The organism is Nocardia sp. JCM 38205 (assembly GCF_058222935.1).
In genome coordinates this window covers 227,957-285,627 of sequence record NZ_JBYHFL010000001.1, presented here as the reverse complement: position 1 = coordinate 285,627, position 57,671 = coordinate 227,957, and the positions used below count along the sequence as shown (strand labels likewise).

At 69.5% G+C, this 57,671-nt stretch carries 38 protein-coding genes (2 of these 38 running past the window's edge); 18 read left to right on the top strand and 20 right to left on the bottom strand.

Going from position 1 to position 57,671, the window contains the following annotated elements:
• Nucleotides 1-1,157, bottom strand: partial view of a DNA/RNA non-specific endonuclease gene (locus AC4HOU_RS01300; protein WP_228815084.1) — the 5' portion only. 679 nt of this gene lie to the left of the window's left edge; 1,157 of the gene's 1,836 nt are visible here — the first part of the coding sequence; its start codon is at nucleotides 1,155-1,157; the stop codon falls past the left edge of the window.
• Nucleotides 1,158-1,447: 290 nt separating this feature from the next.
• Between AC4HOU_RS01300 and AC4HOU_RS01295 the strand changes: the two genes are divergently transcribed.
• Both AC4HOU_RS01295 and AC4HOU_RS01290 read left to right on the top strand, forming a co-directional pair.
• On the top strand, nucleotides 1,448-2,344 hold the full coding sequence (locus tag AC4HOU_RS01295) for a hypothetical protein (protein ID WP_194992449.1): 897 nt from the start codon (nucleotides 1,448-1,450) through the stop codon (nucleotides 2,342-2,344).
• A gap of 495 nt (nucleotides 2,345-2,839) precedes the next feature.
• A complete protein-coding gene (locus AC4HOU_RS01290; protein ID WP_194992450.1) occupies nucleotides 2,840-3,301 on the top strand; it encodes a CinA family protein in 462 nt (153 codons plus the stop codon).
• A gap of 331 nt (nucleotides 3,302-3,632) precedes the next feature.
• Here the strand turns inward: AC4HOU_RS01290 and AC4HOU_RS01285 are convergent, their stop codons facing one another.
• On the bottom strand, nucleotides 3,633-4,826 hold the full coding sequence (locus AC4HOU_RS01285) for a ferredoxin reductase family protein (RefSeq protein WP_490724009.1): 1,194 nt from the start codon (nucleotides 4,824-4,826) through the stop codon (nucleotides 3,633-3,635).
• A gap of 224 nt (nucleotides 4,827-5,050) precedes the next feature.
• Complete coding sequence (locus AC4HOU_RS01280; protein WP_195007115.1) at nucleotides 5,051-5,734, bottom strand: TetR/AcrR family transcriptional regulator; 684 nt, start codon at nucleotides 5,732-5,734, stop codon at nucleotides 5,051-5,053.
• Between the two features lie 215 nt (nucleotides 5,735-5,949).
• Between AC4HOU_RS01280 and AC4HOU_RS01275 the strand changes: the two genes are divergently transcribed.
• Complete coding sequence (locus tag AC4HOU_RS01275) at nucleotides 5,950-7,800, top strand: ABC transporter ATP-binding protein (protein WP_228815083.1); 1,851 nt, start codon at nucleotides 5,950-5,952, stop codon at nucleotides 7,798-7,800.
• Nucleotides 7,797-9,542: an ABC transporter ATP-binding protein gene (locus tag AC4HOU_RS01270; RefSeq protein WP_195019403.1), complete on the top strand. Its 1,746-nt coding sequence runs from the start codon at nucleotides 7,797-7,799 to the stop codon at nucleotides 9,540-9,542. The genes AC4HOU_RS01275 and AC4HOU_RS01270 overlap by 4 nt, the downstream gene beginning before the upstream one ends.
• A 220-nt stretch (nucleotides 9,543-9,762) precedes the next feature.
• Here the strand turns inward: AC4HOU_RS01270 and AC4HOU_RS01265 are convergent, their stop codons facing one another.
• From AC4HOU_RS01265 to AC4HOU_RS01250, 4 genes are all read right to left on the bottom strand, one after another.
• Complete coding sequence (locus AC4HOU_RS01265; protein WP_195019402.1) at nucleotides 9,763-11,103, bottom strand: salicylate synthase; 1,341 nt, start codon at nucleotides 11,101-11,103, stop codon at nucleotides 9,763-9,765.
• Nucleotides 11,104-11,170: 67 nt separating this feature from the next.
• Entirely contained in the window at nucleotides 11,171-12,760 is a 1,590-nt protein-coding gene (locus AC4HOU_RS01260; RefSeq protein WP_490724008.1) for an NAD(P)/FAD-dependent oxidoreductase, read from the bottom strand.
• A gap of 35 nt (nucleotides 12,761-12,795) precedes the next feature.
• Nucleotides 12,796-14,034 carry a cytochrome P450 family protein gene (locus AC4HOU_RS01255; RefSeq protein WP_195019400.1) on the bottom strand — a complete coding sequence of 413 codons (1,239 nt, stop codon included), beginning with the start codon at nucleotides 14,032-14,034 and terminating at the stop codon, nucleotides 12,796-12,798.
• A 15-nt stretch (nucleotides 14,035-14,049) separates the two neighbouring features.
• Nucleotides 14,050-15,063: a methyltransferase gene (locus AC4HOU_RS01250; RefSeq protein WP_163813166.1), complete on the bottom strand. Its 1,014-nt coding sequence runs from the start codon at nucleotides 15,061-15,063 to the stop codon at nucleotides 14,050-14,052.
• A gap of 143 nt (nucleotides 15,064-15,206) precedes the next feature.
• Between AC4HOU_RS01250 and AC4HOU_RS01245 the strand changes: the two genes are divergently transcribed.
• The 5 genes from AC4HOU_RS01245 to AC4HOU_RS01225 are packed head-to-tail and all read left to right on the top strand — an operon-like array spanning nucleotide 15,207 to nucleotide 34,237.
• Nucleotides 15,207-25,166, top strand: a complete 9,960-nt coding sequence (locus AC4HOU_RS01245; RefSeq protein ID WP_490724241.1) for an amino acid adenylation domain-containing protein — start codon at nucleotides 15,207-15,209, stop codon at nucleotides 25,164-25,166.
• Nucleotides 25,163-30,637 carry a non-ribosomal peptide synthetase gene (locus tag AC4HOU_RS01240; RefSeq protein ID WP_280499298.1) on the top strand — a complete coding sequence of 1,825 codons (5,475 nt, stop codon included), beginning with the start codon at nucleotides 25,163-25,165 and terminating at the stop codon, nucleotides 30,635-30,637. The genes AC4HOU_RS01245 and AC4HOU_RS01240 overlap by 4 nt, the downstream gene beginning before the upstream one ends.
• Nucleotides 30,634-31,851: a saccharopine dehydrogenase NADP-binding domain-containing protein gene (locus AC4HOU_RS01235; RefSeq protein WP_324191388.1), complete on the top strand. Its 1,218-nt coding sequence runs from the start codon at nucleotides 30,634-30,636 to the stop codon at nucleotides 31,849-31,851. The genes AC4HOU_RS01240 and AC4HOU_RS01235 overlap by 4 nt, the downstream gene beginning before the upstream one ends.
• Entirely contained in the window at nucleotides 31,848-32,972 is a 1,125-nt protein-coding gene (locus AC4HOU_RS01230; RefSeq protein ID WP_194989569.1) for a Gfo/Idh/MocA family oxidoreductase, read from the top strand. The genes AC4HOU_RS01235 and AC4HOU_RS01230 overlap by 4 nt, the downstream gene beginning before the upstream one ends.
• A complete protein-coding gene (locus AC4HOU_RS01225) occupies nucleotides 32,969-34,237 on the top strand; it encodes a cytochrome P450 (RefSeq protein ID WP_194989570.1) in 1,269 nt (422 codons plus the stop codon). Before AC4HOU_RS01230 ends, AC4HOU_RS01225 begins: the two co-directional genes overlap by 4 nt.
• Nucleotides 34,238-34,269: 32 nt before the next feature.
• On the opposite strand, the gene AC4HOU_RS01220 is transcribed toward AC4HOU_RS01225, so the two are convergent.
• Nucleotides 34,270-34,980, bottom strand: a complete 711-nt coding sequence (locus AC4HOU_RS01220; protein WP_163813160.1) for a class I SAM-dependent methyltransferase — start codon at nucleotides 34,978-34,980, stop codon at nucleotides 34,270-34,272.
• A 202-nt stretch (nucleotides 34,981-35,182) separates the two neighbouring features.
• Here AC4HOU_RS01220 and AC4HOU_RS01215 point away from each other — a divergent pair, with 202 nt between their 5' ends.
• Nucleotides 35,183-36,604: an MFS transporter gene (locus tag AC4HOU_RS01215; protein WP_490724007.1), complete on the top strand. Its 1,422-nt coding sequence runs from the start codon at nucleotides 35,183-35,185 to the stop codon at nucleotides 36,602-36,604.
• Between the two features lie 526 nt (nucleotides 36,605-37,130).
• Nucleotides 37,131-38,411, top strand: coding sequence for a cation:proton antiporter domain-containing protein (locus tag AC4HOU_RS01210; RefSeq protein ID WP_490724006.1), 1,281 nt, complete (start codon nucleotides 37,131-37,133; stop codon nucleotides 38,409-38,411).
• Between the two features lie 38 nt (nucleotides 38,412-38,449).
• On the opposite strand, the gene AC4HOU_RS01205 is transcribed toward AC4HOU_RS01210, so the two are convergent.
• From AC4HOU_RS01205 to AC4HOU_RS01195, 3 genes are read right to left on the bottom strand one after another with little or no spacing between them, the layout of a single operon-like run.
• Nucleotides 38,450-39,193, bottom strand: coding sequence for an SDR family NAD(P)-dependent oxidoreductase (locus tag AC4HOU_RS01205; protein WP_490724005.1), 744 nt, complete (start codon nucleotides 39,191-39,193; stop codon nucleotides 38,450-38,452).
• Nucleotides 39,190-40,212, bottom strand: a complete 1,023-nt coding sequence (locus AC4HOU_RS01200) for a phosphotransferase family protein (protein WP_490724004.1) — start codon at nucleotides 40,210-40,212, stop codon at nucleotides 39,190-39,192. The genes AC4HOU_RS01205 and AC4HOU_RS01200 overlap by 4 nt, the downstream gene beginning before the upstream one ends.
• The gene (locus AC4HOU_RS01195; RefSeq protein WP_194989574.1) at nucleotides 40,209-41,417 is read right to left on the bottom strand and encodes an acyl-CoA dehydrogenase family protein; all 1,209 of its coding nucleotides are present in this window, start codon (nucleotides 41,415-41,417) and stop codon (nucleotides 40,209-40,211) included. Before AC4HOU_RS01195 ends, AC4HOU_RS01200 begins: the two co-directional genes overlap by 4 nt.
• On the opposite strand from AC4HOU_RS01195, the gene AC4HOU_RS01190 reads away from it, so the two are divergent.
• The 3 genes from AC4HOU_RS01190 to AC4HOU_RS01180 all read left to right on the top strand — a co-directional run bounded on the left by AC4HOU_RS01190 (nucleotide 41,353) and on the right by AC4HOU_RS01180 (nucleotide 44,108).
• The gene (locus tag AC4HOU_RS01190; RefSeq protein ID WP_490724003.1) at nucleotides 41,353-42,450 is read left to right on the top strand and encodes a TetR-type transcription factor C-terminal domain-containing protein; all 1,098 of its coding nucleotides are present in this window, start codon (nucleotides 41,353-41,355) and stop codon (nucleotides 42,448-42,450) included. The two genes, AC4HOU_RS01195 and AC4HOU_RS01190, sit on opposite strands and share 65 nt — an antisense overlap.
• A gap of 148 nt (nucleotides 42,451-42,598) precedes the next feature.
• A complete protein-coding gene (locus AC4HOU_RS01185) occupies nucleotides 42,599-43,114 on the top strand; it encodes a hypothetical protein (protein WP_490724002.1) in 516 nt (171 codons plus the stop codon).
• Nucleotides 43,115-43,289: 175 nt separating this feature from the next.
• Nucleotides 43,290-44,108 carry a maleylpyruvate isomerase family mycothiol-dependent enzyme gene (locus AC4HOU_RS01180; RefSeq protein WP_490724001.1) on the top strand — a complete coding sequence of 273 codons (819 nt, stop codon included), beginning with the start codon at nucleotides 43,290-43,292 and terminating at the stop codon, nucleotides 44,106-44,108.
• A 75-nt stretch (nucleotides 44,109-44,183) separates the two neighbouring features.
• Here AC4HOU_RS01180 and AC4HOU_RS01175 read toward each other — a convergent pair whose 3' ends face one another.
• Entirely contained in the window at nucleotides 44,184-45,179 is a 996-nt protein-coding gene (locus tag AC4HOU_RS01175) for a GlxA family transcriptional regulator (protein ID WP_490724000.1), read from the bottom strand.
• A gap of 124 nt (nucleotides 45,180-45,303) precedes the next feature.
• Here AC4HOU_RS01175 and AC4HOU_RS01170 point away from each other — a divergent pair, with 124 nt between their 5' ends.
• Both AC4HOU_RS01170 and AC4HOU_RS01165 read left to right on the top strand, forming a co-directional pair.
• Nucleotides 45,304-45,993: a DJ-1/PfpI family protein gene (locus AC4HOU_RS01170; protein ID WP_490723999.1), complete on the top strand. Its 690-nt coding sequence runs from the start codon at nucleotides 45,304-45,306 to the stop codon at nucleotides 45,991-45,993.
• A gap of 41 nt (nucleotides 45,994-46,034) precedes the next feature.
• Nucleotides 46,035-46,352: a hypothetical protein gene (locus AC4HOU_RS01165; RefSeq protein ID WP_163813141.1), complete on the top strand. Its 318-nt coding sequence runs from the start codon at nucleotides 46,035-46,037 to the stop codon at nucleotides 46,350-46,352.
• Between the two features lie 212 nt (nucleotides 46,353-46,564).
• Here AC4HOU_RS01165 and AC4HOU_RS01160 read toward each other — a convergent pair whose 3' ends face one another.
• A complete protein-coding gene (locus AC4HOU_RS01160) occupies nucleotides 46,565-47,452 on the bottom strand; it encodes a LysR family transcriptional regulator (protein WP_194989579.1) in 888 nt (295 codons plus the stop codon).
• 132 nt (nucleotides 47,453-47,584) lie between these two features.
• Between AC4HOU_RS01160 and AC4HOU_RS01155 the strand changes: the two genes are divergently transcribed.
• Nucleotides 47,585-47,932 (top strand): DoxX family protein, encoded by a 348-nt coding sequence (locus AC4HOU_RS01155; RefSeq protein WP_163813137.1) that lies wholly within the window; start codon nucleotides 47,585-47,587, stop codon nucleotides 47,930-47,932.
• A 339-nt stretch (nucleotides 47,933-48,271) separates the two neighbouring features.
• Here the strand turns inward: AC4HOU_RS01155 and AC4HOU_RS01150 are convergent, their stop codons facing one another.
• Nucleotides 48,272-48,616 (bottom strand): MFS transporter, encoded by a 345-nt coding sequence (locus tag AC4HOU_RS01150; protein ID WP_324197399.1) that lies wholly within the window; start codon nucleotides 48,614-48,616, stop codon nucleotides 48,272-48,274.
• A gap of 689 nt (nucleotides 48,617-49,305) precedes the next feature.
• On the opposite strand from AC4HOU_RS01150, the gene AC4HOU_RS01145 reads away from it, so the two are divergent.
• Nucleotides 49,306-50,670 carry an NAD(P)/FAD-dependent oxidoreductase gene (locus tag AC4HOU_RS01145; protein WP_195019388.1) on the top strand — a complete coding sequence of 455 codons (1,365 nt, stop codon included), beginning with the start codon at nucleotides 49,306-49,308 and terminating at the stop codon, nucleotides 50,668-50,670.
• Nucleotides 50,671-50,739: 69 nt separating this feature from the next.
• Here AC4HOU_RS01145 and AC4HOU_RS01140 read toward each other — a convergent pair whose 3' ends face one another.
• From AC4HOU_RS01140 to AC4HOU_RS01115, 6 genes are all read right to left on the bottom strand, one after another.
• Nucleotides 50,740-51,978, bottom strand: coding sequence for a PucR family transcriptional regulator (locus AC4HOU_RS01140; RefSeq protein ID WP_228815081.1), 1,239 nt, complete (start codon nucleotides 51,976-51,978; stop codon nucleotides 50,740-50,742).
• An 82-nt stretch (nucleotides 51,979-52,060) separates the two neighbouring features.
• A complete protein-coding gene (locus AC4HOU_RS01135; RefSeq protein ID WP_194989583.1) occupies nucleotides 52,061-52,924 on the bottom strand; it encodes a phytanoyl-CoA dioxygenase family protein in 864 nt (287 codons plus the stop codon).
• A gap of 36 nt (nucleotides 52,925-52,960) precedes the next feature.
• The gene (locus tag AC4HOU_RS01130) at nucleotides 52,961-54,397 is read right to left on the bottom strand and encodes a gamma-aminobutyraldehyde dehydrogenase (RefSeq protein WP_195019387.1); all 1,437 of its coding nucleotides are present in this window, start codon (nucleotides 54,395-54,397) and stop codon (nucleotides 52,961-52,963) included.
• 48 nt (nucleotides 54,398-54,445) lie between these two features.
• Nucleotides 54,446-55,993: an AMP-binding protein gene (locus AC4HOU_RS01125; RefSeq protein ID WP_195019386.1), complete on the bottom strand. Its 1,548-nt coding sequence runs from the start codon at nucleotides 55,991-55,993 to the stop codon at nucleotides 54,446-54,448.
• Entirely contained in the window at nucleotides 55,990-57,027 is a 1,038-nt protein-coding gene (locus tag AC4HOU_RS01120; protein ID WP_195019385.1) for a dihydrodipicolinate reductase, read from the bottom strand. The genes AC4HOU_RS01125 and AC4HOU_RS01120 overlap by 4 nt, the downstream gene beginning before the upstream one ends.
• A 45-nt stretch (nucleotides 57,028-57,072) precedes the next feature.
• Nucleotides 57,073-57,671, bottom strand: the 3' end of a protein-coding gene (locus tag AC4HOU_RS01115) for an APC family permease (RefSeq protein WP_195019384.1). Its footprint extends 826 nt past the window's final position; 599 of the gene's 1,425 nt are visible here — the last part of the coding sequence; the start codon falls outside the window, past its right edge; its stop codon occupies nucleotides 57,073-57,075.

The window sequence follows — 57,671 nt, the reverse complement described above, 5'->3', positions numbered from 1 at the left end:
AAATGGGTGTAGGTGAGAACCGGTGAGCCGTCGAGGGTGACGGTGTCGTCGACGAGGGCGGGATCGAGTTCGGGTAGGTCGACGCGGGTGCCGAGGAAGTCCACATCGAAGCCGGTGGCAGCGACGGTTTGCGTCGCCGACGGTGGTGTGAGGGTGATTCCGAGCTTCTCGAACACCGAGCGTGGCAGGCAGGCCAGAGCGTGCTCGTCCGGGCTGGAGTCGGTTTCGCCGCCGAAGTGCAGACCGACCATCACGGTGGTGGGCGCGGTGCCGGTGGTGGCCATCCACACCGCGCCGGAGTCGCCGCCGCGACTGATCTCCCCATCGGCGGCCGGATGCGCCGGGTCGGGCCCGATCTCGAAGCAGCCGATCCGGTGCTCGCCGGCATCGCCGTAGCCGATCTTGACGATGACGTCGACGCGCCGCACCACACCATGGGTGATGGCGGTGGTGCGCCCGCTCTTGACCACCGTGTCTCCGAGTTCGGGATCGCCGATGTCGGTCGGCGTGAGATCGAGTCCGAGGATCGCGGTCTCGAACCGGCGATCCTCGATGGTGGCGACCGCGCAATCGCCGGCGATCCCGAGGTGCGAGCGCCGCAGCACACCGAGCCGGTTGCGGTCGGTGCGGTTGTCGTCGTGCGGGCCGGGCCGGACGACGATGTCACCGATCGCTGCGCCGGGTCCGTGCAGGACGTGCCAATTACTCAACACCAGCGGTGTGCCGTCGGCGGCGTCGTAGCCGATGCACCCGAGGGTGCCCGCGGTCCCGTTGATATTGGCGACACTGATACCGGGCACGACTGGATCCCTGCGCACCTTGGTCTGCGGCGGCTCGGCCTCGGCCACGATGCGGAACGACGGCTCGTACCGGCGTTCGAGCACATCGGTGGGCACCGCGACACCATCGACGTCGATCGTTTCCGGAATCATGCTCGTGCCCAACGCTTCCAACTGCTCGGGGCCCACCTTCTTGCCGACGGTGAACTGCACCGACAACACATCCGTCGCCGCGCCATCGGTGATCTTGTAGCCGATGCCGATGGACGTGATATTGGGATCGTCGAGGTAGCCCGCACCTCGGGCACGGATGAAACAACGCAACGCCGCCGGCAGGTCGTCGCCGGAGCTGGGGGAGGCGGCGAGCTTCGCGGACATCGGGACGGCTCCTTCTTCGCGCTACGCGGGTCGATCCGGCACTGGACGCACCCACTACCGGATACACCGACGCGCTGACGCCGAATCGTGGTCGCGGTAACGGTTCCGGGAACTATCGCCGAACCTGCAACGCCGCCTCGCCGGTCCTCGCCGCGCATCTCGACAGGACTGCCACGTCCGGCCTGGCCCGAACCGGTAGGCGTGGCGTGCGGCAGGAGCGGGCGATCCACCCACCGGCCCGACGACGGAGACAGGGCTGCCCGAAGGACGTGGATCACTACGCTGGCCGAGTGGAATTCACAACGGACGTCGAGCGTGGCGCGTGGCTGCTGGCGCGCGCCGGCGAGCACGGGGTCGGCAGTGTCGCCGGGATCGGCTTCGAGGCATACGCGCGGATCCTGCACCCGGTGGAGGCGGTCCGCCGCGACGCCGAGGTCACCGACGAGTGGGGCGGATCCGCGGTCGTCGAGGAGGCGATGTGGCCGTGGGCCGAGGTCGCGGCGCGCAATGGCAGAGTGATGCATCCGCTGGTGCAGTGGCGTCACCTCACCGACGGTGAGAATCAGGCCGCGATGACGTTCGACGACGGCTGGGAGGTCGGCCAGTCCGACGAGGGCTGGTTCGATCCGCGCTTGCTGGCCGCGCTCACCGATCACCTTCGCGCGACCACCGAGACGCCGGACCAGGTGACGGCCGCAGTGTGGCATGGATTCGGCGAGCTGAACACATCAACGGGTGTGGTGTGCATCGCGTCCACCGATGGCGATCCGAACACTCTTGCCCGGGAGCGAGCGCGCATCGAGGCCGAACTGGCAGCCTCGGTCTCGCCGCAGGTCAGACGAGCGTTCGACGCCGGACCGTTCCTGCCGTGGCCCGGGCGCGACTACATGCTGTTCGACACCGGTCTCACCGAACTCGCCGACCCCGACTGGGTGGATGCCGCCGGCCTCGGATGGACGACCGACTTCCCCGGCGTGACGCCCCAGCTGCTCTGGCCCGCCGATCAGGCATGGGTCGTGGCCAGCGAAATCGACTTCGACTCCACGATCGTCGCCGGCTCACGCACCCTGGTCGACGCGGTGCTGGCCGACGATCGTTTCGAGACCTTCGAGGTCACCGAGGAATCCGACCTGAGCTGGGACGGCGACACGATCAACCCCGCGCCGAAAGGCTCGGGTTCGGCTTGACGACAGCAAAGGCGTGGACCGACAGGCACGTAGATCTACTTGCCGACGTCCTCGCTCGCGCGCCGTGCGCCCGTCGGCTGTTGCGTGCGGGCCGGCAACGAGGAAGGCGCGCAATCGTTTTCCGACTTCGGGATCATCGATGCCGATCACGGCCGCATCGTGTGATTCGTGATGGCTCGACTGGAGGTTCTCTACTTCGCTACCCGAGGCGCCCATCAGCGCTTCGAGTGTGGCGTGCAGAGCTTCGGTGACGACATCGATCGCACCGGTGGCCAGACGGGGTAGCGCGTTGAATGCGGCCTGCCCTCCGGATGCGCCCCTGAACACCCACACGCCGGGCGTCCTGACACCGTCCCGGCGATGGCTGCTAGTAGCCTGTCGGGAGTTGAAGGGTTCCTGCACCTCAGCGCAGAACGATGAGCCATGCGCACGCGCGAGGGCTCCGGGCTGCGATGGGGAGCGAGGCCGGGCGAAGCGCGAAGGGCGAGGGAGACAATGGTCGAAGCCGCGAAGGAGCTTGCTGATCTCGTCGATCGCCGTGGCTTGACGGTCGCTGTCGCCGAGTCGTTGACGGCGGGCAATCTCGCCGCGGCCCTCGGTGCCGCGCCGGATTCGGCGGCGTGGTTCCGCGGCGGGGTCGTGGCCTACTCCAGCGAGGTCAAGCGGCGAGTGCTGGATGTTCCGGAGGTGCCGGTGGTATCCGAGACCGCGGCGCGGGCGATGGCCGAGGGCGTGCGATCACTGATGGATGCCGATATCGCGGTCGCGACCACGGGGGTCGGTGGCCCCGGTCCAGAAGACGGGGAGCCCGCCGGGTCGGTGTGGTTCTGCGTGGTCTCGCGCACCGAGTCCCGAGCGAGTCATCGGCAATACGACGGAGACCCGGCAGCGGTTCTCGACCAGTCGGTGCAGTACGCGATCGAGTTACTGCTGTCGCTCGCGAAGGCGGATGTGTGACCACTCAACCGTTCCGCCCGCTGGGGCTTTGCGGGCTGCTTCGTTCCTAGCCGATGCGCATACCGCGACGGCTCGGGTGCGACCACCCGGCAGCCGCGCTCTGCCGGGACACGGATACCGCTGCGGGCGATTGCGACGATGCCATCGGCGTCAGGGCTTGAACCAGCGCACCCTGGATCACCGACCTGTCCGGGCAGATCGCTGACCTATGGAAGTGGTGCGCCGATTCAGGCCGAACCGAGGGCGAAGAGGGCGCAGGCGGCGAGCAGGATGAGTGTGATGATCCAGACCGCGCGGGTGGTGTAGGTGTGACGCATGCGTGTCTCCGGGATCAGACGAAGGTGAAGCGTTCGGTGTGAACGCGGTCGGCGGGGACATCGGCGGCGGCGAGTGCGTCCTCGATCGCGGTGACCATGGGCGCCGGGCCGCAGATGAAGTATTGGTGGTGCCGGTACCGGGCGGGTAGGTGTCGCTGCAGCAGCGCCCGGTCGATGAAGCCGCTCTCGCCGTCCCAGTCCGGCGGCGGGTTCTGGGGCACGAGAACGGTGGTGAGGTCGAGGAGCGAGGTCAAGCCGGCGATCTCCTCGTCGAAGGTTTGTTCGTCGAGGTTTCGGACCGCGTACAACAGCAGGAACGGGCGCCGATCTCCGCGGTCGGCCATGGTGCGCAGGATCGACATCGCGGGAGTGATGCCGACGCCGCCCGCGATGAGGACGAAGCCGGGGCCTTCGTGGCGATCGGGGGTGAACACGCCGTGCGGTCCGTCGAGGAAGGCCCTGGTGCCGGGGGTGATGTCGCCGACGGTGGCGGTGAAATCGCCGAGTGCTTTGATGGTGATCGCGATCTGGCCGGTGTCCTCCGCACTGGAGGAGAACGAGAACGGGTGGGCGGTCACCTTCGCCACACGCCACGGCCTGCGCAGCCGTCGCAGCGGCGCGAGGACGCGCACCCATACGAGCAGCCCCACCAGCGCCACCGTCATCACGATCCACAGCCACACCTTCCACGTCGCGTCGAGGTAGTAGCCGACGAGCAGCATGTGCGCCAGTGCCAGCGCCACCACCGCGACCGAGAGACCACCGTGGATCAGCTGCCACACCTCGTAGCGAATGCGCAGCCGCTGCCGCCACACCGAGGTCGCGATCACGATCAGCAGCAGCACCGTCGATGCGATCGCGCAGCGCGCCCGCCACGGCGCCTCGGCGAGGTTCAACAGAGCCACGATGTCGACGCCGCCCGCCTGTAGCAGGACTGGATGAGCGAGAATGAAAGCCAGTGCCACATAAGAGATCTGGCGATGGAACTGCACGAGCGCGTCCTCGCCGAAGGGCGCTGCCACAGCACGAAAGCGTGCGACGAGTGCGAACTGTGCCCCCAGCATGGACATGCCGACGAACCCCAGCGCGACCGAGAACTCCACCCAGAACCCCCGGCCGCCTCCCACTGGACCGACAACGGCGAACGCCAGTGGCACCACCGCGACCGCGACGTACAGGACGATCCATCCGATACCTCGAAGCACCACCGACACACGTACCTCCCGGACGCAAGGGGGTGTCCGGCCGCACTCGGCCGGCGCCGACGTTCACGCTATCGGCGAGCGCGGCGATCACGGCTACCATGCGCGGTGTCGCTGGTCGAGAGTGGCGATGACGGTGTCCGGATGTGTTCTCGAGCGGCGCCGCCCGCTCTGGGCCTCGGCTGATCTGTCGAGTGAGCGGTTGGGCGACGGCCGAATGAACGGCGCGGTCAGTCGTCGGCCGATGCGAGATTCGCGACGAGACCGTCGACGACGTCGCTGACGGCCTTGCGGACGTCGTAGCGCGCCACCGCGGCCGTCCATTGCGGCAGGACACCGACCGCGGCGGGGAAATCGTCGAGTAGGTCGGTGGCGGCGGACTCGGTCCAGTGCGGAGGCGCTTGGCCGCGGCGGGTCGCGGCGGCGCGGTCGTCGGCTGCCCGGCGGGCGGCGAGTTCACCGAGGGTGAAGCGCCAGAGCACCGAATACAGGTAGACCGCTTGCTCATCGGTGGCGCCGAGCGTCCTTGCGCAGCCGACGAACTCGTCGAGGATCCACATCGCCGCCCGGCCGTAGGTCTCGCCGGTGACGAGAATGTCGACCACCCAGGGCAATTCGTGCAGGGTCTCGATGAGGTAGAGGACGATCGCCACCAGCCGGCCCCGGGGGTCCGTGGGGAGGTCCGGGCGCTGCAGGTCGTCGGCGCGGGCATCGAGAACGGCGAAGAACAGGGCGCTCTTGGTGGGAAAGTGATGGTAGATCGCCGCCGTGCTGACGCCGAGTCGCGCGGCGAGGCGCCGCATGCTGAACGCGTCGGCACCGTCGGTGGCGAGCATGTCGCCGGTGGCGGCGACGACCGCCTCGCGTTCCAGGCGGACCGGTCGGCCGCGGCGGCGGGGCGTGGAGATCGGCATGGCGCTCTATTCTTCCGATGGCGCTCTCGACAGGAGAGCCGGGGTGTGGTCCCATGATAAAAACACGCGTCGGGAAAATCGCCGTAGGCTCTGATCGCCGCCTTCTCGGGCGGCCTCCGACTGTGTTAAGGTCGAGCTCTTGTTAATGATAATCGTTTTCATTGACCGGCGGTCGAGCCGGGAGCTGTACGCGGGGAATCGACGGGAGCCGTGACATGACTGGGACCGGAGCGACGCTCCAGGCGGACGAGGTGGAGCAGGAGCCGCAGCTGGCCGGGGACGCACCCGAGGTGACTCCCGGCAGCGCGCTCTTCCAGGTGACCGAACCGGTCCGCGGACGGCTCGGGGCCGCGCTCGCGGTCGCCGCGCTCGGGGGCGCGGCGGGAGTCGCCGGGTTCGTCTGCCTGGCACTCGCGTTGCGAGAACTCCTTGCCGCCGATCCCGCGAGCGGCACGGTCGTGCTGTGCCTCGTGCTCGCCGCCGCCGGGTTCGTCGCCCGATTCGCGTTGCGTGCCTGGTCTTTCCTGCTCTCGCACCTGGCCTCGTTCGATCTCGAGCAGCGCCTGCGCCGCGATCTCGCCACACATCTGGCCCGGATTCCGCTGGGGGAGGCGCAGCGGCTGGGCTCGGGCGCGGCGAAAAAGGTTGTCCAGGACGATGTGCGCGGGCTGCACATGGCGGTGGCCGACGCGGTGCCGCTCGCCGGGTTCACCATCGCGCAGCCGGTCGCGGCGCTGATCGCCCTGGGGTTCGTGGACTGGCGGCTGCTGCTGGCGGTCGCGTTGTTCCTGCCGGTGGTGTTCGTCGGGATGCAGTTGAGCTTGCGCGATTACGTCGAGACCCGGCGTCGCTACGACGAGGCCAACGAGGCGATCAACGCGGCGACGGTGGAATTCGTGCAGGGGATGCCCGTGGTGCGGACCTTCGACGACGGCACCGTCTCCTTCCGCCGGTTCGTGGACCGGGTTCGGCAGTTCAATGTCGCTACCACCAACTGGCAGAACAACAATCGCGGCGCGATGATCTTCGCCAACCTGACCGTCGCGCCGCTGCCGACCATCGTCATCGTGACCGCGGTGGGCATCTGGTTGTCCTCTGCCGGGTCCATGTCGCCCGCCACGCTGATCGCGGCCATCCTCATCGGCACCCTGCCGGTGGAGTCGGTGGTGCCGTTGATGAATCTGTCGAATTTGATCAACGACTCCAAGGCCGGCGCGGCGCGGATCGTCGACGTGCTCGAGATTTCGCCGTTGCCGGAGCCCGAGCGCCCGCAGCGCCCGGTCGACGGGTCGATCGAATTCCGGTCCGTCCGGTTCGGCTACGCGGGCGCGGACCGGGCCGCCCTGGACGGTGTCGATCTGACAGTGCCGAGCGGGACCGTGTGCGCGCTGGTGGGGCCGTCGGGGTCCGGGAAATCGACGGTCGCGCGGCTGATTCCGCGGTTCTGGGACGTGGACTCCGGGCAGGTGCTGGTCGGCGGTGTCGACGTGCGGCAGATCCCGTCCGAGGCCCTGCTCGGGCACCTGGCGATGGTCTTTCAGGACCCGTTCCTGCTGTCGGACACCGTGGCCGCGAACATCCGGCTGGGCCGGCCGTCGGCCACCGACGCCGAGGTCGAGGCGGCGGCGCGGGCCGCGCGGGCACACGATTTCATCGTCACGGAACTGCCGCAGGGCTATGAGACCCCGGTCGGCGAGCGCGGCGCCCGGCTTTCCGGCGGCCAACGGCAGCGGATCACCATCGCGCGGGCGCTTCTGATGGACGCACCGATCGTGATCCTCGACGAGGCGACGTCGTTCGCCGATCCGGAGAACGAGGCGGCCATCCAGGACGCCATCGCCGAACTCACCCGCGGCCGCACCGTGCTCGTGGTCGCGCACCGGCTGTCCACGATCGTCGACGCCGACCAGATCGTGGTGCTCGAATCCGGCCGGGTCGCCGAAACCGGCACGCACAGCGAACTCGTCGCGGCCGGTGGCACCTACGCCCGGCTCTGGGAGCACCACCAGCGCGCCCGTGGCTGGGGCCTCGGCGCGGGCACCACCGAGGAGATCACGCACCGATGAGAAGAATCCTGCGGCTCATGCTGCTCGCCGCCGGTGACTACCGAGACGAGTTCCGCCGCACCCTGTGGTTCGCGCTGCTCGCGTCGATCCTGCAGGCTGCCGCCTACGCCACCCTCGTTCCGATCCTCTACGAACTGAGCCGACCCGAGGTCGACACCACCGCCGCATGGCGCTGGTTCGCGGTGCTCGTGGTGTGCTGGGTGCTCCAGGCGGCCTGCCACTACGGGCAGCTCCGGTTCGAGTTCGGCCGCTGGGCCGACGTGCTCGCGGGCACCCGGCTGCGGCTGGGTGAGCGACTGCGGACCATGGCGCAGGCCGACCTCGAACGCCGCGCCGCAGGCGATCTCACCACGGTGATGGGCAGCAATGTCGCCAACGCGACGATGGGATCGTCCGGGATGGCGCTGCTGTTCATCCAGATGGTGACAGTGCCCGTCATCATCGGCGTGATCATCTTCGCCGTCGACTGGCGCCTCGGTCTGGTGCTCGCGGTGTCGTTGCCGTTCGCGGTGTTCTTCGTCCGCCGCATCCAGCAGATCACCGGCGTGGGTGCCCGCCGGACCGACGCGGCCGATGCCGCGGCGGCGAACCGGGTGGTCGAGTACGTGCAGGGACTGCCGGTGCTGCGGGCGACCGGGCAGGTGGGCAGCTCGTCGCAGCGGCTGGTCGAGACTCTGCGCGAGCAGAACGAAGCCATGTCGGCGATGCAGAAGCGGTTGACCTGGCCCGGCCTGTTGGCTTCCAGCGTCGTTCAACTCTGCCTGGTGGCGATGGTGGCCGTCGGCGCGGCCCTGGTGCTGGACCTGCGGCTGTCGGCGGCGCTGCTGATCGCCGTGGTCGCCGCCGCCGTGCGCTTCGCCGAACCGCTGTCGACCATGGCGAACCTGTCGGCGATCTTCGAGGTCATCGATTCGGCGCTGGAGCGCGTCGGCGACGTGCTCGATACGCCCGTGCTGCCGGTCGGTGCCCCGGAGGCGCGGATCACCGCGCACGACCTGGAATTCGCCGACGTGCACTTCGGGTACGGCGACGGCGGCGCGGTATTGCGCGGGGTGTCCTTCACCGCGCCGGCGCGCTCGCTCACCGCGTTGGTCGGCCCGTCCGGCTCAGGGAAGACGACGGTGACCCGGTTGCTGACCCGCTACGCCGACCCCGACGCGGGTAGCGTCCGGATCGGCGGCACCGACCTGCGCGACCTCGACCCGGCAGAGATCTACCGCAATATCGCGGTGGTGTTCCAGGACGTGTATCTGTTCGACGACACGATCCGGGCCAACATCGCGATGGCCGCACCGGACGCCACGCAGGAGCAGATCGAGGCCGCCGCCAGGGCCGCCAATGTGCACACCTTCGTCGAACGGCTCCCGCACGGCTACGAGACCCGCGTCGGCGAGATCGGCGGCGCGCTCTCCGGCGGTGAGCGCCAGCGCATTTCGATCGCGCGCGCGATCCTCAAAGACGCGCCCATCGTGGTGCTGGACGAGCCGACCGCAGCGCTGGACACCGAGAGCGAGGTGTACGTCCAGGAAGCCATCGACGCATTGGTCGCGGCGAAGACCGTCGTCGTGATCGCGCACCGGCTGTCCACCGTGGTGGCGGCGGATCAGATCCTGGTGCTGGAGGACGGTGTGGTCTCCGAGCGCGGCACCCACGCCGAACTGCTGGCACAGCAGGGGCGCTACAGCGCGATGTGGGCGGCGCAGACCAGGGCTCGGCACTGGAAGGTCACCGCCGCGGTGTGACGAGAGGGCGGCTTGCGCCCGACGTGGGTGGCCCAGACCAGGGCGCACGGGAGGCCCACCGCCACGGTGCCCACGAAAGCGATTGCGGCACTGCGTGTCGACCCGAATGCCGAACTGGTCTGCACAGGAAATCGCCCTCGGGCCGGATCACCGGGCTCCGAGGGCGTGCCGGACGGCAGCGCGACCTCCCCTCGCGGGCGAAGCGTTCACTCGAATTGGTTCACGCGGGGATCGGCCGCGGGGGAGAGGTGCTCGGCTGCCCGGCGCGGTCCGCGACGAGATAGGGAGCGATGCAGGAGAGCTTTTCGCAGGTCTCCTCGTGTTCGCGCTCCGGTGTCGAGCCGGTGACGATGCCGGCTCCGGCGCGCAACCAAGCGCGACCGTCCCGTTGATACACAGCACGCAAAACCAGTGCGGCGTCCAGGACTCCGGTGTGGTCGGCACGCAGGACGGTGCCACTGTAGAGGCCGCGAGTGCCGGGCTCGAGTTGGTCGATCGCGGCGCACGCCGGGGCCTTGGGGATGCCGGAGGCGGTGATCGCCGGGAACACGGCGGCCAGGGCGTCCCATCCGTCGCGATCGGGCGGCAACAGCGTCTCGACCCGGGACGCGAGATGCTGAACGCTGCCGCGTTCCTTGACGGCCAGGAACTCACCGACCCGGGTGGCGGTGCCGACACCGGCCAGTTCGTCGAACGCCAGCCGGACCGAGATCGCGTGCTCGTACACCTCTTTCGGGTCGGCGAGCAGTTCTTCCCGGAGCGCGCGGTCGCGTACGGGGTCGCCGGTCCTGGCTCGGGTGCCCGCGAGGGGCTGGGTCGTGGCGAGCCCGGCGCCGTCGGCCTCGAGTACGGTTTCCGGGCTGACGCCCGCCGCCTGCCAGCCGCCGAGATCGAGCAGGAACGAGCGCGCGGGAGTATTCGCGCGCCGGACCGCCGCATAGGTGGCGGGCATATCCACCGCGAACGGCAGGTCCACGCGGCGGGACATGATCACCTTGTGGAACTCGCCGCCGTCGATGCGCTCCTGTGCCGCGCCCACCCTGGCCAGGTACGCGACGTCGACTCGGCCCACCGGCATCGGCGTGAGTCCGGCCGCGACACCGGAGGGATCGGGTAGGTCGAGGTCGAACGTGGTGCCGTAGCTCCTGATCTGGACCTCGGTGGCGGTGATCTCCAGTTCCACCCCGGGCACCATGATGTGCGCGAGGACGTCGCCCGGCGTCGCGGTGCGGGGATCCCAGAGTTCGAAGCAGGCCCAGCCGTAGGCCTTCCATCCGGGGATCGACGCCCGGTCGAGTGCGGCGCGGATATGCGGCCACGGCGTGCCCGACCAGGATGCGGTGTGGTCGCCGCCGAGGGTGCTGTGCAGCCGATCCGGCCCGACGCTGATCGCGCCGACCGGGTTGCCCGCCAGGTACCAGCGGCCGGGCTGTTCGTAGACGACGTAGTCGGTGAGCTGCCCGGAGGCCGCGATCGCGGTCGTCAGGGCGAGCGGGTCGGCGGTGTGCGGGCGCACGCTGTGTACATAGCCGTCGGCGTCGAGCGTGGTGTGCCGGTTCATCGTGCTCACTGTTCGATTCGGGGATGGGGATGCGCGGCCGGTGCCGCAGCGGCACCGGCCGGCGCGATCACGCGAAGGATTCGCTGATCCACTTCGGCGCGTCGGCGCGGGTCCAGCGCATGAACTCCATCGCCGTGTCCTGGCCGATGTCGATGTACCTGTGTTCCGGATTGCCGTGCGGCAGGTACTCGGGGAAGAAACGTTCCTGGTTGATCCGCTCGATGATCGCGGTCGCGGCCGCCTCGGAGGTCAGCTCGCCGCGTTCGACGGCTGCACAGGTCGCCCGCGTCGACGCCAGCAGTTCGCGGATGTTGCGCGCCAGCGGGGAATCGGCGCGCTCGAGGGTGCGGAACACGGCGTCGTCGCGACTCGAGTAGTACCGGGACAGCGCGTGTTCCAGGGCGGCGTCGGCGTAGAAGCTGTAGGTGTGCCAGACCCGGAACACGGCGTCCCACAGCGCGTAATCGCGGAAGCCGACGTAGGAGCAGTACGCGAAATCGTCGTGCACGTCGAACATCCGCTGCTGCACCGCGTCCAGACCGAGGAACCGCCCGCGGGACCAGTCACCCGTGCGTGCCGCTTCGATGAGCCGCCAGGCCAGCGCGTTCACCGTCTGGAAGGAGTTGGCGAGGCCGCGGGAGAACAGCGCGTCGATCGCCCCCGCGGATTGTGCGGTGAGGCAGAAGCGGTCGCCGACAGTCTCGGTCGCGGAATATTGCAGCCGGCCGGTGCTCACCCACGGCCGCACCGCGCGCGCGTTGGCGAACTGTTTCGCCACCGCGGGGAAGCGGTCGAGGAAGGCCTGGAACTCTTCCTCAGGGGCCGGGCGGTCGTCGTCGACGGCGTCTCCGGTGAGGGTGAGCCCGACGCTGCACAGCGGGTTGGTCGAGGCGTCGTTGTTGTCGAACGGGATCACCCAGAGCCAGCCGCCGTCGAAGATGTGGTGCAGGGTGCCGTTGTGCCAGCGGGTCGGCGGATCGTAGGGCACGGGCGCGACGTCGTCGAACGGCTCGACGCCGATCATGTGGGTGAACAGCGAGCGGGAGCGGGTGCGTGCCCGGGTGGGCAGTTCCCGGAGCCCGAAACGCTCGGCCAGCACGGAACGGAATCCGGTGGCGTCGACCAGATAGTTCGCTGTGAACGTCTCACCGGAGGCCGAGCGCAGCGTCGCACCGCCGTCGGGATCGACGTCGATGTCGTCGATCCGGGTGTTCATCCGCGCGGTGACGCCGTAGCGGACGGCGAGGTGGTAGACGTGCGCGTCGATGTCCTGGCGGAACCAGTGCGACTCGGCACGGCGGTACCCGGAGGCCAGCACGACCTGGTTGGCCTTGCGCGGATCGGACGGGCGGTCCTGCTCGTGGTACACGAAGCCGAAATTCTGCTTCTGCCCGCAGGTCTTGACGACCTTCTCCGCGGTGTCCTGGAAAGTGGACAGCGCGGCGAGCTCGGGGACGTCGTAGCGCTCGGCCAGCACGCGCACGGTTGTGCTCGCATGCGGAATGGTCGATTCGCCCACTACGAAGCGCGGATGCACGCCCGCGTCGATGAGCAGGACGGCCAGGCCGTGCCTGGCCAGGATCGTGGCGAGCGTGCTGCCCGCGATCCCGGCACCGAGAACGGCGACGTCGTATCGGGGTGCGGTGGGCGATATCATGGTCGAACTCCTTGTGCTGATGGTGCTTTCGGTGCTCAGTCGGGTGGGCGGACCGGGAGCGCGCGCAGGCCGCGCAGGCCCATGCCCGGGCGCCAGCGGGGCTCGGCCGGGTCGGTCGCCGGACGCAGGCCGGGCCAGCGCCCGGCCAGGGTGGTGAGCGCGACCGCGACCTCGGTGCGGGCCAGCGCCGCACCCAAGCAGTTGTGGATGCCGCCGCTGAAACCCAGGTGCGGGCGCGGCGCGCGGTGGATGTCGAAGCGATGCGGATCGGGAACGTGGGCGGGGTCGCGGTTGGCGGCGGCGGTGCACACCAGCACCCGGTCACCGCGTTCGACGCGTTGCCCGCCGAGCCGCAACGGCGCCAGCGCGAGGCGCATGGTCGCCGATTCCACCGGACCCCAGTAGCGCATCGTCTCCTCCACGGCCGGCGCGGCCAGCGACGGATCCGCACACAGGGCGGCCCATTGGTCCGGGTGGGCGAGCAGCGACAGCACGGCGCTGGCGATCAGGCTCGCCGACGTCTCGAATCCCGCGGCGACCAGCAGACCGACCATGGCCTGCAGTTCGGGGTCGGAGAGCGCGTCCCGGCCGGACGCGGGGTGGGCGAGCCTGCTGACCAGATCGTCGCCGGGTGTGCGGCGTTTGCGGACGACGAGTTCGCGGGTATACGCGTCGAGCTGCTCGCGCAGCGCGGGGTCCGGTCCGGACAGCGGGGTGGCGGCGGTGGCGGCGCGGACCGCGAGATCGTGCAGACCGGGGTGCCATTCCGCGGGAAAACCGAGGATGTCGCCGAGTACGGTCAGCGACAGCGGATAGGCGTAGGTGTGCAGCAGGTCCACGGTGCCGTCGCCGTCACGGGCGGCCCGGTCCGCCTCGTCCAGCAGGCGCTCGGCGTGACGGATCACAGAAGGGCGCAACGCGGTGACCGACCGCGACGTGAATGCCTGCTGTGCGGCTCGGCGCAATCGGGTGTGCTGCGGCGGGTCGGACAGCAGCATCGAGTCGGGCGGATCGGTGATGCCCGCCCGGGCCCGGGCGGTGCGCTGCGCCGGGGTGAGCAGCGCACGGGGATTGTTGGCCAGCCCGGGCGCACGCAGCGCGGCCTCGGCGACGGCGTATCCGGTGATCATCCAGAATCCGCGACCGGGTTGTTCGGGCAGTTCGGCGAAGACGATCGGTGCGTGCGCACGCAACTCGTCGTAGACGGTATGGGCGCGGGCGTGGAAATCGTCGGCGAGCAGGTCGACCACGATCGGCCGGGGTGTCTCGGGCATCGGTGAGGTATCCGTTCAGACCGGCATGGCCTCGATCAGCGAGTACGAGGTGGGAATGACCGTGGGGTGCACCGCGACGACCGCGAAACCCGCTCGGCTGCACAGGGTCTCGTACTCGGTGCGGGTGCGCTCCTGGCCGCCCATGTTGACGAGCATGCTGATGTCGGTGAGATAGGGGGCCGGGTCGGCGGTGTCGACCAGGTCGGGTAGCACCGATTCCACGATCAGCAACCTGCCGTCGGCGGGGGTGACCTCGCGGCAGCGGCCGAGAATCGTGGCGCAGCGCTCGTCGTCCCAGTCGTGCAGGATGTTCTTCAGCACGTACAGGTCGCCGCCTTCGGGTACCGCGGCGAAGAAATCGCCCGCCTCGATTCGGCAGCGGTCGGCGACACCGGCCGCGGCCAGCGTAGCGCCGGCCTCGGCGACGCCGCTCGGCGAGTCGAAGACGACGCCGCCCACCGCGGGCGCGCCCCGAAGGATCTGCGAGATCAAGGTGCCGTCGCCGCCGCCGACATCGATCACCGTGCCGTGCCGGGTGAAGTCGTAGCTCACCGGAACCAGTTGTGCGATGGGCAGGCTCACCTGCCGCATGGTCGCGTTGAACCGTTCCGACAGATCCGGGCGGGTGGCGAGGAAGCCGAAGAAGTCGGTGCCGTAGAGCCCCTCGAACGTCGGACGGCCGGTGCGCACCGCCTCCTCGGTCAGCTTCCAGGAGTCCAGCAGAGCCGGGTCGGTGAACAGCAGCACCGCCGCGGCCTGGGAGTCGGGGCGGTCGGTGCGCAGCGGCATTCCCGCCTCGCCCAGTCGGAACCGGCCCGGGCCCGTCTCGACGACGATCTCCAATGCCGCCAATGCCCGGAGCAGCCGGGCCAGCGCGCCGGGGTCGGCCCCGGTGCGGGCGGCCAGTTCCCGATGATCGAGTTCGTCGTCGCCGAGGTGATCGGCCAGCCCGAGACGGGCGGCGGTGCCGACCACCTGGGAGCAGATCGTTCCGAACATCATGTTCATGAGTCGCTGGTGAGCTGCCATGCCTGCTTCCTGTACCGCGCCGAAGATGTTGTCCACCTGCGGGTTTCGTGTCCCCGAACGGTCCATCTCGCTTGACCGAATTGTTCGGGCGTCGTAGATTCTAACGTAACTGAAAATGATTGTCGTTTCGAATTAGGATCGTGATGCAGCATAAGCTCGGTGTGTTCCCCGCCCCCACTCGCTCGACGGCCGGGAGCGAGGAAGCCGGCGGCCTGCGCCGCGTTGTCGCCGAGCTGACCGGGCTGGCCACCGACGAACTCGCCGACGACGCGAATCTGCTGGAGCTGGGCCTGGACTCGGTGACCGTCATGCGGATCTCCGGGCAGCTGCGCCGTGCGGGCACGCGGGTGGAGTTCCGCGATCTCGTGCGCGAACCCACGCTGCGGGCCTGGTCGGAGCTGGTACGTGCGCGGCAACCCGGCGCCGCCCCGCCCGTCGCGGAACCTGCCGCGGTCGATCTCACCGAGCCCTTTCCACTGGCAGTGATGCAGCACGCCTTCTGGATCGGCCGCGAGGGAACGCACGAGCTCGGCGGGGTCGCCGCGCACTTCTACTGCGAGTTCGACCATGCGGGAGGGCTCGACGCGCAGCGGCTCGAGGACGCTGTGCGCGCCCTGCTGGTCCGGCACCCGATGCTGCGGGTGGCTGTCGACCCCACCGGTATGCAACGGGTGGTCGACCCTCACCCGGCGGGATTGGTGGTCGAGGACCTGCGGACGTTGCCGGAGCGGGAGCGCGCTGCGCGTCTTGCCGATATCCGGGACAGCCTTTCGCACCGGGCCATGGACGTGGCGGCAGGCGAAGTCATCGACGTGCGGGTCTCACTGCTGCCCGGCGGCGTGAGCCGTGTGCATCTCGACCTGGACATGATCGCGGGTGACGCACTGAGTTTGCGGAACCTGCTCGCGGACCTGGCCACCGCCTACGAGCACGGCCCGCAAGCGCTGCCCCCGTTGAGATACCACTACGGCCGGTACCTCGCCGACCGTGCGATCGCCCGGGCTACCGCGCGGGAGCAGGCACGGCGGTGGTGGCAGACGCAGCTGCCGGAATTGCCTGCCGCGCCGCAGCTTCCGCTGCTCACCGCGGAGGCGGGCGGCGGGCCGCGGGTCGACCGGCGGCACCACTGGCTCGCCCCGGAGCGCGCGGATCTGTTGCGGGAGCGGGCGCAGCGGGCCGGGCTCACCACCGCTGGTGTGCTCGCGACCGTCTTCGCGGAGACCATCGGCGCCTGGAGTAGCGCCGACCGGTTCCTGCTGAACCTGCCGGTCTTCGATCGGGAGCCGATGCACGACGACGTGGACCGACTGGTCGGCGATTTCTCCAGTTCGGTACTGCTCGATGTGGATCTGACCGATCCGATGACGGTCACCGAGCGGGCCGGCGCGATCACCCGCCGACTGCGCGAGGTGCTGGGGTACACCGCCTACACCGGTGTCGAGGTGCTGCGCGACCTCGGCCGCAGCGGCGACCGCGTCTACGCACCGGTGGTCTACACCAGTGCGCTGAGCCTCGGCGAGTTGTACGCGCCCGAGGTACGGGCCTGTGTGGGTGAGCCGGTCTGGACGATCTCGCAGGGCCCGCAGGTGTGGCTGGACGCGCAGGTGACCGAGTTCGACGGCGGCATCCTGCTCAACTGGGACGCCCGGGTATCGCTGTTCCCGCCCGGTCTGCTGGACGCCATGTTCGATGCCTACACCCGATTCGTCGAGCTGCTCCTGGACGACGAGAACGCGTGGCACCGGCCCGCTCCGTGGCCGGCGACCCCGCGCGAATCCCTCCCGGTCACACGGGAACCCGGCGTACCGCTGCATCAGCGGTTCTTCGCCTTGGCCGCCGCTGAGCCGCAGCGGCCCGGGCTGCTCGCCGACGACGCGACGGTCTCCTACGGCGCGCTCTCCGAACGGGCCCGGCGGGTGGCGGCACTACTGCGGTCCAAGGGGATCGGACGCGGTGACAGCGTCGGTATCACCCTGCCCAAGGGGATCGAGCAGATCGTCGCCGTCCTCGGTGTGCTGGCAGCGGGCGCGACCTATGTGCCGTCCGGTATCGACCTGCCGCCTGCCCGGCGCGAACGGGTCTACCGCACCGCGGGCACGCGGCTGGTTCTCACCGATCGCGCGACCGTGGCCGCGGGATGGCCGGAGGACATCGAGGCGGTCCTCCTGGAGCAGGCCCGCATGGTGGCCCCGGCGGAGCGGATCGCGGAGGTGGACGCCGAGGACACGATGTATGTCATCTTCACCTCGGGCTCGACGGGGACCCCGAAGGGCGTCGAGGTGCCGCATCGGGCGGTCGCGGCCACCGTCGACGCGGTCAACGCCCGGTTCGGGATCGGCGCGGACGACCGCACGATCGCGTTGTCGGCATTGGATTTCGACCTCTCCGCGTACGACATGTTCGCCTTCCTGGCGTTCGGCGGCTCGGTGGTCGTGGTGGACGAGGCGAGTCGGCGGGACGCCGTCGCCTGGGCCGAGCTGATCCGGCGCTGGGACGTCACCGTGATCAGCGCGGTTCCGGCGCTCCTGGACATGCTGCTGACCGCGGCCGCGGGATCCGGGCTCGGTACCGCGCTGCGGGTGGTCATGCTCGGCGGCGACCGGGTGACGGTGGACCTGCCCGATCGGCTGCGCGCGCTGGTGCCCGGTTGCCGGTTCGCCGGGCTCGGCGGAATGACCGAGGCCGCCATCCACGCCACCGTGTGCGACGTCGATGCGGTCGATCCCGACTGGTCGTGCGTGCCGTACGGGCAGCCGCTGCCGCACGTCGGCTGCCGCGTGGTCGATGGTCGCGGCCGGGACTGTCCGGATTGGGCGCCCGGCGAACTGTGGGTCACCGGTTCGGGGCTGGCACAGGGTTATCGCGGTGATCCCGAGCGCACCGCGGAGAAGTTCGTCGAGCGCGCCGGGGTGCGCTGGTACCGGACCGGTGACCTGGTGCGGTACCGGCCGGATGGCCTGCTGGAATTCCTCGGCCGCACCGACCACCAGGTGAAGATCCGTGGCCACCGCATCGAGCTGGGGGAGATCGAAGCGATCCTGGCCGACCACCCGGCAGTCACCGCGGCGGTCGCCACGGTGCTCGAGCACCCCGCGCGCTCGCTCGGGGCACTGGTCGTCGCCGATGACGAACTCACCGACGACGCGCTGCGGGACTGGCTCGGCGCTCGGGTGCCCGGCTACATGGTGCCGCGGCGGTTCGCCCGCGACGGGGAACTCCCGGTCACCCGCAACGGAAAGATCGACCGTGCGGCGGTCCACGCCGCCCTTGCCGCCGCGGCGAGCCGGGACTCGGTCGAGGGCGGCGCGCCACGCGAGGGCATGGAACAGACCGTCGCCGCCGCATGGGCGGCGGTGCTCGACGTCGCCGGCATCCGGCGCGATGACGACTTCTTCGCGCTCGGCGGTGACAGCCTGCTCGCGACCCGGCTGGTCCGCCGGCTGCACGCCGAGGGCGTGGCGGGTGCCACCCTGGCGCACCTGTTCGCCACCCCGACCCTCGCCGGATTCGCCGCCACCCTTACTCGGGCACCGGCGCACCGGCCCGTGGAGATCGTGGCCGACCCCGAACGCAGGCACCACCCCTTCCCACTCACCGATATCCAGGTCGCCTACTGGCTCGGCCGTTCCGGCGAGTTCGACCTCGGCGGTATCGGCGCCCATCTCTACCTCGAATACGACTGGCCCGACGTCGATCCGGCTCGCCTGGCCGCGGCCTGGAACCGCGTGGTCGACAGGCATCCGATGCTGCGTGCGGTGATCGAGGCGGACGGCACCCAGCGGGTACTCGAATCGGTGCCCGCCTACCGCATTCCGGTGATCGACGGGGACGTCACCGCCGTCAGGGAGGCGGTCTCGCGCACTCTGCTCGACGCCGCGAGCTGGCCTCTCTTCGACATCCGTGTGGTGCGCGACGGCACCAGTGTCACCGTCTGCGCCGCGTTCGACACGCTGGTCGCCGACGGGTTGAGCGTGCTGGTGCTGCTGTCGGAGTGGACGCGGCTCTATGCGGAACCCGACCTCGAACTGCCGGTACCCGAGCTCGAGTTCCGCGACTATGTGCTCGGCTGTGCGCCATCGGAAGCAGAAATCAGCGCAGCGCTGCGGTATTGGCGGGAGCGTTTGCCGGAATTGCCACCGGGCCCGCAACTGCCGATGCGGGTGCTGCCCGCCATGATCGGGCGTCCCCGGTTCACCCGTCGGGAGGTCCGGCTCGACCGGGAGGTCTGGACGCGGCTCGCGGCGCACGCGCGAAGCCTGGGTGTGACACCGAGCGTGGTGTTGCTGGCGGGCTACACCTGGATTCTCGGGCAGTGGAGTGCCGAACGTGAACTGTCGGTGACGCTCACGCGTTTCGACCGCAAGGACGTGCACCCCGACATCATGCGAGTCGTCGGTGATTTCAGCTCACTACTGCTGGTCGCGGACCGCCCCGGCCCAGCGGAGAGCTGGGCGGCACGTCTCCGGCGCCTGCAACAACAACTGTGGAGCGATCTCGACCACCAGCAGGTGTCGGCGGTGCGGGTACTGCGCGAACTGGGACGGGAGAGCGAACTCGCCGCCGAGCCGGTACCGGTGGTGTTCACCTCGATGCTCGGTGTGGACGACGACCTGGCGCGGTCGGTGCGCTGGCCCGATGTCATGCGCACGCAGACACCGCAGGTGTGGCTGGACCATCAGGTGATCGAGCTGCCGGACGGGCTCGTGCTGAGCTGGGATTCGGTGGACGAGTTGTTCCCCGAGGGCCTGGTCGACGACATGTTCGACGCCTACCACCGGCTGCTACTCGAATTGGCGGACCTGGAGTGGGAGAGCCCGCTCGAACTGGTGCTGCCGCCCGGCCAGCGCGCCGTGCGCGATCGGGTCAACGACACGGCCGCAGCTGTTCCGGCCGGTCGGCTGCTGCACACGGCGATGTTCGAAGTAGCCGCCGCCGACCCCGACCGGATCGCGCTCGTGGACGGCCGGGCCACCGTCTCCTTCGGCGAACTCGCCGACGAGAGCCGCCGCATCGCGGCGTTGCTCGCGCATCGCGGTGTGCGGCCGGGTGACGCTGTCGCGGTGTGTGCGGCCAGGGGCTTCGCGCTGGTGGCTGCCCTGTACGGGGTGCTCGCCGCTGGTGCTGCGTATGTGCCGATCGCGGTGGATCAGCCGGTGCAGCGCCGGGCCGCGATCCTGGCCCAGGCCGGGGTGGCGGCGGTGCTGACCGACGACGCCGGGCGCTTCACCGATTCGGTTGGTGCGCAGGACGTGGCGGCCGCTGTGGTTGCGGACACCGCGCGTTTCGGTGTGCGCAGCGCGGGTGTGGCCGGCTCGCAAGCCGTGAACGCGGGGGTGATCAGCACCGACCAGGCGGTCTCGGTCCCGGTGGTGGACATTGCGGATGCTGGCGCGTGTGAGCCTGTGCCGTTGTATGGGGGTGGTGGGAGTGATGTGGCTTATGTGATTTTCACGTCGGGTTCGACTGGTGTTCCGAAGGGTGTGGAGGTCGAGCATCGGCAGGTGGTGAATACGCTTGCCGATCTGGAGGATCGGTACGGTCTCGGCGCGCATGATTGTGTTCTTGCGGTTGCGGCTGTGGATTTCGATTTGTCGGTGTTCGACGTGTTCGGTGTCCTCGGGGCCGGTGGGCGTGCGGTGATCGTGGCCGATGAGGATCGCCGTGATCCGGATCGCTGGTTGGGGTTGGTGCGTGAGCACGAGGTGACCGTGTGGAACACGGTGCCGGCGATGTTGGACATGCTGCTCACCGTCGCCGAATCCGGGTCGGGGCCGGCGTCGTCGTTGCGGCTGGCGCTGGTGTCCGGCGACTGGGTGGGGCTCGATTTGCTCGATCGGCTCTCGTCGCTGTCCCAGCGATGTCGGCTGGTGGCGCTCGGCGGGGCGACGGAGGCGGCGATCTGGTCGAACGTCTTCGAGGTCGATTCGGTCGATCCGGCGTGGACGTCGATTCCGTACGGAACTCCGTTGCGCAATCAGTGTTTCCGGGTGGTCGATGGGAACGGTGATGATCGCCCGGATTGGGTGCCGGGGGAGTTGCTGATCGGTGGTGCGGGTGTGGCGCGGGGTTATCGTGGCCGGCCCGATCTGACGGCTGCGGCGTTCTTCGAGGACGCCGAGGGTACCCGGTGGTATCGGACGGGGGATCTGGGGCGGTATCGCTCGGATGGGTTGCTGGAGTTCCTGGGCCGTGCTGATCGTCAGGTCAAGATTCGTGGGCATCGGATCGAGCTCGGTGAGATTGAGCAGGCGATTGCTGCCCATCCGGAGGTGCGGCGATCCTTCGTCCTCGCGATCGGCGAACGTACGCACGCACGTTTGGTGGCGTTCGTCGAACCAACTGTGCCGCAGTCTCTTTCGGGATTTCTCGCGGAGCGGATTCCCACGGGCTGGCTGCCGGAGCTGATCGCGTTGCCAGATCCGCCGCTGACCGGCAACGGCAAGATCGACCACGCCGCACTGAGCCGGATGGCGGCCGACGTCTCCACCACGTCCGACGCCGGGCACGACGAGGCCCTCCGACCAGGCCTGGAGGCCCGGATCGGCCAGATCTGGTGCGACGTGCTCGGCGGCGACATCCCGCACCGCACCACCAACTTCTTCGCCGCCGGTGGAGATTCGCTGTCGGCCACCCGGCTCGTCGGCCGCCTCGCCCGCGAACTCGGCATCACTGTGCGGTTGCGCGAGTTCTTCCTCGCCCCGACCGTCTCCGCACTCGCCCGCTCCGGCACCGGCGAAGCTCAGTCGAGGAACACCCGCACGCCATCCGCCGACCCGGCGCACCGCTTCGACTCGTTCCCGCTCACCGACATTCAGGTCGCGTACTGGTTGGGCCGCTCGGCCGACTTCGACCTCGGTGGGATCGGCGCGCAACTGTACTTCGAGTACGACTGGCCCGGCCTCGACCCCGAACGCTTGGAACAGGCGTGGAACCGGGTCATCCTGCGCCACCCCATGTTGCGGGCGGTCATCGACGCCGACGGCCGGCAGCGGATCCTGCCCGACGCGTCCGTCCACCGGATCCCGGTCGTCACGCCCGGCGACGTCGAAGCGGCCGGAGGTGACTTCGACACGGCCGCGGCCGCGCTGCGCGAGGACATGACCGGCGGTGCTCTCGACGCCGCGGCGGGACCGCTCTTCGACATCCGAGTGCTGCGCGAGGGCGATCGGGCGCGCGTGTGTGTCGTCTTCGACAGCCTGGTCGTCGACGGACTCAGTGCGCTGGTGGTGATCGCCGACTGGACCCAGTGGTACCGCGATCCAGCATTCGAACCCGAGCCCCTGGCGCTCGGATTCCGGGACTATGTCCTCGGGTCCGCGCCGACGGAGGCGGAAGTCGCTGCGGGGCTGGCGTATTGGCGGGAGCGGTTACCGGACTTGCCGCCGGGTCCGCAGCTGCCCGTGCGGTTGTCGCCTGCGATGATCGAGCGTCCACGGTTCACTCGCCGGGAAGTGCAGCTCGCACCGGAGGTCTGGGCGCGGATCGTGGGGCGGGCGCGGGATCTCGGCGTGACACCGAGCGTGGTGTTGCTGGCGTGCTACACGTGGATTCTCGGGCAGTGGAGTGCCGAACGTGAACTGTCGGTGACGCTGACGCGTTTCGACCGCAAGGACGCGCACCCCGACATCATGCGCATCGTCGGTGATTTCAGCTCCCTGCTGCTCGTCGCCGACCGCCCGGCCGCAGGCGAGAGTTGGGCGCAGCGAGCGCGGCGATTGCAGGAACAACTGTGGAGCGACCTCGACCACCAACAGGTGTCGGCGATCCGTGTCCTGCGCGAACTCGCCCGCGACAGCGCGACACCGGCCGAACCGGTACCGGTGGTGTTCACCTCCATGCTCGGCGTGGACGACGAGCTGGCGCGCTCGGTGCGCTGGCCCGACTTCACGCGCACCCAGACACCGCAGGTGTGGCTGGATCACCAGGTGATCGAGCTGCCGGACGGGCTCGTGCTGAGCTGGGATTCGGTGGACGAGTTGTTCCCCGAGGGCTTGGTCGACGACATGTTCGACGCCTACCACCGCCTGCTGCTGCGATTGGGCGAACTCGACTGGGAGCGACCGCTGAAACCGGTGCTGCCCGAACGGCAGCGCGCGATCCGTGACCGCGTCAACGACACCCGGCCACCGGCCGCCGTTCCGGCGGATCGGCTGCTGCACACGGCCATGTTCGAGGTCGCCGCCACCGATCCCGCCAGAACGGCGCTCATCGACGGCGAGGTGGCCGTGTCGTTCGGTGCGCTCGCCGAGCACAGCCGCCGCATCGCCGCCCTGCTCGCCGAGCATGGAGTCCGGCCGGGCGACGCCGTGGCAGTGTGCGCGGCAAAGGGTTCCGCGCTGGTGGCCGCTCTGTACGGGGTGCTCGCCGCTGGGGCTGCGTATGTGCCGATCGCGGTGGATCAGCCGGTGCAGCGGCGGGCCGCGATCCTGGCCCAGGCCGGGGTGGCGGCGGTGCTGACCGACGACACCCGCCGCTTCACTGCTTCGGGGCCTCGTGGCGCGCAGGGCGTGGTGGCCCCAGACGGCGCTGAGGCGCCAGGAGTGGGCGCGGGCAGCGCGAATCCCACTGACCTGGCGCCCCTTGGTGCGCCGGACGCGGCGGCCGCAACTGCTCGGTCCGCGGAGCTTGCGGGCTCGGTGGTTGTCAGCGGGGAGGCCGCGGGTTCGGGGGTGATCAGCACTGACCGGGCTGTTCCGGTCCCGGTGCTGAATATCGCGGATGCTGGCGCGTGTGAGCCTGTGCCGTTGTATGGGGGTGGTGGGAGTGATGTGGCTTATGTGATTTTCACGTCGGGTTCGACTGGTGTTCCGAAGGGCGTGGAGGTCGAGCATCGGCAGGTGGTGAATACGCTTGCCGATCTGGAGGATCGGTACGGTCTCGGCGCGCATGATTGTGTTCTTGCGGTTGCGGCTGTGGATTTCGATTTGTCGGTGTTCGACGTGTTCGGTGTCCTCGGGGCCGGTGGGCGCGCGGTGATCGTGGCCGACGAGGACCGCCGCGATCCGGACCGCTGGTTGGGGTTGGTGCGTGAGCACGAGGTGACCGTGTGGAACACGGTGCCGGCGATGTTGGACATGCTGCTCACCGTCGCCGACACCGAGGCCACCGCACTGCCATCACTACGTCTCGCCCTGCTGTCGGGCGACTGGATCGGCCTCGACCTTCCCGCCCGCCTCGCGGCCCGGGCACCGCACTGCCGATTCGTCGCTCTGGGCGGAGCTACCGAGGCGGCGATCTGGTCGAACGTCTTCGAGGTCGATTCGGTCGATCCGGCGTGGACGTCGATTCCGTACGGAACTCCGTTGCGCAATCAGTGTTTCCGGGCGGTCGATGGGAACGGTGATGATCGCCCGGATTGGGTGCCGGGGGAGTTGCTGATCGGTGGTGCGGGTGTGGCGCGGGGTTATCGTGGCCGGCCCGATCTGACGGCTGCGGCGTTCTTCGAGGACGCCGAGGGTACCCGGTGGTATCGGACGGGGGATCTGGGGCGGTATCGCTCGGATGGGTTGCTGGAGTTCCTGGGCCGTGCTGATCGTCAGGTCAAGATTCGTGGGCATCGGATCGAGCTCGGTGAGATTGAGCAGGCGATTGCTGCCCATCCGGAGGTGCGGCGATCCTTCGTCCTCGCGATCGGCCAACGCGCGCACGCACGTTTGGTGGCGTTCGTCGAACCAGCTGTGCCGCAGTCTCTTTCGGGATTTTTCGCGGAGCGGATTCCCACGGGCTGGCTGCCGGAGTTGATCGCGTTGCCAGATCCGCCGCTGACCGGGAACGGCAAGATCGACCACGCCGCATTGGTCCTCCGTACCGACAACGGTTCGATTACGACAACTCCGGAGATGGGCGAGCCGGTCCGCGACGGGCTGGAGACCCGGATCGCCGGCATCTGGACCGACATCCTCGGCACGCCTCCGGCCGATCGGCACACGAGCTTCCTGGGCGCGGGCGGCGACTCGCTGTCGGCCACCCGGCTCGTCGGCCGCCTCGCCCGCGAACTCGGCCTACCGGTGACCCTCCGCGATTTCTTCCTCGCACCCACCATCGCCGGCCTTGCCGGCAACCACTCGCACAACGCGCTCGATATCGAAGAAGGTGCTCTGTGAACATCCCCGACCTGGTAACGGACCTGCGACAGCGCGGCGTCCACCTGTGGGCAGACGATGACCAACTGCGATTCCGCGCCCCGCAGGGGGTGCTGACCGCCGGTGACCGGGAGCACCTGGTAGCGCACAAACCCGCCGTACTCGCCTACCTCGCCGAGGATCAGGCGACGCTCACCGTCACCGCCGATCCGGCCGCCGCGCACGAACCGTTCCCGCTCACCCCGGTGCAGCAGGCCTACCTCGTCGGCCGCGACCCCACCTATCCGTTCGGCGGCGTCGCCTGCGCGAGCTATCTCGAAATCCACTACGACGCTGTGGAACCGGACCGCGTGGAGCGGGCGTGGAACGCGCTCGTGCGCCGTCACGACATGCTGCGCGCCACCGTGCACCCCGACGGCTACCAGCAGGTCGCCGCGACGGTCCCGCACTACCCGATCCCGGTGACCGACATCCGGGGCGACGCTGCCGGCGTCGACGACGTGCTCGACCGTCAGCGCGACGAACTGCTCGGCCCCGCAGCCGCCCCCGGCACCTGGCCACTGTTCGCGGCCCGGCTCACCCGCACCGACACCGGGTGTGTCCTGCACCTGCTGGTGGAACTGCTGGTGGTCGATGCCGCAAGCATGCGGCTGCTGCTGGCCGAGCTGGACGAACTCGTGCACGCCGACGGCGCCGACGCAGCGGTCCGGCCCGCCCCCGCGATCGGTTTCCGCGACTACGTCCTCGGCGTCCAGAAGCTGCGCAACGGTGCCCGCTACCAGCGCGACCGCGACTACTGGCAGGCGCGGATCGACACCCTGCCCGCCGCCCCGGACCTGCCGACCCGGACCGACGACGACGCCGAGACCGACCCCGGCTTCGACCGGTTGCACCACCACCTCCCGGCCGCCGTACTGACCGGGCTGACCCGCGCGGCGGCACCGCACGGGCTCACCCCGTCCGGCGCCGTGCTCGCCGCCTACGCCGACATCATCGGCCGCTGGAGCCGCAAGCGAAAGTTCACGCTCAACCTGCCGATTTTCAACCGGCTTCCGGCGCACCCCGACATCGGCGCGGTACTCGGCGACTTCACCTCGGTCGAACTGCTCGGCATCGATCTCGACGCCCAGGACAGCTTCGCCGGCCGGGCGCGCGCCATCACCGCACAGCTGTTCGCCGATCTGGACCACCGGTCCTTCGACGGCGTGGAGGTGCTGAGCGAACTCACTCGTCGCGCGGGCAGTCCGGTGCTCATGCCGGTGGTCTTCACCAGTACCCTCGGCTCCGACGACGCGGGTGCCCTGCGCGGCCGCATCCGGCGCGGCATCACCCGCACCCCCCAGGTCTGGCTGGACTGCCAGGTCACACCCTACGACGACGGCCTGATGATCGCCTGGGACGTGCGGCGCGGCGTACTGGCCGGCGACACCGCCGCCGACGCCTTCGCGGCGTTCCTCGACCTGCTCACCCGACTCGCCGAGGATCCCGGCACCTGGACCGAGCCGTACCCGGTCGCGCTGCCACCCGCGCAACGCGCCCGCCGTGACGCCTACAACGACACCGCCGCCGAGCACGCGCCGCGTCTGCTGCACGAACGGATCCTGGCGCGGGCAGACGCCGACCCGGACGCCCCAGCGGTGATCCACCGGGACACCGTCCTCGACTTCGCCGAACTGCGCCGACGTGTCGCCGCCACCGCCGCCGCGCTGCGGAAGGCCGGGGTGCGGCCCGGCGACCAGGTGGCGGTCCTGATGGACAAGGGGCCGGAACAGGTCATCGCTGTGCTCGCCACCTCGGTGCTCGGCGCGGCGTACGTGCCGATCGCGATCACCCAGCCCATGGCGCGGCGGGAACGGATCATCGACCGCGCCGGGGCCGCCGTGGTGCTCACCCAGTCCTGGCTGCGCGACGCAGGCGAGGTCCCCGCGGCCGCAGCGCCGCTCGCTGTGGACCTGCTGGCCGGTGTGGACACCGTGCCCGAGGTGGCGGGCGATCCCGACGCGCCCGCCTACGTCATCTTCACCTCCGGCTCCACGGGCGAACCGAAAGGCGTTGTCGTCAGTCATCGAGCCGCCGCGAACACCCTCGATGACATCGAGGAACGCTTCGCCGTGTCACCAGCCGACCGGGTCCTCGGCGTGGCGAGTCTCGCCTTCGACCTGTCGGTGTGGGACATCTTCGGCGTGCTCGCCGCGGGCGGCGCCGTCGTGCTGCCCGAACAGGACCGGGTGAGCGACCGGTCGCACTGGCTGGAGCTGGTGCAGCGGCACGCGGTAACGCTGTGGAACAGCGTGCCCGGCCAACTGCAGATGCTGCTCGACGTGCTGGAGAGCACCCCGGGAGCCCGCGCCGAGTCGCTGCGCTTGGTCCTGCTCTCCGGCGACTGGATCCCCGTTGACCTGCCCGGCCGGATGCACGCACATTGCCCTGAGGTCGACGTCATCGGTCTCGGCGGCGCCACGGAAGCCGCCATATGGTCGCTGCACCACCCGATCCGGGACATCGATCCCCGATGGCGCAGCATTCCCTACGGCACCCCGTTGCGGAACCAGACCATGCACGTGCTCGACGACGCACTGCAGGACTGCCCCGAGCACGTGACCGGCGAGATCTTCATCGGCGGCAGCGGATTGGCCGAGGGATACCTGGGCGACGACGAGCTGACCGCGCGACGGTTCCTCCGCCATCCGCGCACCGGCGCCCGGCTCTACCGCACCGGAGATCTCGGCCGGTTCCACCCCGACGGGCGGCTGGAGTTCCTCGGCCGCGAGGACACCCAGGTCAAGATCCGTGGTCACCGGGTCGAACTGGGCGAGATCGAATCCGCGCTACGCCGCCACCCCGCCGTCGCCGACGCCGCGGTGCTCGTGGACGGACGAGGCCCGGCAGCGCGGCTGGTCGGCTTCGCCGAGATCGCCACCGACGGCGAGCAGGGACTCGGCGACCAGGCCGCGGCCGACGTCCTCGCTGCCGCCGAGAACGCCACCGCGGCGGCCCACCGCGACATCGACGGCGCAGCGTTCGTCGCGTTGATGAACGCCGTCGACGAGATGGCCATGCTCTCCATCGCCGCCGAACTGCGCGCGAAGGGACTGTTCGCCGATCGCGAGCACTCCCACGACATCACCGAGATCGCCACGGCCACCGGCGTTTCCGACCGCCAGCACGGCCTGCTGCAACGGTGGCTCGCCGCGCTCACGGACGGCGGCGCGGTGGAACACGATCCGCACACCGGCCGCTACCGCGACCTGATCGCGGCCGGGCCGCGCGCGGTCGAGGAGGCATGGCAGCGGATCGATGAACTGGAGGCGATCGTCGGATACGGCAGCGAAACCCTCTCCTACATCCGGGCCTGCAGCTCCCGCCTCGACGACCTGCTGCGCGGCGAGCTCGACGTGCGCGAACTGCTCTTCCCCGCCGGAAAGGCGGGTGCGGCGCACGCGGTGTACCGCACCAACCTGGTGGCGCGCAGCTCGCACCGCGTCGTCATCGACACCGTGCGCGAGATCGCCGCGCGGCTGCCGCACCGCTTGCGGGTGCTCGAGGTCGGCGCCGGTATCGCCGGCACCAGCACCGACCTGATTCCCGCGCTGGCCGAGTTCGAGCCGGACTACCTGTTCACCGATCTGTCGGAGTACTTCCTCGGAGAGGCCCGCGCGAAGTTCGCGCAGTACCCATGGATGCGTTATGGGCGTTTCGACATCAACGCCGACGCGCTCGAGCAGGGGCTGCGCCCCAACTCCGCCGATGTCATCCTGTGCGCGAACGTGCTGCACAACTCGGTGAACGCCGACGAGGTGCTCGCACGGCTGCGGGACCTGCTCGCCCCGGGCGGCTGGCTGGTGTTCCTGGAACCCACCCGCCGACACAACTACGCGCTGCTGGTGTCGATGGAATTCGAATTCTTCAGTGAGCTCACCGCGTTCACCGACGTCCGGGCGGGCACCGGACAGGCGTTCTTCACCCGCGACCAGTGGCTGCGCCAGCTCGACGCGGCCGGGGCCGAGCATGTGCGGGTGCTGCCCGCCGAGGACGCCCCCCTCGCCGCGTCCGGTCAGGGTGTCTTCCTCGCCAGGTTCAAGGGGCAGCGCCGCACCGTCACCGAACAGCAGCTGCTCGAGCACGTCGCGACCCTGGTTCCCGAGCACATGGTGCCCGGCGAACTGAACCTGCTCGATGCGCTACCGCGCTCGGCGAACGGGAAGCTGGACCGAGCGGCACTGGTCGCCCGCGTCACCGCCGCCCCGGCCGCGACGGCGGACCCGTCCTACACTCCGCCCGCCGACGAGATCGAGGAGCGGATCGCGCAGTTGTGGCAGGAGATGCTCGGCGTCCCGAAGGTCGGCCGCGACCAGAACTTCTACACCCTCGGCGGCGATTCGCTGCTGCTGTCGCAGATGGTCGGCAAGCTGCGCGATCGGGTGCCCGAGGTCGCCGATATCGAATGGCAGGAACTGCTGCGCGATGTCCTGCGCAACCCCACGGTCGCCGCGCTCGCCGCCCGCCGCCGCGGTCAGCACCCCGTGGCGCCGACGCACGAGCGGACCGCGGTGCGCTCCCTGGGCGGTGAGCCCGGGCACCCGAGCGGTACCTGGGTGCTCGTGCACGGGGGGACCGGCACGCTGTCGCCCTACGACGCGCTGCTACCGCATCTGCGTGCCGCGCATCCCGGGCCGCTGCTCGGGCTCGAGGTCACCGACCCGGCGAAATACCTGAACCTGCCCGCCGACACGGTGATCGGCAGACAGGCCGCCGACTACGCGACCGAATTGCTCACCCACGACCGGCGTTTCCGGATCATCGGCTACTCGGTCGGCGGCCTGCTCGCCGCCGAGATCGCCCGCACCCTCACCGAGGCGGGCGCGACGGTCGACGAACTCACCGTGATCGGCTCCTACCAGCCGCCCGCCGTCCACGACGAGTTGCTGACCGAGTACGTCTTCGCCCAGTCCATCGGCATCGACCCGGCCACGGTCGGCTTCCCCGCCGACGACGCGGCGGTCGCGGCCGCGCTGCGGTGGATCCTGGACCGCACCCCGGACCGGGTTCCCGCCGGTGCGCTCGCCGGGCTGAACGGTGACCCGGCGCTGCCCGCGGCGGAATTCCGGAAGCTGGCGTCCGTCCCGCGCGCCGAGCGCCTCACCGCGCTGCACGCCGCGGCGGAGGCGGGCACCGGGCCCTACCGGGCGAACGGGACCCCGTTCGCGCAGTTCCGCGCACAGTTCGAGATCTTCGCGCACAACCTGCGCGCGATGGGCGCGCACCGGGCCGAGCCGTATTTCGGCGCGGTGCGGGTGCTGAGCAACAGCGGCACCGCGACGCTGCTCGGCACACGGGAAGAGGTGGAACGGTTCTGGTCCCGGGTGGGGCTCGGCGAGCTGGTCATCGAGGAGATTCCGGGCGACCACCTGACCAGCATGTCGGCCGCCAACGCGGCCGCGCTCGCCGCCCGGATCACCACGCCGCTTCCGTCCGCGGGCACCGCGTCGTGACCGGTTCCGTGGGGCACCCACCCATCGACGGCGAGTCCACGCCGCTCGTCACCACCCGACGGCGCCCGGCCCCGACCGACCAACCACACGGACCGGTCGCGGTGCTGGGCGGCACCGGTGTGGTGGGCCGGGCGGCGGTGCGGATGCTCATCCGGCTCGGCGTCGACACGGTCCGGGTCGGTGCCCGCCGAGTGGATTCGGCCCGGCGACACCGTGATTCACCTGGCGTCGACTGGCGGCCGGTGGATGCGGACGACCCGGATTCGCTGGCCGGCTTCTGCGCGGGCACACGGCTGGTGCTCAATTGCGCGGGCCCTTCCTACCTGCTGGCGGATCGGGTGGCGCGGGTGGCGCTGGCGGCCGGCAGCGACTACGTGGACGTCTCCGGCGACGGTCCGGCGTACCGGTTGCTGGAGGGTTCGCCGCTGCTGGACGGCGAACGGACGGCGGTGCTCTCCGCGGGCATGCTGCCCGGGCTGGCCAACGTCGTGCCCCGGATGCTGGCCGCCGACCTGACCGACGCCCGGCTGGTCGTCTACGCGGGGGGTATCGAGCCCTTCGCACCGGCCTCGGCGGGCGATCTGGCCTTGTCGCTGGACAGCTCCGATGGCACCGACGGCGCCGGTCACTGGTACGGCGAAACACTCGCCGCCTGGATAGCTGGTCGGCGCGCCCGCCATGCCCTGCCGGCCCGCGAGGACGTCGAGGTCGCCGGGTTCCCCGGCCGGGTCACCACCATGCCGTTCCTCACCGCCGACGCCGAACGGCTGGCCCGCTCGACCGGCCTGGCCGAATTGCACTGGCACAACGTCTTCGTGGGCAACGCGCTGCGGCTGACCTTGAGCAGGCTGCGCGGCCGCGTCTCGACCACCCCCGCGGCCCTGGCCGCGGTCGTCGCCGAGATCACCGCAGCCGCGGAACTCGACCTGACCGGACTCGATCCCTTCTACCTGATGGCGTTCACGCTGCACCGGGTACACCGCACCGATACCGCGGTGCTGCGCACCCACAGCAGCTTCGAGCTCACCGCGGCCACGGCAGCGCACACGGTGCGGGCCGTGCTGTCCGGCGCGGTCGCCCCCGGCCTGCACTACGCCGACGACGTGCTCGACCCCCGGGGACTGCTCGACGCGGTGACCGCCCTCGGCGCGCTGCCGGTCTTCCACACCCACCGTCATGCCCACGACGAGCCGATGGAGGCAGGCTGCCTGTGAACGATGCGACACCGAGAATCGTCGTGTGCGGCACCGCATTCGGGCGGGTCTATCTGCGCGCGGTCCACGACGACCCGGAGGTCGAGCTCGCCGGCGTCGTCTCCCGGGGCAGCGCGGCGTCGGCGGGGTACGCGAAATACTATGGGGTGCCGCACTTCACCAGCGTCGACGAACTACCGGACGATATCGACATCGCCTGCGTCGCGGTGCGCGCCGGCGCCGCGGGCGGTGACGGCGCCGAGCTGGCGCAGCGCCTGCTGAGCCGTGGCATCCACGTGCTACAGGAGCACCTGCTGCATCCCGACGAACTCACCGCCTGCCTGCGGACCGCCCGCGAACACGGTGTGCGCTACCGGCTCAACGCGTTCTATCCGCACCTGCCGCCGGTGCGGTTGTTCCTTGCGGCAGCCGCGATCCTGCGCGAGCGGGGGCGGCCGCTGCACGTGGACGCGGCGGCGGGCAGCCAGGTGGTGTATTCGCTGCTCGACATCATCGGCCGCGCCGTCGGTGGACTCCGGCCGTGGACGATCGCCGACCCGGCGCCCCTCCCGGCCGACATCGCCGCACTCGCCGGTACCCGCCCGCCCTACACCCCGGTGCGCGCGGTCATCGGCGGTGTCCCGGTGTCGCTGCGGGTGCAGAACCAGATCCACCCCGGCGACCCGGACAACCACGCGCTACTGCTGCACCGCCTGGCGATCGCGTTCGAGGGCGGCGTCCTGTCCCTCGCCGACACCCACGGCCCGGTGCTGTGGAGCCCGCGCCTGCACACCGGCCGCGACGCGACCGGGCGGCTGATCATGGGCGGGCCCGGTACCGAACGGCTCGACGTGCCCAGCACCGAGATCCTGGGACCGGCCGAGACGCCGACCTTCCGGGCCGTCTTCGACGAGGTGTGGCCCGGCAGCGTCCGATTCGCGCTGGGGGAGTTGCGTGCCGATATCGCCGATCCGGGCCGGTCCACGGCCGCCGCCCAGTGGGCCGTGACGGTCACCGCCCTGTGGCAGCGGCTCACCACCGCACTCGGCCCGCCGGAGCTGATCCGGCCGCCCGACCCGGTGCCGGTGCCGCTGCCGGAGCTTCTCGCCGAGAACCGCAGCCACGCCGGTGATTCCGCATGACGACGACCGGATCACCGCGCGAACTGGCCGATCTGCACGACTTTTCGGCCGACCCGTTCACCACGATGGACCGGCTCTACCGGGAGAACGGAGCCATCTCCGAACTCGGTGCGGGGCCGATGCGTTTCCGCCTCGCCCTCGGCCCCGAGGCGAGCGCCTTCATCCTCGCCAACAGCGACCTGTTCAGCTGGGAAGCGGCGTTCACCGCGCTGGCCCCGCTCACCGGACCGTCCGCACTCCTGGTCAACGACGGCGACCGGCACCGCAGACTGCGCCGACTGGTCACCCCGGCCCTGACCGCGCGCCGGGTGAGCGGCCACCTCGAAACCGTCACTCGGCACCTCGAGGCCGCGATGGCGGACTGGGCGCCCGGCGACCTCGTCGACATCCACCCGCCGCTGCGCCGGGCCACCCGCGCGGCAACACTGGAGAGCCTGTTCGGCGCGGCCGCCGTCGATCGATCCGAGGGGCTCGACGACTGGCTGCACGACATCCACCGTGCCATCGACACCGATGTCGTCGGCGGCAGCATGGACCGTGGGTCCGGCTCACGGGTCTGGCGACGGGCGCTGCTGGCCAGGTCCTCGGTGCACCGCTGGGTGGTGGCCGAGATCCGGCGGCGCGGCGACAGTGACACACCGGGCGACGATGTGCTCGGCGTGCTGCTGCGCGGGGTGGAGGGCTCCCGGCTCACTGACGACGAGATCACCGACCAGCTGGTCAGCCTCCTCGAAGCAGGCGCGGAGACCACCGCTGCGCAACTGACCTGGCTGCTCTACTGCACACTGCGCGACCGCGAGCTCTGGGCACGGGCCACCGCCGGGCTCGACCCCGCCGAACTCGACCGCCTCGTCTCGGAGGCGATGCGGCTGTATCCCGCGACGGCGGTCATCTCCCGGAAGGTCGCTACCGGATTCACCCTCGCCGGAACCGATTTCGTGCCGGGCGACCTGCTGATCTTCAGCCCGTTCCACACCCACCGGCTGGCCGGGGTCTGGCCGGAACCGGAACGGTTCGACCCCGGCAGGTGGGACCCCGGGTCCGCGCGATACCGCCGTCCGGCGCCGCACGAGTTCCTGCCGTTCGGGGTCGGACCGCACCGCTGCATCGGCGCCAACTTCGCCACCATGGCGATCAAGGCCGCCTTCACCGCCGTCGCGGCACGTATCGACGCGGAGCTGGTGACAACCGAGGCCCGTCCCGCAGGGCTGATCGGTATGTACCCCGCGGACGGAATCACCGTGCGCATCACGGCGAGGCGATGAGCGGGCACCCGCGCTCGGGTGCCCGCTCCGGGTCAGCGTCGAACGCGCAGCACTCCCGCCTGCTCGGTGAGCTGCTCGCCGGCCAGTCCGGTTTCCTCGGCCAGATCCTCGATACCGAAGGTGTGCCACTCGCTGACATTGCGGACCGTCCGCGCCGGCGCCGCGTCTCCGGTGACGTGCCATGTCGAGGTCATCCGGATGAGATCGCCGCCGATCGGCTCGGCTTCGATGGTGCCCGCATAGGTCAGATCCCCGATCTGCTCGCGGCCCAACGGCATCGACGGCAGGACGGTGGGCCGCGCGACCGGCAGCAGTTCGACCAGTACCGGCGCGCCCGGAGCCAGGCGGGGCAGCACCCGATCCCACAGCGCTCGGCGGTCCTCGGCGCCGATGTGGCCGAGCACCCCGAACAGGATCAGCGCCGCGATCGACTCGGGCAGCCGCACCGATTCCGCGGGTTCCGGGACGATGGTGACCCGGCGGCGCAGGTCCTCGTCGGCGAGCACGTCGTGGGTCAGCACCGCGCGCATCGCCGGAGAGGGTTCGCTCGCCAGGATTTTCGCGGTCGGCAGCACCTCGGCCACCACCCGGCAGGTTCGTCCCGTCCCCGCTCCGATGTCGACCACCGTGCCCGCGTCCGGATCGACCTCCGCGAGGATCTTGCGCAGCGCCGCTTCGCCTTCCGCGTGCGCGCGGGGAACGAGGTCGTAGAACTCGGCCACGGGGGAGTAGTAGTCGTCCATGCGCATCTCCTGTTTCGTTGTCGCGCAATCTCACTAATGAAAAAGATTATCATTAGCATCTAGATACCCGGTGCCGCTCCATGACCACGACGACGTCTGATTCGTGGCTGCCACGGAGCACGCCCACGCAAGCCAGGGCGAGGCTATGCTGACCTAGAAAAAATACGCGTTCGTAAAATCGAATCACGTGGTGGAGAGTCGGATGTCGCAAGTCAACAAACCGGCCGCCGTCTTGGCGACCGTGGTGATCGTGCAGTTCATGGTGTCGCTGGATCTGTCGGTGGTGAACGTCGCGTTGCCTGCCATCCAGGCCGAGTTCGACATCCCCGCCACCATGCTGCAGTGGGTGGTCAACGCCTACGCGGTGGTCTTCGGCGGTTTCCTGCTGCTCGGCGGGCGGCTCGGCGACGTGATCGGCCGCCGCCGCACGATGATCGCCGGGCTTGCGTTGTTCGGTGTGGCCAGCCTCGCCGGTGGTCTGGCCACCCATGAATCGGTGCTCATCGGTGCGCGTGCGGTGCAAGGTCTGGGCGCTGCCGCGCTCTCGCCGCTGTCGCTGGCGCTGATCACCGTGACGTTCGAGGAGGGGCACGCTCGAACCAAGGCCGTGGGCCTGTGGGCGGCGGCGACCATGCTCGGCGGCGCCCTCGGCGTCGTCGCCAGCGGTCTGCTCACCGATTTCGCCGACTGGCGGTGGGTCCTGTTGATCAACGTCCCGATCGTGCTCGCCGCGCTGGGCACCGCCGTGCGGGGCATCGGCGGCGCGGTGGAGCAGCAGCGGCCCCGGCTCGACGTCATCGGCGCCGTACTGGTCACCGCGGCCATGCTGCTGCTGATCTTCGGCGTTGTTCGCACCGACGAACACGGCTGGGCATCGGCGGTCACGCTCGGCACGCTCGGCGCCGGGGCGCTGCTGCTGGCCGCGTTCGTCGTGGTGGAACTGCGGGTTCGCGAACCGCTCATGCGTCTCGGTCTGCTCGCGCACGGCAGTGTGGCGGGCGCGAACATCTTCGGCTTCATGATCACCGCGGGTCAGCTGACCGCGTTCTACTTCGTCTCGCTGCACATGCAGTCGGTGCTGCGGTATTCGCCGGCCGTCGCGGGTGTCTGCTTCGTTCCGTTCGCGCTCGGCGCCGTGGTCGGCATGCGCCTCGTCGCGCCGATCGTGGGCCGGTTCGGCTACCGAGCGGCCCTGGTGACGGGCGGCCTGCTCGGCGCGGTCGGCATCGCCTGGTTCGGTGCGGGTGGACCGGGCGGTAGCTTCCTCACCGACATCCTCGGCCCGTCGATCGTGGCCAGCGTCGGCATCGGTATCAGCTTCGTGGTCATGGGAACCATCGCGATGCGCGGTGTGTCCGCCGAGGAGGCCGGCATGGCCTCCGGCCTGCTGAACAGCTCCCGCCAACTCGGCGGCGCGCTCGGCCTGGCGGTGCTCACCACGGTGGCCGCCACCGTCGCGGGTGACGACCGCTCGCCCGCCGGGCTGAGCGACGGCTACTCCGTCGCGTTCCTGCTCGGTGGCCTGCTGATCGCCATCGGAACGGTGATCGCGGGCCTGCTCGTCCCACGGACGGCCGCCGAGCCGAAGGAGAATGCCGTCGCGGTACAGGAGGTCCGGTCATGACCGGCGACACGGAGTATTCGCCGTCCGCGCAGTAGCTGCACCTGCTCTCCGCGCCGGCCTGGCCCGTGCCTGCCGAGTGGCTCGCCCCGCTGTCGGTGCGGCGGGCAGCGGCGCGGACGAGGGCGCTGTGGTGAAGTTCGGTGCGGGCACGGCACGGGCTCGGCGCGGAGGTGCTGCTGTGACACTTCGCTGCCGCCCCGATCGTGGTGGCCGAGCCTTCGGCGCACCTGCGCGGTGCTGCCGGCCCGGCTGCCCGGCGGCGATCGGGTAGGGGTATGCCCGGGCGGGCTGGAAGACGTTGCGCAGCCGGATGTTCGAACCTCGCCGCTGTCGGGTTTCCCACCGGTGACTCACATCGCGCTGATGAATATGGTTATCATTACCGATAATGGCCGGAGGGTTTCCGGCCCGCACCGCGACGGCGTAGCCGAGGTCATTGCCTGATCATCCGTCGCTCGATCGTCCCGGAGCCGGCGCGAGGCAGCCGCATTGCGATCATGCCGGTCCACGGGGGAAGGAACGAAGGATGACCGCGCAGACGGTGGGGCACCTGGTGCTCGGCCTCGCCATCATCGTCGTGCTCGCGCGGCTCTTCGGTCGCTTGGCGCGATGGATCGGGCAGCCACCGGTGGTCGGTGAGATCGTGGCGGGAATCCTGCTGGGACCCACCCTGCTCGGCGGTGCGCTGACCGATGCCGTGTTCCCCGCCGACATCCGCCCGTCCCTGCAGGCGCTGGCGACCGTCGGCGTGGTGCTGTTCATGTTCCTCGTCGGGCTCGAGCTGGACGGCTCGCTACTGCGCGGGCGCGGGCGCACTGCTTCGGGCGTCGCCGTCGCTTCGATCGTGCTGCCGTTCGGGCTCGGGGCCGTGCTGGCGCTGCACCTGCTGAACCGGCATCACACCGAAAACCGCCTCGCATTCGTGCTTTTCCTCGGCGCGGCGATGTCGGTCACCGCGTTCCCGGTGCTGGCACGCATCCTCACCGACCGTGGGATGCTGCACACCGGGGTCGGTGCGCTGGCCGTGGCCGTCGCGGCAGTCGACGACGTCGTGGCCTGGTCGCTGCTGGCCGTGGTGGCGATGGTGGCGGGCGGCGACACGGAGCCGTGGCGGATCGCGCTCATCGTGCCGTTCGTCGCAGTGTTGTTCGGTGTGCTGCGGCCGCTGCTGGCGCGGTGGGGCGCGTGGGCGGACGGGCGTGAGCGCGCCGAGCGGCCGATGCGCACCATCCTGGCGAGGGCGGGTGCCACGGCGGTGCTGGCCCTCGGCCTCGCGCTGTGCGCTTCGGCGACCGAGTGGATGGGCCTGCATCTGATATTCGGCGCCTTCCTGTTCGGTGTCGTGATGCCGCGCGAGGCCGGACGCCGGCTCCGCTCGTGCGCGCTGCCGCTGATCGAGCGGGTGTCCGCCCTGCTGTTGCCGGTGTTCTTCGCCATCGCCGGCCTCGCCGTCGACCTCTCGACACCGACCGGCGTCGCCCTCACCGATCTGCTGCTCATCCTGTTGGTCGCCATCGGGGGCAAGGGAATCGGTGCCTATCTCGGCGCCCGGGCGCACCGGGTGCCACCGCGCGATGCGAGCACACTCGCGATCCTCCTCAACACCAGAGGGCTGACCGAGCTGATCGCCCTGACTCTCGGCTTGAAGCTCGGCGTCATCGGCTCCGAGCTGTACTCGCTGATGGTGGTGATGGCACTGGTGACGACGGCGATGGCGGGCGTACTGCTGCCGCGGGTCCACCCGGCACGACAGCTGCCGGAACCTGCCCGCGGCCACCCCGACCTGAAGGAAGCCGCCGGGCGGTGAGCGTCATCGTGTTGGCGCGGTGCACGATGCCGAGGCGATCAGGCGCGGTAGCCGTCGGTGCCGGCCCGGGACATGACGATCGTCGGGACCACGGCACGGGCGGACAACCGCAGCAGGGAGTCGACCATCTCGACCACGTCGTCGACCGCGAGCATGTGCTCGGGTGGAATGCGGTCGTGGATCCAGGCGCTCATCTCGGTGTCGACGTAGCCGGGGGCGATCGCCGTGGCGGTGACGCCATTGCCCGATTCTTCGGTGTTGAGGGTGGTGAGCAGCGAAATGAGGGCTGCTTTGGCGGCGCCGTAGACTGACAGGCCCGCCTCGGCGTACACCCCGGTGATCGAGGCGAGGGCGATCACCTTCGCGCCACGGGCCGGGTGGGCGGCGGCGCTCGCGCGCAGCAGCGGCAGGGCGCCTTGGACGAGTTGCAGTGGGGCGCGGACGTTCACGGCGAAGGTCTTGTCGTAGCGACGCATCGAGGACTCGGCCAGCGAGCCACCGGTGCCGACTCCGGCGTTGAGGATCAGCGCCGACATGGTGGCGAACCGGTCCGTGTGCGCATCGAGCACGCGAGCGATCCCGTCCTCGTCGGACATGTCCGCGGCGACGGTGACGACCTCGGGTGCGCCCGCGGCGCGCAGCTGCGCGGCCACCGAGTCGAGGCGGTCGGCGTCGCGGGCGGTGATGGTGAGGGAAAAGCCTTGCTGGGCCAGCCGGTTCGCGATGCCGAGGCCGATTCCGCGGGACGCACCGCTGATCAGCGCGGTGGTGGAACTGCTCACGTTCGTGCTCCCTTCAGTGCACGCAGGCCGGCGGCCATGAATTCCGGCGTCGCGTCGGCCGCGCGTTCGGCGGCCGCGCCGGAATCGGAGCCGAGGCGGGCGCGGTGGGTGATGCCCTCGCCGATGATGCCGAGTTTGAAGTTGGCCAGGGCGAGGTAGAAACCCCAGTCGTCGAGGTCGTGGCCGGAGGCTGTGGCATAGGCCTGGGCGAGCGCGTCGGGCGTGGGTAGCCGGTCGCTGGTCCAGGCCGCCGCGGAGCCGAGGACCAGGTCGAAGGCCGGTGATCGGTAGACACACATCAGCGCGACATCGGTGAGGGGGTCACCGATCGTGGACAGCTCCCAATCGACCACCGCGCGCACCCGTGCCGGGTCGTCGGTGTCGAGGATGGTGTTGTCGATACGGAAGTCGCCGTGCACGATCGCGGCCGTCGACCGGGTCGGCACCGCGTCCGTGAGGGCGGCGTGCAAGGTCGCCACGTCGGGCAGTTCGCGGGTCTTCACCCGATCCCATTGCGACGCCCACAGTTTCACCTGGCGGGTGAGGAAGCCGTCCGGGCGGCCGAACTCGGCGAGGCCGACGGCGGCGGGTTCGACGGCATGCAGATCGGCGAGCACCCGGACCAGTGCGTCCGCGCTCGCGTCGACCTGCTGATCGGTGAACGCGGCGAGGTCGTCGTGATCGCGGACCACCGTTCCGTCGACGAATTCGACAACGGTCATCGGCGCGCCGAGCGTCGCACCGGCGGCGTCGAATGCAATCGTCGCGGCCACGGGCACCGCCGTGCCCTGCAACACACTGGTGACGGTGTACTCGCGCGCCATGTCATGCGCCGACGGGGTGAGCCCGGCGACGGGCGGGCGGCGCACCACCCAGCGCGACACGTCATCGGCGGCGGTGAACGTCAGATTCGATCGGCCACCACTGATCAGCTCGACGCGGAGTTCGCCCCGCACCTCCACTCCCTGCTCGCGGAGAAAGCGGGCCAGCGCGGCGACATCCATACCGGGCAGCGTCATGCCGACTCCCGCCCGGCCCGCCTGGCGGCGCGCACCGCGCGCTTGGCGATGGCCCACCGGTGCACTTCGGAGGGCCCGTCGTAGATCCGAAACGGGCGCACCTCGCGCGCGAGGCGCGCCAACGGCAGGTCGGCGGCCACGCCGAGACCGCCGCACATCTGCATGCTGCGATCGACGATGCGGAAGATCGCCTCGGCGGCGAAGGTTTTCGCGATCGAGGTCGCGTCGCCGGCGGGTTCGCCACGGTCGAGTTCCCAGCAGGCGCGGGTCAGCAGGGCGCGGGTGGCGGCGATGTCGATTTCGTTGTCGGCGATCATCTGCTGGACCATGCCGAGATCGCCGAGGCGCGAGCCGAAGCCGTGTCGTTCGGCGACGTGGGCCACGGCCACATCATGGCCGCGGCGTGCGGCACCGAGCCAACGCATCACGTGTGTCATGCGGGCGGGGCCGAGCCGGACCTGGGCGTAGTCGAAGCCCCGGTCCACCTCCCCGAGTACCGCCGAATCCGGGACGAGGAGATCGTCGAAGAACACCTCGCAGTGACCGCCGATCATCGATTTGTCGAGCGTGTCGAGATGACGACCGACGCGCAGACCGGCGGTGTCGGCGGGGGCGAGGAACATCGTCGCGCCGCCGCGGTCGCCGGGCTCACCGGAGGTGCGGGCCATGATGATGAAGAAGTCGGCTCCGTCGGCACCTGTGATGAACCACTTGTGCCCAGTGATCCGCCAGCCGCCCGCGGCACGGACCGCTCGGGTGGTCAGCGCGGACGGGTCCGATCCCGCGCCCGGTGCCGGTTCGGTCATCGCGAACGCCGAACGCACCTCACCACGGGCGAGCGGGGCGAGAAAACGCTGCTTCTGGTCGGGATCGGCGATGTGGGCGAGCATATGCACGTTGCCCTCGTCCGGCGCGGCGATATTGAGCGCCGTCGGGCCGAACAACGAGTAGCCGGCCTCTTCGAACACCGGGGCGCGGTCGCACATGCCGAGCCCGTGGCCGCCGTATTCGACCGGCGCGTGCGGGGCGAAAATACCCGCATCCCGGGCGGCCCGCTGCAATTCGAGACGCAACCGCTCACCACCACCCGCGGCGATGTCACCGTCGTGCGCATCCTCGACCGGCAGCACGCGCTCACGGATGAACGCGCGGGTGCGGTCGGCCAGATCACGCACCTCGGGCGGAGGGGACAGATCGATCGCCACGGCTCAACTCCTCGACATCACGGGCCGAACGTTCGTTCGGCGGTGGGGCTGCCACGAGGGTGGCACAGTCGGATCTTTCCTGTCAAAGACGGATTTTCGTCGGCCGTTGCTGTTCAGCTATCCTGAACACATGCCGGATTTGGGTGTCAATCAGCAAGAGATCGGGGCGCGGGTACGTCAGGCGCGGACCGCGGCGGGCTTGTCGCTGCGCGACACCGCACGGCGCATCGGTGTCAGCCCGGCGACACTGAGCGCGATCGAGAACGGCAAGACCGGCGCATCGGTCGCCCGCCTGATGGCTCTTGCCACCGAGCTCGGTACGACGGCTTCCTGGCTGATCGTCGGCGGGCCGACGAGCCGAACCAGCGAGTCCTGCCGATACCGGTCCGATGCGGTTGCCGGCATCGACGTCGAGGCCGACCAGGACGCCGGCGACAGCATGTTCAGCTCGTGGCGCGAGTTCCCCCCGCTGGCCATCGATCCTGTGCTCGCCGCCGCGATCGACTCGTTCGTCGACACCGGCTACCACGGGGCCACCATGCGCTCGATCGCGGACCGCGCGGGCATGAGCGTGCCCGGCGTCTACCACCACTACCGGGACAAGCAGGATCTACTGGTCCGCGCCCTCGACCTGACCATGGATGAACTGCATCGACGGGTCCGCGCCGCCCGTCGTGACGCCACCACCGGTCTCGAACGGCTGACGCGCGTCGTCGAATCCCTGGCGCTGTTCCATACCCACCGCCGCGAACTCGCCTTCATCGGCGCCAGCGAGATGCGCAGCCTGAACCCTGTCGATCGGCAGCGGATCACCGCCTCCCGCAACGAGCTTCAATACCTTCTCGACGCCGATATCGGTGCCGCACTCGCCGAGGCGAACCTGCCCGCGGAGGATGCTCGGGTGGCGGGCAGGGCGATCGCGACGATGTGTACCGCGTTGCCGCAGTGGTTTCGGCTCGACGGCCCGGCCGCCCCGGAACAGATCGCCGCCGAGTACGCGGACTTCGCGCTTCGCATGCTGCGCCTCCGGTAGGCGATGGCGCGGAACGTGCTACGGGTTCGTGCCGACAGAGCGCACTTCGCCTCGGCCCTGGCGCACTCTTTCGGGCCGTATTCGACAATCTGGCCGCCGAGGCCGCCAAGCCGTGTGCCCTCGGATGCGATCGGGCATCATGGCCGGCATGCACGACTGGCCCGCACCCGACTCCGGTGAGATCCCGACGCCGGAGTCGGTCGCCGCGTGGGTAGCGCTCGATACTCTCCCGTCCGAACGAATCCCACTCTGGGCAGCGCATTGGCTGACGCAGGGCTACGACGGTGAAACGCTGCGGGTGTTGGCCGGGTTGAGTGGCGCGGATCCTCACGAGGTCCGCGACATTCTGCCCGCGGCGCTGACCTACTGCGGCGCAGCCATCCCGGACTCGAACGCAGCCGCGGCCCACGTCGCGTTTACCACACTCGCCCGCATGCACGCCGACAACCGAGCAACCGAGAGATGGGTACTCGCCAAGGTGTGCGAGATCGTCGCCCGGTCCGACTATGCCGACAGCGTCATCGCACTTCCGCTCGGCCGAATAGTCCATCTCGAAGACGAGTGGGTAGGGGGCTGGGGCCGAACGGAACAGCAACTCGAGCGTGCGATACAGAACGCATGCAGAACTCAACTCGCCACGAGTCACGCAGCACACGACCACTGATCCAGCCGCGCCCTCGAGCGGCTCGTGGGCGGTTCGGAGAAGCCTACGCGCGCTCCCCGCTGCTCCGCCTCGACCACAACAACTGCCGTGCCTGGACGACATCGCCGCCGGCGACAGGCAGCGGCCAGATCAAAATTCGCTGGCGAGACGACGGCATGATCGGTTCACTGAACCAGTGATCCCACTCGATACCCGGCCGCTGTTTCCGCTGGAACGGCAGATGTTGCTGGAGCTGCTGCGGTCGCTGGACGCGGCCGACTGGGCGAAGCCGACCATCTGCCCCGGCTGGACGGTTCATGACGTGACGGCGCACATCCTCAACGACTATCTGCGGCGGATCTCCGGCGGTCGCGATGGTCACGCGGGCGCCATCTTCGAGGACGACGAAACCTTGCCTGCCTATCTGGCACGGGTCAACGATGAGTTCGTTCGCGCGATGCGTCAATGTAGCCCGCAGCTGATGATCGACCTGCTGGACCATCTGGGCCCGCAGCTGGATCGTCTGTGGGCGGCAACCGATCTCGAGGGACCCGCCGCCCTCGACGTCTCCTGGGCAGGTTCAGGTGACAGCCCGGCCTGGCTCGACATCGCACGTGAACACACCGAATTCTGGGTCCATCAGCAGCAGATCCGGGACGCGGTATCCCGCCCGGGTGCGGACGAGGTATCGATGATGCATCCGGTGCTCGTCACGTTCCTGCACGCACTGCCGACCGCCCTGCGGGAACGCACTCGCCAGTCCGGAACCGCAGTACGATTCGAGATCACCGGTCCGGCAGGGGGCTGCTGGACGGCCGTGTCCGACGGCGCGAACTGGAAACTCACTGTTACGCCGAGCACAGCGCCCGCCGCGTCCGTGCGAATGAATCAGGACACGGTCTGGCGGCTGGCCACCCGCGGGATCACAGTCGACGACGCACGACGACGTGCCGATCTCGACGGCGACCCCGAACTGACCGACGCGGCAACGACATTGCTGGCCGTCGTCGCCTGAATCGAAGTCTCGGCACCGACAGTCTGCCGCCCGCGTCGCGCCTCGGCGGTGCCGCACGATATCCGCATATGTCGCTTATCGCGCGGTTGTCTCGGCCTCGAGCCGATGTAGGCCGTGCTCGGGCGCTCGTTGCCGTGCGAAGGTGCTGCGGTACTGGCGTGGGGTGACCCCGGCCAGCCGGCGGAAGTGAGTGCGGAAGGTGCTGGGGCTGGTGAATCCCACCTGGACGGCGATGCGATCGATGGGATGGTCGGTGGTTTCGAGGAGTCCTTGCGCATGGCGCACACGGACTCCCGCCACCCATTCCATCGGGCTTTGCCGGGTGACGGCGCGGAAGTGCCGGTTCAGCGTCCGCACACTGGTGTGCGCGGCGGCTGCGATAGCGGTCAGCGACAAACTGTTGTCGTGGGCGTTCTCCTCGATCCACGTCAGCACCTCGTCGAGGGATGACGCGAGCCCTGCCGGGCGGTTGCGGACGATGAACTGCGCTTGTCCCCCGGCGCGGTGCAAGGGGGCGACGGCTACGCGCGAGGTATCCGCGGCCACCGCGGCGCCGTGGTCTCGTCGGACGATATGCAGGCAGAGGTCGAGCCCGGCCGCTGCGCCGGCCGAGGTGAGGATGTCACCGGTGTCGACAAACAGCACCTGCGGGTCCACCTCGACCGCCGGGTAGCGTTCGGCCAGCAGGTCGGCGGCCGCCCAGTGTGTGGTCGCGCGACGTCCGTCGAGTAACCCCGCTTCGGCCAGCGTCAGAGCGCCGACGCAGATCGAGGCGATTCGGGTTCCGGCCCGCGCCGCTGCCCGCAGGGCGTCGAGGACCGGCGGCGGTGTGGCCACCGAGATGTCGTTGCGGCCCGGAACGATGATGGTGTCTGCTCGATCGAGCACGTCGAGGCCCGAATCGGCCGCGATGCGGAACGAGCCCGCGGTGACGGTTGCCCGGTCGCTACATACGACTACCCGGTAGGCCGGGCGGCCGTTCCGCAGGCGGGCGCGGCCGAAAACCTCGACCGGTGTGGCGAGATCGAACGCGATCACATCAGGGACGGCGATGACCGCGACAGTGTGCATTGGCAGGAGTCTGCCAGGGGCGACTGTACCGCCCGTGCGCCGCGTTCGAGGTGGCCAGATCCAGTCGGAATGTGGCACTGCTGCCACTGGTCGCGGATAACCGGCGAAACCAGAATTGCGGTTGATGAATCACGAATCCGATGAGGCCGCAGGGCCCCCTATCGCTCAGATCGTGCTCTTCGACGGTTTCGACCCACTCGATGTGATCGCGCCGTTCGAGGTGCTCGCCGCGGGAAGTGACGTGCTCGGAGGAGCTTTCGATGTCGAACTCGTCTGCGCGGACGGGCCCGGCCCGGTCGTGTCCGGCACCCGTGGACTCACGCTGACCGCGACGTCGGCCCTCGACCCCCGCCGTCGCGGCTACTTCATCGTGCCGGGCGCATCCGGCCCGGTCGATGGCGACCCGGACGCAGGCGATGAAACGATCCCGGTGCTGTTGGCCAGGTTCGCCGACAGCGCGGCTATCCCACTGATCGGCCAGGCACTGGCCGATCCGCATATGCAGGTCTGGACCGTGTGCGGTGGCTCGCTCGGGCTGGCGATGGCAGGTCTGCTGGAGGGCCGCCACGCCACCACCCACCATCTGGGTATCGACGTGCTCGAAGCCACCGGAGTCACTCCAGTGCGCGCGCGGGTGGTCGACGATGGCGACCTGGTGTCCGGTGGCGGGGTTACCTCCGGTCTGGACGTGGCACTGTATTTACTCGATCGCGAGTTCGGTCCCTCGGTCGCCCGAGCGGTCGAAGACCTCTTCGAATACGAGCGCCGAGGCACCATCTGGCAGGTACACCGGGAACTGCCCGCATTCAGATGAACGAGCACCCCACCCATCGACCGTAAACGATTGTGAGCCCCATGAGCAGCCTGCCCGGAACCTGGGACCTCGACCTGAAAACCCCTGTGGGAACACTGCACGTTCGATACCACTTCGCAGCGACCGCAGGCGGTTACGCAGGGACCGCTTCCAGTTCGAAGGAAACAGTGCCGCTGTCCGATATCCGCACCACCGCGACAGCCAACGGCCACCGCGTCACCTGGTCGCAGCGAGTGACCAAGCCGATGCGACTCAACCTGGACTTCGACGTCGTCATCACAGGCGCCACCATGTCGGGTCATTCCCGAGCAGGCCGGCTACCACGCTCGACGGTCACCGGGCGCCGGATAGATCCGTAACTGGACCGATCACCTCGGTCACAGAGCTGATCGCCGCACGCGACGACGGTGTGAACCGGCTTGTGAACGAGGCATCACCGTGTGGCAGAGAGCTTCCTGGGCAGCTGCGCCCGCCGACACACTTACCAGGGCACGCAGGAGGATGACTGCGGCACCGCTGGTCCTCGTTTCGGTGCCTGTTGGTGTGCCCGTACAGCGCGCGTCGGCTGGGATCAGGTGAGCGTCGCGTGCTCGCGGACGGTTTGAGCGAACGCGCGAATCAGTGGCGTTTCCTCCGAGGTCTGCCATGCGAAGGCCCATCGAACAGGCGGGGCGTCGAGCACCGGTACGTACACGAGGTTGGGCCACGCGTAGAAGCGGGCAGCCTCGGCTGGAACCGCGAGGGCGGCTTGGCCGGAGGCGACCGCCTTGACCTGGTCGTCCCAGCTCGAGACCTCCGGACCGCGTGGGACCGGGCGACCGGAAGGGGTCCGGAATGGCTGAAACGCGGCTTCCATCGACGCGGGGACCGGCGAGGTCGGGTTGACGAAGGTGAGATCGCCATAGTCCTCCAACCGGACCGATGTTCGGTCGGCGTAAGGGTGGGTTGCGGCCAGCATCAGCAGGATCGCCGAGGTGTGGGTGGCAGGTCCGACGGTGAGGTCCGGTTCGTGGACGGGCAACCACAGATGCGCCATGTCGATCTCGCCCGAGCGGAGCAGGGTGAACGGAGAAACCGGGTTGATATCGCGGTGGTCGATGAGTACGTCCGGGAAGCGGGACCGGAACAGCTCGACAAGCTTGTCGACCATCCAGGCCTGCGGTCCCATGGTGCCCAGTGTCAGGGTCGCGCCGGAGTTCCTTGCGGTCGCCGACGCTGTCTCGATGCCGCGCATGATCGTCCGGTATCCGGCGTGGAGCTCCCGATAGAGCTGCTGCCCGGCGGGAGTGAGGCGGACCTTGCGCGTGGTGCGTTCGAACAGCGCTGTACCGATGCGCCGCTCCTGCTGCTTGATGGCCTGACTCACCCGAGCCGGGCTGACGTGCAGCCGTTCGGCTGCGCGGCCGAAGTGCAGCTCTTGCGCCAACGTCAGAAAGATCTCGATATCCCGTAACTCCACCGGTCCTCCACATTGTGAAGCTGCAGGTTAACAGTCTCGTCAGCGAACTCCTCTTTTTCGAAGCACGCACGCCAACGACACTGACCACTAGCGCAATCTGCGCGAGCATCGCAAAGGATGGAATAGATTTCGATGAGCAACGCCTACCACATCGTCGCTGTCGTCGCCGGACTGTGGATCGGTTTCTCGGGGTTCTCGCTGTTCACGCAACGGCAGTTCGTCATCGAGCCACTCGAGCAATATGGAGTCCCGCGGTCATGGTGGCCCTGGCTGGCCCTGGCCAAATCCGCAGGCGCCCTCGGACTGATTCTGGGACTGTTCATTCCCGCGATCGGTGTCGTTGCCGCGGTGGGCCTGATCCTGTACTTCCTCGGAGCAGCGGCTACCACGGTGCGGGCGCACTCCTACAAGACCACGGTGTTTCCACTGCTGTACCTCGCACCGGCTGCGGCGACGCTGGCGCTTCAGCTGGCCGAGTAGATGCCGGATGCTAGTTCGCCACCGCCGGCGGCGGGTCGCCCACAGGCGCCCACCTCGCCGAGGGAAGACTTCCGGCCGCAGACAGCGACTGCGAACCGGGCTGACCGGTCCTGGCGGTTCGAAGCCCGCCGGCCCCCTTCCGAACACGATGTGCTCGACCCTATCGGGCGCTCATGGCGTCAGCTCCCGGGTCGAAGGGGCCCACCAGGGTTCGGCAGAGCCATGGCCAGTAGCACCAGTACCCCTGCCAGTGGCAGAACCCAGAGCAGGGTGGACGGGATTGCATCTGCCCGATCAGCAGAACGCCCACCACCGTGCCGACCAGCAGGGTCGAGCCGATCACATCGAGCCGGCCCGGTGCTCAGGACGCGGCAGCCGAAGCACTAGCGCAACGAGAACCGCTGCGAGCGCGCCCAGCGGCACGTTGATGTAGACGATCCAGCACCAACCGACGGTGTCGGTGATCAAGCCGCCCAGCAGCGGGCCGCCGACGGCGGCGATGGCGAAGATGGCGCCCACCGCGCCTTGTACTCGCCCGCGGAGCTCGACCGGGAACAGTTCCGCGAGGGCGATCGTCGGGACGGCGAACAACGCGCCGGCACCGATATCGGGCAGGGCGATGCTGACGATCGTCTGGTCGAGCACCGAGAGCAGCATGCCGATCGCCAGGCCCGCCGTCGCCAGCGCGACATTGCTCGGGTTGGGCGAGCCGAGCGCCGACGGTCACCGTTGTGGTGGTCGACATGTCAATTCCTCTCGGCAGCAGGGTGTTTCGGCAGCCCCAAGCCCTGGCGGAGCGATTCTTGATCGTTCGTACTGGCCGGGCACCGTTGAGTTTGTTGCTCAGCTGGGTGAGCAGGGTTCGGGTCGGACCGGCGGCGAGGGTGCGCAGGTCGGCGACGAGCTGGGTCAGGTCGCCGGCGGTCTCGATCGGACGCGCCCGTCTCGCTCAGACCGAAGTCGACCTCGATCAGACCGGTGAGCACCGAGTCGAGTGCGAGCCGTTCCCGCGCGACTGAGGTCGCGCCGTCGCCGCTTTGCCCGAGCAGGGTGCGGATCTTCGTCTCCGGCACGTAGGCCATGCGTCGTCGCCCGCTGCGGCGAAGGGCTGGATCTGTCCGTTGAGCCAGCGCGACAGCGCGGTGACCGCGGCCGCGTCGGCGCGGTAGGCCTCGACCAGCCGATAGTAGCGGGCGGTGTGTGCAATTCGCACCGCGATCCTCGCCAATCTGCCACGTCTCACCATGGTGACCCGATGAAGGGATGGCGATAGTGGAGGAAGAGATAGTGCACCGGCAACGGTCCCGATTACGTGATCTCAGCGCGGCTTCTACCGCACCGTCATACCCACGATTCGAGGGAGATCGAAGAGCATGAGAACCGACGCCACCAGGTACAGCAATTTCACCGGCTGGATCGATCGCCCGGACGATGTGCGACCCGCCTTGGACGGTGACCTCACCTGCGACATCGCCGTCGTCGGCGGCGGCATGGGCGGCATGGCCACCGCCCTGCGCCTCGCCGAGCGCGGCCAGGACGTCGTCCTGCTGGAGGCCGAGTTCTGCGGTTACGGCTCGGCCTCACGCAACGGCGGTCAGATCGCCGGGGCGCCGGGTGGGGACCTGCGAATGCTCGGCCTGTTCTCCAGCAGCAAGCTGTCGGTGATGGCCAAGCTGGCGGAGCACGCGGGCCACTACGTGGAAGATCTCATGAAGACCCACGACATCGACTGCGACTATGTGCCGAACGGTCTGGTGTGGGGTGCGGTCTCTCCCATCATGATGCTCCGCGTCCGCACACAGGCGGCGATTCTGCGCGCCGTCGGCGGGAAGGGGACCGTCGGCAACCGTGAACAGCTCGGCCTGCCGACCGGCTTCGTGGGCGGCATGCGAGAGAGCATCGGCGGCATGCTGAACCCGGGCAAACTCGCCCGCGGTGTACGGCGCGCCGTGCTCGACTCGCCGGTCAGGCTCTACGAGCGGACCCCGGTGAGCGATGTGCGCAGGACGGGCGGCATCGTCGAACTCGCCACCCCGAACGGCACGGTGCGGGCGAACAAGGTGGTGCTGGCGACCAGCGCCTACGCCGGCGAATGGGATATCACGCCCAAGAATCTCTCGGTGCCGCTGTACGTCATCGAGATCGAGACCGAACCCATCGCGCCCGAGCGGCTCGCCGAGCTGGAGTGGACCAGCCGGTCGGGCATCATCACCCAGCATCAGGTCATGACCCACTACCGGCTCACCGAGCGCAACACCATCGTCTGTGGGGTCCGCAGGCCGGAGCGCGGCGCGGGCTACCCGCTGCCGGATCGGGTTCCGTCCCCGAGCCTCGTGAAGGACATGGCGGCCGACCTGGCCGTCCGGTTCCCGACGCTGGCCGACGTATCCATCGCGCAGGCCTGGGGCGGTTGGATCGGCATCAGCGCGGACTGGCTGTCGGTCGCGGGCCAGGTGGGCAACAACGTCTACTACTCGATGGCCTGTAATGGCCACGGCCTCTGTCAGGTTCCGTATGTGGGCAAGATGCTGGCCGACTACATCGTCGACGACGAGATGCCGGAGGATCTCGCAGGCATCTGGTCGGACGTCTCGAAGTACCCGGCATCGATGGACGTGGTCATGAACCCGTTGGTGCTGCGGCTCGTCTGGAGCGTGGACCGGATGAACGATTTCTTCAGCGGCAGCAAGGCGCTGGCGCGGCGGCAGCTGCGTCGCCGAGGACGTGCGAAGCGCTGAGGTGAGGTCGCCTCCGCTGGCTCAGGCAGCTGGAGCGGGGGCGACCCTGCCGTCGCCAGCGGGCGCCGGTCAGCCCGTGCCGCGGATCCGCAGGACCGTCAACGCCGTCGCGACTTCGGTCGGCCGGTCGGCGAAGGGTCGGGGGAGGAGTTCGTCGACGCGGGCGAGCCGCCGGTCGATCGTGTTGCGGTGGGTGAACAGCCGATCCGCGGTACTCGACCGGTTGAGGCCTTCCTCGACGTAGGTGAGTACGGTCTGATGCAGGACCGGGCTCGCGGCCTCGAAGTCGCCGAGGACATCGGTGACGAACTGATCGAGCTGGCTGACATCGGCCGACATCAGGTCGATCATCTGGACGTCCTCGTAACGGATCACGGCCAGGTTCGAGCGGAGCCGTGACAGAAGGCGTTGCGCCGCCGCGGCATCCAGGTGAGTTCGCCGGAATCCGTTGATACCCGATGCCGCGCGGCCGAGCGCCACGCGAGCACGGGGGTGCCGACTGAGCATCTCCTCGAGATCCGCGGCGGGCGGCACTGTTTTCGCCGGAATCCACAGCCACTGCGCAGCGGTCCCGGCCACCACGGTGAGTCGGCTCGCCGCGCCGCAGGCCCGCATCAACTGCTCGCTCACGGCTTCCAGCGCGTGCGCGTCGCGCTCCGAATCCGTCCACACCACAGCGCCGATGTGCGAGCCGGTCAGCGCGTATCCCAGCTGGGCCTCGGCCCGTGCCGGCGCGATGTCGGCACCCTGCAGCAGCAGTTCGACGGTGGCGTAGCGCTGCAGTTGCGCGCCGCCGGCGAACTCTTCGCGGACATCGTCGACCTGCTGTGCGAGTGCCGCGATGGCGTCGTCGACGGCGGTGGTCAGCGAGCAGGCCGAGACCGCGACGAGCGACTCGAGCTCGTCGAGATCGCGGGCTACCCTGAAGCATTCGGCGAGCCACCACCGCCACACGACGTACTGTCCGGCCCGCCACGAGGTGACCTCGTCGGTGGTGAGGCCGCGGAGAACGACGTTGCGCGCGTAGGTACGCGTCTCCTCGCTGTCCGGTGGCGGGACCCGCGCGCCGGGTGCGGCGATGTTCGACGTGAGCCACTTCTTGAGGGCGAAGACGCCGACGCGGTCGCTGGACTCGGCCAGCACGGGGTCCTGTGCGATCGCCAGGTAACGGGGGTCCCGGAGCGTCGCCTCCTCCATGTCGGCCAGGATCTCGGTGTGCCTGGTGAGCATGGTCTCGGCGACGTCGCGGAAGAGTTCGCGCACCCGGTCGGAGGGCTCGGGCCACAGCTCGTCGGATGTCACGGTCATTCCATCAACCTCCATCGCTCGCCGTGACAACGAGTATGCGCCGCCGCCCCGGCGATCGGGCGGCGCGCGCGGACCGCACGAGTCAGTCGAGACCCAGGTACTCGCCGAGCTCGCGGTAATCGACCTGCCAGAGGCCGGGCGACCCCAGTGGGTACTGGGACCGGAAGCCGAGGATGCGCTGCACGCGCTCGGGCAGGGTCTTCACGATGTCCCGGTCCACGAGGAAGGGATACGCCTCCTCGCCGACCAGGTAGCCGGGGTTGAAGGCGAACGCGAGCCCGCGGCGGTACTGGTCGGTCGTGATATTGGCACCGCCGCCGTGGGCGGTCTTGCCACTGAAGAACAGTGCGTCGCCGGCCTTCATCGTGGCCGGGACGGTCTGATCCGGGGTGCCGCGGTCCTGGAAGTCCGGCCAGTGATTGCTGCCGGGGATGACGCGGGTGGCGCCGTTCTCCTCGGTGAAGTCGGTCAGTGCGATGAGGAAGTTGACGGTCACCTCCGGGCCGGCGGGACCCATCCCGACGAACGGGAACCAGTTCTCCAGGTCGCGGTGGAGCATCTGGGCGCGGTTGCCGGGGCCGATCTCGATGACCTGGGCGGTGGTCATCCAGAACGTGCCGGACTCCTCGAGGAAGGTCGCCTCGCACAATGCGTGCACCAGGTCGTGGTCGATCACCTCCTCCCGGAACACCTGGCTGTGCGTGACGAGGTTGGTCAGGCGTTTGGTGTTGGCGCCGTGGAACTCGTTGACGATCTCCAGCTCGTGCTTCCCGCCGGGGGTGAGCGCGGCCAGGGGTTCCTCGATCTGGGCGTTGAACCGCGCGACCTGGTCGGCGGTGAGCAGGCCCTCGATGATGACGCCGCCGTCGCGATCGACGATCTCTCGGATCTCGGTGATGCCGGTCGTGTTGCCGACTCGCTGGAGAGTCGCATCGACTGATGTCATGGTGTGTTCCCTTCTCCTGGTGAGGATGTGAGCGGATCAGTTCGTCTTGGTCATCACGTGCTTGATGCGGGTGTACTCCTCGAGTGCGTAGATCGACATGTCCTTGCCGTATCCGGACTGTTTGAACCCGCCGTGGGGCATCTCCGAGAGGACGGGCATGTGGTCGTTCACCCAGACGCAGCCGAAGTCGAGATCGCGAGCCGCGCGTGCCGCGTGGCTGAGGTTCTGCGTCCAGATCGACGACGCCAGGCCGAACTCCACGTCGTTGGCCCACTCGAAGGCCTGGTCGATATCGTCGGCCCGCTGCACGGTGACGACGGGTCCGAACTGCTCGGTCTGCACGAGCACGTCTGCCTGGCTCGGGTTCGCCACCACCGTGGGCTCGAGGAAGAAGCCGTTGCCGGGCAGTGCCTTGCCGCCGGTCAGTATGGTGCCGTCGGTCTTGGCGAGGACGTCGAGGATGGACTGCCGGTGCGCGGCCGAGATGAGCGGACCCATGTCGATGTCGTCGCCGGCCTGGGGATCGCCGACCCGGATCGCCTGGACCGCGGGCACCAGCGCCTCGAGCAGCCGGTCGTAGATCCCAGGGGTGGCGATCACCCGGCACGCCGCGGTGCAGTCCTGGCCGCTGTTGGCGAAACCCGCGGTGGCGATGCCCGCGACGACCGCGTCGAGATCGGCATCGTCGAGGACGATGACCGGCGCCTTGCCGCCCAGCTCGAGGTGCGTCTGCGCGACGTGGGCCGCGGCCACTTCGGCGATGTGCCGCCCGGTGCTGGTGTCGCCGGTCAGCGAGACCAGGCCGATGCGGCGATCGGCGACCAGGTGGTCGCCGATGTCGGCCGCCGACCCCGACAGCACGTTGAACGCACCGGCCGGGAAGACGTCCTGCGCGAGCGCGGCGATATAGAGGGCGGTCAGCGGGGTCTGGCGGGACGGCTTGAGGATGCTGCAGTTCCCCGCCGCCAGGGCCGGACCGATCTTCCAGGTCGCCATGAGCAGCGGGTAGTTCCAGGGGGCGATGCCCGCGACGACGCCGATCGGCTCGCGCCGGATGTAGGACTCGTAGCCGCGCAGGTACTCACCGCCGGCGCGGCCCTCCATCGTCCGCGCCGCACCCGCGAAGAATCGCAGGTTGTCCACCGCGAAGGGCACCTCGTCGCGGGCGACCGGGAGCGGTTTGCCGACGTTGCGCGACTCCAGCACCGCGATGTGCTCGGCGTGTTCCTCGATCTTGGCCGCCAGGGTCAGCAGCATCTCCGCCCGCTCGCCCGGGGTGGTGCGCCGGAACGAGCGGAATGCCTGCGTGGCCGCGGTCACGGCCGCGTCGATGTCCTCCTTTCCGCTGGCGGGAACCCGGGCAAGGACCTCGCCGGTCGCGGGTTCCAGGACATCGAGCAGCCGTCCGGATTCGGCGGCGACGAGTTCGCCGTTGATGAGGTTGTTCGCGCTGTAGGCACTGGGGTCGAGCATGGTGATCTCCTGTTGTCGGATGCGGTGGGGTGAGGTGGCCGGTGGAACTCAGTCCGGCGGGTCAGCGATCAGCTGTTGTTCGAGCTGGAATTTCTGGATCTTTCCCGTGGCGGTCTTGGGGAGCGTCGCGAACTCGATCCGGTCGGGGACCTTGAACTTCGCCAGGCGATCGAGCAGGTGGGCGCGCAGCTCGCCGCTGCTGAGCTCCGCGCCCGGGCGGAGGGAGACGAACGCCGCGGGGCGCTCGCCCCAGTGCTCGTGGGGAACACCGACCACCGCGGCCTCGAGGACCGCGGGATGCTCGAGGATCGCGCGCTCGATCTCGATGGAGCTGATGTTCTCCCCGCCGGAGATGATGAGGTCCTTCGCGCGATCGCGGATCTCGATATATCCGTCGGAATGCCGGACGGCGAGATCTCCGGTCCGGAACCATCCGTCGGATACCGCCGCCGCGGTGGCCGCCGGGTCACGGTAGTACTCGGCGGTGACGTTGTTCCCCCGCAGCACGATCTCGCCGATCGTCGTCGCGTCGGCGGGTACGTCACCGCCGGCCTCGTCCACCACGCGGACACCGCCGGTGATGATGTTGCCGACGCCCTGGCGTGCGTTGAGCCGATCGCGTTCGGCCTCCGGCGCCGCGTCCCACGCGCGGTCCCACTCGTTGATCACTGCGGGCCCGTAGGTCTCGGTCATGCCGTACAGGTGCGTGACGTCCAGGCCGCAGCTGCGGGCCCGCGCCAGCAGTGCGGGTGCGGGTGGGGCGCCGCCGGTGGCGACCCATACTCTGCGGGGCGAGATCGTCGTCGGCGGGGCCGAGGTGATGGTCGAGATGACGGTCGGCGCAGCGCACAGGTGAGTGACCCCGGCATCGCCGATCGCCGCCCAGATCGCGTCCGCTTCGACCTTGGGCAGGCAGATGTGGGTCGCTCCCGCTGCGGTCACCGCCCACGTGAAGCACCACCCGTTGCAGTGGAACATGGGCAGCGTCCACAGGTAGACCGAGTTGAGGTCCATGCCCGAGTGGAAGGCCATCGCCACGGACTGCAGGTAGGCGCCGCGGTGGGTGTACACCACGCCCTTGGGCTTCCCGGTGGTCCCGGAGGTGTAGTTGATGGCGATCGGTGCGAGCTCATCGTGCGACGAGATGTCCACCGGCGCACCGGAGGACACGATCGCTTCGTATTCCGCACCACCGGCGATCACCGTCATCGGACCCGGGGTCAGCGCGACGGCCTCGAGCGCGAGCGGGGTCAACGGATCGGTCGCGATCAGGACCCGCGCCCCACTGTGGTCGAGGATGAAGGCGATCTCCGTCGCGCTGAGCCGGGCGTTCAGCGGCACCAGGACGCCCGCGGCATAGGGGACCCCGTAGTGGGCTTCGAGCATTTCGAGACTGTTGTGCGAGAGCACCGCGACGCGATCGCCCGGATGGACGCCGCGGCCGACGAGAGCGCCGGCGAGCCTGCGACAGCGTTCGTGCAGCTCGCGGTAGGTGAGCGTGCGCGGGCCGTCGACGACAGCGGTCCGCTCGCCGTGGACCGATGCTGCGCGGTCGAGGAAACGCACCGGAGTCAGCGCGGAGAACGCGTGTGTCACAGCGATCCCGCCTCGGCCAGGTGGGTGCCCTTCGACGCGATCCGGGCGACCGGGAGGTCGCCCATGGAGAGCAATCCGGGGGGAGCGTCGACGACCGCGGTCGCGACGTTCGCCGCTGCCGCGATCGTGCTCACGAACGATTCGAACCCGACGGGTGAGGACAGCTCGATCAGCTGGTCGGAACCCTCGATGCGGTAGTCGTCGCCCGTCCGCACCGGGTCGCTGCCGTCGAAGAAGCCGAACATGATCTCGAGGTCGATCACCGTTCGACCGCCCAGCGTGCCGCGCGCGGCGTGGGTGACGGCGGCGATCTCACCCGGCTCGATGACCACGTGGTCGCCGGTCCGGACGGTCTCGCTGATGATCGCGGGGGAGACCCGGTCGACGACGATCGCGTCGAGCGACCAGCCGAGCCCGGCGGCGAGTGCGCTGATGGCCTGCTCGAAGCCGTAGTGGCCGACCACCGCTCCGCGGGCCCGCGCACCGTCGAACCGCGCCGGCGTGAGCCCGAGGCCGAACTTCGACAGGATCGCGCCGTAGCGCGACATGTTCGTCCGGCGGCGGATGACGACCCGCTCGACACGCTGGGTCAGTGTCGTCAGCAGCAGCGGGAGTGTGTCCATCAGGACGCCGGGGTTCGCGCCCGTCCCGACAACGGTGACGCCGTTGGCCTTCGCGGTCTCATCCAAGCGGCGTGCGATATCGGGATGGCTGGACCACGGGTAGGACAATTCCTCGCAGATGCTCATCACGTTGTAGGACCGTTCGAGCAACGGCACGAGAGTGTCCACGACCAGGCTCAGGTCCGAGGTCGTTGCCACGATGGCCAGATCGGCCGCGGGCAGGCGGGAGGGTTCGTCGATGACGGTGACCCCGCTCGCGCCGAGGCCGGCGAGGGTTCCGAGGTCGGTGCCGACGACGGCGGGATTCCGGTCGGCCGCGCCGACGATCCGCACGTCGGTGCGCCGCAGCAGGGATTCGGCCATGGCTAGCCCGGTGGCGCCGAGGCCGACCACGACGATTGTGTGAGTCAAAGGTCTTGTCCTTCAGGGAGAATGGTTGCCGGCGTCGGCGAGGGGCTATTCCTGGGTTCCCGCAGTCGGTCGGAGTCGCCCGACGACGGGTCCGAGGGCGAGGGAGCCGAGGAGCGCGACGATGATGGCGACGGAGACGCTCTGCTCGGCCCCCGCGAGGAGATCGAGATTGAGCAGCATCGCCGCCAGGATCACGAGCAGTCCGCCGAGGCCGAGCACAGGTGCGACCAGGGTCCGGAAGACCGAGGTGTCGTGGGACTCGCGGCGGAAGAAGGCCAGCACGGCCGAACACGTCAGCACCAGCAGGATCACGTATCCGACCGAGCCGAGCCCTGAGGTCCAGGTGTAGAGCTGACTCATCGGATCGAGGCCGATCGCGACGGCGAGGGCCACGACCACGACCACCGCCGCCGTCACGGCGAGCGAACCCCGGTGCGGTGAATTGTGTTCCGGGTGAACCGCTGCCAGGCGGCGCGGGAGCAGGTCACGCGACGACAGCGACAGGGTGTATCGGGACAGGATGTTGTGCCAGGTCAGAGCCGCGGCGAAAGTGCTGGTGATGAACAGGGGCACGATCAGGTCCGCGCCGACCCGGCCGAGGTACTGCAGCGCGACCGACGACAGCAGCCCCTCGGGATCGGCGG

Coding starts and splice junctions, on each gene's coding strand:
- AC4HOU_RS01290 (WP_194992450.1), top strand. CDS start 2,840: ATGGTCGAAGCCGCGAAGGAGCTTGCTGATCTCGTCGATCGCCGTGGC.
- AC4HOU_RS01280 (WP_195007115.1), bottom strand. CDS start 5,734: ATGCCGATCTCCACGCCCCGCCGCCGCGGCCGACCGGTCCGCCTGGAA.
- AC4HOU_RS01275 (WP_228815083.1), top strand. CDS start 5,950: ATGACTGGGACCGGAGCGACGCTCCAGGCGGACGAGGTGGAGCAGGAG.
- AC4HOU_RS01270 (WP_195019403.1), top strand. CDS start 7,797: ATGAGAAGAATCCTGCGGCTCATGCTGCTCGCCGCCGGTGACTACCGA.
- AC4HOU_RS01265 (WP_195019402.1), bottom strand. CDS start 11,103: ATGAACCGGCACACCACGCTCGACGCCGACGGCTATGTACACAGCGTG.
- AC4HOU_RS01260 (WP_490724008.1), bottom strand. CDS start 12,760: ATGATATCGCCCACCGCACCCCGATACGACGTCGCCGTTCTCGGTGCC.
- AC4HOU_RS01255 (WP_195019400.1), bottom strand. CDS start 14,034: ATGCCCGAGACACCCCGGCCGATCGTGGTCGACCTGCTCGCCGACGAT.
- AC4HOU_RS01250 (WP_163813166.1), bottom strand. CDS start 15,063: ATGGCAGCTCACCAGCGACTCATGAACATGATGTTCGGAACGATCTGC.
- AC4HOU_RS01245 (WP_490724241.1), top strand. CDS start 15,207: ATGCAGCATAAGCTCGGTGTGTTCCCCGCCCCCACTCGCTCGACGGCC.
- AC4HOU_RS01225 (WP_194989570.1), top strand. CDS start 32,969: ATGACGACGACCGGATCACCGCGCGAACTGGCCGATCTGCACGACTTT.
- AC4HOU_RS01220 (WP_163813160.1), bottom strand. CDS start 34,980: ATGGACGACTACTACTCCCCCGTGGCCGAGTTCTACGACCTCGTTCCC.
- AC4HOU_RS01215 (WP_490724007.1), top strand. CDS start 35,183: ATGTCGCAAGTCAACAAACCGGCCGCCGTCTTGGCGACCGTGGTGATC.
- AC4HOU_RS01210 (WP_490724006.1), top strand. CDS start 37,131: ATGACCGCGCAGACGGTGGGGCACCTGGTGCTCGGCCTCGCCATCATC.
- AC4HOU_RS01200 (WP_490724004.1), bottom strand. CDS start 40,212: ATGACGCTGCCCGGTATGGATGTCGCCGCGCTGGCCCGCTTTCTCCGC.
- AC4HOU_RS01190 (WP_490724003.1), top strand. CDS start 41,353: ATGAACGCGCGGGTGCGGTCGGCCAGATCACGCACCTCGGGCGGAGGG.
- AC4HOU_RS01185 (WP_490724002.1), top strand. CDS start 42,599: ATGCACGACTGGCCCGCACCCGACTCCGGTGAGATCCCGACGCCGGAG.
- AC4HOU_RS01175 (WP_490724000.1), bottom strand. CDS start 45,179: ATGCACACTGTCGCGGTCATCGCCGTCCCTGATGTGATCGCGTTCGAT.
- AC4HOU_RS01170 (WP_490723999.1), top strand. CDS start 45,304: ATGAATCACGAATCCGATGAGGCCGCAGGGCCCCCTATCGCTCAGATC.
- AC4HOU_RS01165 (WP_163813141.1), top strand. CDS start 46,035: ATGAGCAGCCTGCCCGGAACCTGGGACCTCGACCTGAAAACCCCTGTG.
- AC4HOU_RS01155 (WP_163813137.1), top strand. CDS start 47,585: ATGAGCAACGCCTACCACATCGTCGCTGTCGTCGCCGGACTGTGGATC.
- AC4HOU_RS01145 (WP_195019388.1), top strand. CDS start 49,306: ATGAGAACCGACGCCACCAGGTACAGCAATTTCACCGGCTGGATCGAT.
- AC4HOU_RS01140 (WP_228815081.1), bottom strand. CDS start 51,978: ATGACCGTGACATCCGACGAGCTGTGGCCCGAGCCCTCCGACCGGGTG.
- AC4HOU_RS01135 (WP_194989583.1), bottom strand. CDS start 52,924: ATGACATCAGTCGATGCGACTCTCCAGCGAGTCGGCAACACGACCGGC.
- AC4HOU_RS01130 (WP_195019387.1), bottom strand. CDS start 54,397: ATGCTCGACCCCAGTGCCTACAGCGCGAACAACCTCATCAACGGCGAA.